General features: G+C 62.7%; 55 protein-coding genes and 1 pseudogene (2 of these 56 running past the window's edge). 25 read left to right on the top strand and 31 right to left on the bottom strand.

What is annotated here, in order from left to right; all coding sequences use genetic code 11:
* On the bottom strand, window positions 1–1,708 hold the 5' portion of the coding sequence (locus J7U39_RS22785; RefSeq protein ID WP_210632516.1) for an adenylate/guanylate cyclase domain-containing protein. It extends 8 nt beyond the left edge of the window; only the first 1,708 of its 1,716 coding nucleotides appear in the window; it begins with the start codon at window positions 1,706–1,708; the stop codon falls past the left edge of the window.
* 271 nt (window positions 1,709–1,979) lie between these two features.
* Here J7U39_RS22785 and J7U39_RS22790 point away from each other — a divergent pair, with 271 nt between their 5' ends.
* Window positions 1,980–3,062 (top strand): glycosyltransferase family 4 protein, encoded by a 1,083-nt coding sequence (locus J7U39_RS22790; protein WP_210632517.1) that lies wholly within the window; start codon window positions 1,980–1,982, stop codon window positions 3,060–3,062.
* 4 nt (window positions 3,063–3,066) lie between these two features.
* Complete coding sequence (locus J7U39_RS22795; RefSeq protein ID WP_210632518.1) at window positions 3,067–3,843, top strand: polysaccharide deacetylase family protein; 777 nt, start codon at window positions 3,067–3,069, stop codon at window positions 3,841–3,843.
* Here the strand turns inward: J7U39_RS22795 and J7U39_RS22800 are convergent.
* The 8 genes from J7U39_RS22800 to pcaD all read right to left on the bottom strand — a co-directional run bounded on the left by J7U39_RS22800 (window position 3,831) and on the right by pcaD (window position 10,129).
* The gene (locus J7U39_RS22800) at window positions 3,831–4,706 is read right to left on the bottom strand and encodes an alpha/beta hydrolase (RefSeq protein WP_210632519.1); all 876 of its coding nucleotides are present in this window, start codon (window positions 4,704–4,706) and stop codon (window positions 3,831–3,833) included. The genes J7U39_RS22795 and J7U39_RS22800 overlap by 13 nt on opposite strands.
* Window positions 4,703–5,077, bottom strand: a complete 375-nt coding sequence (locus J7U39_RS22805; protein WP_210632520.1) for a GFA family protein — start codon at window positions 5,075–5,077, stop codon at window positions 4,703–4,705. The genes J7U39_RS22800 and J7U39_RS22805 overlap by 4 nt, the downstream gene beginning before the upstream one ends.
* 118 nt (window positions 5,078–5,195) lie before the next feature.
* Window positions 5,196–6,026: an MBL fold metallo-hydrolase gene (locus J7U39_RS22810; RefSeq protein ID WP_210632521.1), complete on the bottom strand. Its 831-nt coding sequence runs from the start codon at window positions 6,024–6,026 to the stop codon at window positions 5,196–5,198.
* A 326-nt stretch (window positions 6,027–6,352) separates the two neighbouring features.
* On the bottom strand, window positions 6,353–7,399 hold the full coding sequence (locus J7U39_RS22815; protein WP_210632522.1) for a 3-carboxy-cis,cis-muconate cycloisomerase: 1,047 nt from the start codon (window positions 7,397–7,399) through the stop codon (window positions 6,353–6,355).
* A 137-nt stretch (window positions 7,400–7,536) separates the two neighbouring features.
* A complete protein-coding gene (gene pcaG, locus J7U39_RS22820) occupies window positions 7,537–8,148 on the bottom strand; it encodes a protocatechuate 3,4-dioxygenase subunit alpha (RefSeq protein WP_210632524.1) in 612 nt (203 codons plus the stop codon).
* A 2-nt stretch (window positions 8,149–8,150) separates the two neighbouring features.
* Window positions 8,151–8,900, bottom strand: coding sequence for a protocatechuate 3,4-dioxygenase subunit beta (gene pcaH, locus J7U39_RS22825; protein WP_210632526.1), 750 nt, complete (start codon window positions 8,898–8,900; stop codon window positions 8,151–8,153).
* A 9-nt stretch (window positions 8,901–8,909) separates the two neighbouring features.
* Window positions 8,910–9,311, bottom strand: a complete 402-nt coding sequence (pcaC, locus tag J7U39_RS22830; protein ID WP_210632527.1) for a 4-carboxymuconolactone decarboxylase — start codon at window positions 9,309–9,311, stop codon at window positions 8,910–8,912.
* Window positions 9,308–10,129: a 3-oxoadipate enol-lactonase gene (gene pcaD, locus J7U39_RS22835; RefSeq protein WP_210632529.1), complete on the bottom strand. Its 822-nt coding sequence runs from the start codon at window positions 10,127–10,129 to the stop codon at window positions 9,308–9,310. The genes pcaC and pcaD overlap by 4 nt, the downstream gene beginning before the upstream one ends.
* A 191-nt stretch (window positions 10,130–10,320) precedes the next feature.
* On the opposite strand from pcaD, the gene pcaQ reads away from it, so the two are divergent.
* From pcaQ to J7U39_RS22850, 3 genes are all read left to right on the top strand, one after another.
* On the top strand, window positions 10,321–11,238 hold the full coding sequence (gene pcaQ, locus J7U39_RS22840) for a pca operon transcription factor PcaQ (protein ID WP_210632530.1): 918 nt from the start codon (window positions 10,321–10,323) through the stop codon (window positions 11,236–11,238).
* Window positions 11,239–11,304: 66 nt separating this feature from the next.
* Window positions 11,305–11,817 carry an MbcA/ParS/Xre antitoxin family protein gene (locus tag J7U39_RS22845; RefSeq protein WP_210632531.1) on the top strand — a complete coding sequence of 171 codons (513 nt, stop codon included), beginning with the start codon at window positions 11,305–11,307 and terminating at the stop codon, window positions 11,815–11,817.
* Window positions 11,814–12,509: an RES family NAD+ phosphorylase gene (locus J7U39_RS22850; protein WP_210632533.1), complete on the top strand. Its 696-nt coding sequence runs from the start codon at window positions 11,814–11,816 to the stop codon at window positions 12,507–12,509. The genes J7U39_RS22845 and J7U39_RS22850 overlap by 4 nt, the downstream gene beginning before the upstream one ends.
* Before the next feature lie 3 nt (window positions 12,510–12,512).
* Here the strand turns inward: J7U39_RS22850 and J7U39_RS22855 are convergent, their stop codons facing one another.
* Window positions 12,513–13,154, bottom strand: coding sequence for an alpha/beta family hydrolase (locus J7U39_RS22855; protein WP_210632539.1), 642 nt, complete (start codon window positions 13,152–13,154; stop codon window positions 12,513–12,515).
* A 70-nt stretch (window positions 13,155–13,224) separates the two neighbouring features.
* Between J7U39_RS22855 and J7U39_RS22860 the strand changes: the two genes are divergently transcribed.
* Window positions 13,225–13,407 carry a hypothetical protein gene (locus J7U39_RS22860; protein ID WP_085780917.1) on the top strand — a complete coding sequence of 61 codons (183 nt, stop codon included), beginning with the start codon at window positions 13,225–13,227 and terminating at the stop codon, window positions 13,405–13,407.
* Window positions 13,408–13,812: 405 nt separating this feature from the next.
* On the opposite strand, the gene J7U39_RS22865 is transcribed toward J7U39_RS22860, so the two are convergent.
* The gene (locus J7U39_RS22865; protein WP_210632540.1) at window positions 13,813–14,712 is read right to left on the bottom strand and encodes a LysR family transcriptional regulator; all 900 of its coding nucleotides are present in this window, start codon (window positions 14,710–14,712) and stop codon (window positions 13,813–13,815) included.
* 128 nt (window positions 14,713–14,840) lie between these two features.
* Here J7U39_RS22865 and J7U39_RS22870 point away from each other — a divergent pair, with 128 nt between their 5' ends.
* The 4 genes from J7U39_RS22870 (at window position 14,841) to J7U39_RS22885 (ending at window position 18,130) form a co-directional block, all read left to right on the top strand.
* Window positions 14,841–15,689 (top strand): class III extradiol ring-cleavage dioxygenase, encoded by an 849-nt coding sequence (locus J7U39_RS22870; protein ID WP_210632541.1) that lies wholly within the window; start codon window positions 14,841–14,843, stop codon window positions 15,687–15,689.
* Between the two features lie 115 nt (window positions 15,690–15,804).
* Window positions 15,805–16,203, top strand: coding sequence for a DoxX family protein (locus J7U39_RS22875; protein WP_086083302.1), 399 nt, complete (start codon window positions 15,805–15,807; stop codon window positions 16,201–16,203).
* Between the two features lie 79 nt (window positions 16,204–16,282).
* Window positions 16,283–17,185, top strand: a complete 903-nt coding sequence (locus J7U39_RS22880) for an NADP-dependent oxidoreductase (RefSeq protein WP_210632542.1) — start codon at window positions 16,283–16,285, stop codon at window positions 17,183–17,185.
* A gap of 243 nt (window positions 17,186–17,428) precedes the next feature.
* Window positions 17,429–18,130, top strand: a complete 702-nt coding sequence (locus J7U39_RS22885; RefSeq protein ID WP_210632544.1) for a DUF899 family protein — start codon at window positions 17,429–17,431, stop codon at window positions 18,128–18,130.
* Window positions 18,131–18,150: 20 nt separating this feature from the next.
* Here J7U39_RS22885 and J7U39_RS22890 read toward each other — a convergent pair whose 3' ends face one another.
* The 6 genes from J7U39_RS22890 to hutI form a co-directional block, all read right to left on the bottom strand.
* A complete protein-coding gene (locus J7U39_RS22890) occupies window positions 18,151–18,780 on the bottom strand; it encodes a J domain-containing protein (RefSeq protein ID WP_011427926.1) in 630 nt (209 codons plus the stop codon).
* Window positions 18,781–18,955: 175 nt separating this feature from the next.
* The gene (locus J7U39_RS22895) at window positions 18,956–19,531 is read right to left on the bottom strand and encodes a HutD family protein (RefSeq protein WP_210632546.1); all 576 of its coding nucleotides are present in this window, start codon (window positions 19,529–19,531) and stop codon (window positions 18,956–18,958) included.
* A 5-nt stretch (window positions 19,532–19,536) separates the two neighbouring features.
* Window positions 19,537–21,210: a urocanate hydratase gene (hutU, locus tag J7U39_RS22900; RefSeq protein WP_210632547.1), complete on the bottom strand. Its 1,674-nt coding sequence runs from the start codon at window positions 21,208–21,210 to the stop codon at window positions 19,537–19,539.
* 24 nt (window positions 21,211–21,234) lie between these two features.
* Window positions 21,235–22,038, bottom strand: coding sequence for an N-formylglutamate deformylase (gene hutG / locus J7U39_RS22905; protein WP_210632548.1), 804 nt, complete (start codon window positions 22,036–22,038; stop codon window positions 21,235–21,237).
* 49 nt (window positions 22,039–22,087) lie between these two features.
* Complete coding sequence (hutH, locus tag J7U39_RS22910) at window positions 22,088–23,623, bottom strand: histidine ammonia-lyase (RefSeq protein WP_210632549.1); 1,536 nt, start codon at window positions 23,621–23,623, stop codon at window positions 22,088–22,090.
* The gene (hutI, locus tag J7U39_RS22915; protein WP_210632551.1) at window positions 23,620–24,882 is read right to left on the bottom strand and encodes an imidazolonepropionase; all 1,263 of its coding nucleotides are present in this window, start codon (window positions 24,880–24,882) and stop codon (window positions 23,620–23,622) included. The genes hutH (J7U39_RS22910) and hutI overlap by 4 nt, the downstream gene beginning before the upstream one ends.
* A 122-nt stretch (window positions 24,883–25,004) precedes the next feature.
* On the opposite strand from hutI, the gene J7U39_RS22920 reads away from it, so the two are divergent.
* Together J7U39_RS22920 and hutC (J7U39_RS22925) are read left to right on the top strand one after the other, a co-directional pair.
* Entirely contained in the window at window positions 25,005–26,351 is a 1,347-nt protein-coding gene (locus J7U39_RS22920) for a formimidoylglutamate deiminase (RefSeq protein WP_210632553.1), read from the top strand.
* A gap of 61 nt (window positions 26,352–26,412) precedes the next feature.
* Window positions 26,413–27,135, top strand: a complete 723-nt coding sequence (gene hutC / locus J7U39_RS22925; protein WP_168296484.1) for a histidine utilization repressor — start codon at window positions 26,413–26,415, stop codon at window positions 27,133–27,135.
* Between the two features lie 33 nt (window positions 27,136–27,168).
* Here hutC (J7U39_RS22925) and hutC (J7U39_RS22930) read toward each other — a convergent pair whose 3' ends face one another.
* Window positions 27,169–27,924: a histidine utilization repressor gene (gene hutC / locus J7U39_RS22930; protein ID WP_168296485.1), complete on the bottom strand. Its 756-nt coding sequence runs from the start codon at window positions 27,922–27,924 to the stop codon at window positions 27,169–27,171.
* Between the two features lie 193 nt (window positions 27,925–28,117).
* Between hutC (J7U39_RS22930) and J7U39_RS22935 the strand changes: the two genes are divergently transcribed.
* From J7U39_RS22935 to hutH (J7U39_RS22955), 5 genes are all read left to right on the top strand, one after another.
* Window positions 28,118–28,960, top strand: coding sequence for a transporter substrate-binding domain-containing protein (locus J7U39_RS22935; RefSeq protein WP_168296486.1), 843 nt, complete (start codon window positions 28,118–28,120; stop codon window positions 28,958–28,960).
* Window positions 28,961–29,065: 105 nt separating this feature from the next.
* Window positions 29,066–29,791 carry an ABC transporter permease subunit gene (locus J7U39_RS22940; RefSeq protein WP_168296487.1) on the top strand — a complete coding sequence of 242 codons (726 nt, stop codon included), beginning with the start codon at window positions 29,066–29,068 and terminating at the stop codon, window positions 29,789–29,791.
* 10 nt (window positions 29,792–29,801) lie between these two features.
* Window positions 29,802–30,506 (top strand): ABC transporter permease subunit, encoded by a 705-nt coding sequence (locus J7U39_RS22945; protein ID WP_168296488.1) that lies wholly within the window; start codon window positions 29,802–29,804, stop codon window positions 30,504–30,506.
* 27 nt (window positions 30,507–30,533) lie between these two features.
* Window positions 30,534–31,310, top strand: a complete 777-nt coding sequence (locus tag J7U39_RS22950; protein WP_040111353.1) for an ATP-binding cassette domain-containing protein — start codon at window positions 30,534–30,536, stop codon at window positions 31,308–31,310.
* Window positions 31,307–32,800 (top strand): histidine ammonia-lyase, encoded by a 1,494-nt coding sequence (hutH, locus tag J7U39_RS22955; RefSeq protein WP_210632554.1) that lies wholly within the window; start codon window positions 31,307–31,309, stop codon window positions 32,798–32,800. Before J7U39_RS22950 ends, hutH (J7U39_RS22955) begins: the two co-directional genes overlap by 4 nt.
* A 13-nt stretch (window positions 32,801–32,813) precedes the next feature.
* On the opposite strand, the gene J7U39_RS22960 is transcribed toward hutH (J7U39_RS22955), so the two are convergent.
* Complete coding sequence (locus J7U39_RS22960) at window positions 32,814–33,356, bottom strand: hypothetical protein (RefSeq protein ID WP_210632556.1); 543 nt, start codon at window positions 33,354–33,356, stop codon at window positions 32,814–32,816.
* 180 nt (window positions 33,357–33,536) lie between these two features.
* Between J7U39_RS22960 and J7U39_RS22965 the strand changes: the two genes are divergently transcribed.
* Window positions 33,537–34,274, top strand: a complete 738-nt coding sequence (locus J7U39_RS22965) for a phosphatase PAP2 family protein (RefSeq protein WP_210632558.1) — start codon at window positions 33,537–33,539, stop codon at window positions 34,272–34,274.
* A 99-nt stretch (window positions 34,275–34,373) separates the two neighbouring features.
* On the opposite strand, the gene J7U39_RS22970 is transcribed toward J7U39_RS22965, so the two are convergent.
* The 6 genes from J7U39_RS22970 to J7U39_RS23000 form a co-directional block, all read right to left on the bottom strand.
* Window positions 34,374–36,935 (bottom strand): FAD-dependent oxidoreductase, encoded by a 2,562-nt coding sequence (locus J7U39_RS22970; RefSeq protein ID WP_210632559.1) that lies wholly within the window; start codon window positions 36,933–36,935, stop codon window positions 34,374–34,376.
* A gap of 268 nt (window positions 36,936–37,203) precedes the next feature.
* Window positions 37,204–37,443: a hypothetical protein gene (locus J7U39_RS22980; RefSeq protein WP_210632561.1), complete on the bottom strand. Its 240-nt coding sequence runs from the start codon at window positions 37,441–37,443 to the stop codon at window positions 37,204–37,206.
* A gap of 11 nt (window positions 37,444–37,454) precedes the next feature.
* Window positions 37,455–37,715, bottom strand: coding sequence for a hypothetical protein (locus tag J7U39_RS22985; RefSeq protein ID WP_210632563.1), 261 nt, complete (start codon window positions 37,713–37,715; stop codon window positions 37,455–37,457).
* A complete protein-coding gene (locus tag J7U39_RS22990; protein ID WP_210632647.1) occupies window positions 37,716–38,036 on the bottom strand; it encodes an XRE family transcriptional regulator in 321 nt (106 codons plus the stop codon). It abuts the gene before it with no gap.
* A gap of 187 nt (window positions 38,037–38,223) precedes the next feature.
* Entirely contained in the window at window positions 38,224–39,744 is a 1,521-nt protein-coding gene (locus J7U39_RS22995; RefSeq protein ID WP_210632564.1) for a mechanosensitive ion channel family protein, read from the bottom strand.
* Window positions 39,745–39,976: 232 nt separating this feature from the next.
* Window positions 39,977–40,819 (bottom strand): AraC family transcriptional regulator, encoded by an 843-nt coding sequence (locus J7U39_RS23000; RefSeq protein ID WP_210632648.1) that lies wholly within the window; start codon window positions 40,817–40,819, stop codon window positions 39,977–39,979.
* A gap of 244 nt (window positions 40,820–41,063) precedes the next feature.
* Between J7U39_RS23000 and J7U39_RS23005 the strand changes: the two genes are divergently transcribed.
* The 6 genes from J7U39_RS23005 (at window position 41,064) to J7U39_RS23030 (ending at window position 50,136) form a co-directional block, all read left to right on the top strand.
* A complete protein-coding gene (locus J7U39_RS23005) occupies window positions 41,064–42,530 on the top strand; it encodes an alpha-glucosidase/alpha-galactosidase (RefSeq protein ID WP_210632565.1) in 1,467 nt (488 codons plus the stop codon).
* 124 nt (window positions 42,531–42,654) lie between these two features.
* Window positions 42,655–44,742, top strand: a complete 2,088-nt coding sequence (locus tag J7U39_RS23010; protein WP_210632566.1) for an ABC transporter substrate-binding protein — start codon at window positions 42,655–42,657, stop codon at window positions 44,740–44,742.
* Window positions 44,743–44,919: 177 nt separating this feature from the next.
* The gene (locus J7U39_RS23015) at window positions 44,920–45,927 is read left to right on the top strand and encodes an ABC transporter permease (protein ID WP_168296502.1); all 1,008 of its coding nucleotides are present in this window, start codon (window positions 44,920–44,922) and stop codon (window positions 45,925–45,927) included.
* Between the two features lies 1 nt (window position 45,928).
* Window positions 45,929–47,065: an ABC transporter permease gene (locus tag J7U39_RS23020; protein WP_210632567.1), complete on the top strand. Its 1,137-nt coding sequence runs from the start codon at window positions 45,929–45,931 to the stop codon at window positions 47,063–47,065.
* A 10-nt stretch (window positions 47,066–47,075) separates the two neighbouring features.
* Complete coding sequence (locus tag J7U39_RS23025) at window positions 47,076–48,743, top strand: ABC transporter ATP-binding protein (protein ID WP_210632568.1); 1,668 nt, start codon at window positions 47,076–47,078, stop codon at window positions 48,741–48,743.
* Between the two features lie 22 nt (window positions 48,744–48,765).
* A complete protein-coding gene (locus J7U39_RS23030) occupies window positions 48,766–50,136 on the top strand; it encodes an alpha-glucosidase/alpha-galactosidase (protein WP_210632569.1) in 1,371 nt (456 codons plus the stop codon).
* Window positions 50,137–50,731: 595 nt separating this feature from the next.
* Here the strand turns inward: J7U39_RS23030 and J7U39_RS23035 are convergent.
* The 5 genes from J7U39_RS23035 to J7U39_RS31890 form a co-directional block, all read right to left on the bottom strand.
* A complete protein-coding gene (locus J7U39_RS23035; protein ID WP_210632570.1) occupies window positions 50,732–51,670 on the bottom strand; it encodes a carbonic anhydrase in 939 nt (312 codons plus the stop codon).
* Window positions 51,671–51,801: 131 nt separating this feature from the next.
* Entirely contained in the window at window positions 51,802–52,029 is a 228-nt protein-coding gene (locus J7U39_RS31885; RefSeq protein WP_247241786.1) for a hypothetical protein, read from the bottom strand.
* Window positions 52,026–52,820, bottom strand: coding sequence for a DUF2092 domain-containing protein (locus tag J7U39_RS23040; protein ID WP_210632571.1), 795 nt, complete (start codon window positions 52,818–52,820; stop codon window positions 52,026–52,028). Before J7U39_RS23040 ends, J7U39_RS31885 begins: the two co-directional genes overlap by 4 nt.
* Window positions 52,821–53,025: 205 nt before the next feature.
* Window positions 53,026–54,687, bottom strand: a complete 1,662-nt coding sequence (locus J7U39_RS23045) for a SulP family inorganic anion transporter (RefSeq protein ID WP_210632649.1) — start codon at window positions 54,685–54,687, stop codon at window positions 53,026–53,028.
* A gap of 253 nt (window positions 54,688–54,940) precedes the next feature.
* A complete protein-coding gene (locus tag J7U39_RS31890; protein WP_247241787.1) occupies window positions 54,941–55,156 on the bottom strand; it encodes a hypothetical protein in 216 nt (71 codons plus the stop codon).
* A 323-nt stretch (window positions 55,157–55,479) separates the two neighbouring features.
* On the opposite strand from J7U39_RS31890, the pseudogene J7U39_RS31895 reads away from it, so the two are divergent.
* Window positions 55,480–55,590 (top strand): annotated as a pseudogene (locus J7U39_RS31895) (hypothetical protein); the annotation flags it as partial.
* A 209-nt stretch (window positions 55,591–55,799) separates the two neighbouring features.
* Here the strand turns inward: J7U39_RS31895 and J7U39_RS23050 are convergent.
* Window positions 55,800–56,010, bottom strand: the 3' portion of a protein-coding gene (locus J7U39_RS23050; RefSeq protein ID WP_210632572.1) for an RT0821/Lpp0805 family surface protein. Its footprint extends 146 nt past the window's final position; only the last 211 of its 357 coding nucleotides appear in the window; its start codon lies off the right edge, out of view — the gene reads right to left on this strand; the stop codon is at window positions 55,800–55,802.

Genomic DNA, 56,010 nt, shown 5'->3' on the forward strand with positions numbered 1-56,010 from the left:
TTCCTTCGAGCGGTTCTGCCGCTTTCTCTCTCGGAATGACATAAACTTTCAAGGGCAGGGCGCGGCCGCGCACGCTGATTTCACGGCTTTCGACGTCGGCAAGGTCGGCGCCGGCAAGCCGCGCCACCGGCTCGGAGAAGACGATCGCCGCGTCGAATTCCTTGGCCGCGCTTTCCAGCCGGCTCGCGACATTCACCGTATCGCCGATCGCCGTCATGCTGCGCACCCGGCCATAGCCCATCGTGCCGACGACGGCCGGCCCGGCGTGGATGCCGATGGCGATCCGCAGCGGCAGCGTCAGCTCTTCGGCCAGTTCGGCGGCGAGTTTCTCGATCCCCGCGACGATCGCCGCGGCGGCGTCGAGCGCCTGGCGGCATGCTTCTTCCGGCGCGGCGTTGAGGCCGAAGAGCGCCATGGCACCGTCGCCGATGAACTTGTCGAGCCGGCCGCCGGCCTGTTCCACCGCCTTGCCGATGATGGCGAAATAGCGGTTCAGCAGGAAGACGACGTCGAAGGGCAGGCGCGTTTCCGTCAGCGTGGTGAAATGACGGATATCGACGAAGAGCACGACGATCTCACGCTCACGGCCGGGGCTCGTCTCCTGGCTGTTGGCAGGCAGAGCCGCCTCCTCCGCCGGAACCAGGAGAGGCGCGACCGCGATCTCGGCATTCGGTCGAAGCTGGCAGGCCAGCCGCACGTCAGGGCCGGCATTGATGCGTTTCAGTGTCGTCTGCTCCAGCTTGTCGGGCGGCGGCAGCTTCTGGTAATCGCCGAGGATCTGCACCCGGCAGGTTGAGCACTGGCCCTTGCCGCCGCACACCGAATAATGCGGCAGGCCGCCGAGGCGGCTCGCCTCCAGCACGGTGAAGCCCCGCGGCACGCGGATCACTTCGCCACCCGGATAATGCACCGCGACCTGATCGAGACGCTCCTTCAGCCTGCGCTGGGTGCGGGCGGCAACGACGATGATCAGCGAGGTCGAGAAGGCGCCATAGAGCCCGGCGCGAACCATGGCGATCTGACTGCGAATCTCAGGATCGGAGACATAGTGAGAGTTCACGGTCGTCGCGTAAGGCTCGATCGCGGTCAGTTGGTAGGCGGGGTCGGCGAGGGTGCGGCCCATTTCGACAAAACCGAGCAGCGACAGCACCGGCACAAGGATCGCCAGCGCCAGCAGCAGCGGTGCGAAATCGCCGTACCAAGGGCGGTAACGCAGCCAGTAATGGATGCCGATGCAGCCATGGATCCACACCGCGAGAAGGCCGAATGCCTGGCGCACCCCCGTCGCCGGCGTCCGCAGCCACAACATGCCGACGATCGTCTCGTAATTGTCGATATAGCCGTAGAGTTCATGCGCGATGCGGGTGCCGATGACGTGATCGATGAGAAGCAGCGGGATCAGCAAGCCGAGCACCATCTGAGCTGCTTCTCCCTTGGGCATGACCAGGCTGCGCCTGATGTAGATGGCGCGCAGCACCAGGGCCATATGGACGAAGACGGATCCATAGAACAGAACGGTGCCGACGGGATTGCGCCAGACAGCCAGGAAAAGATGGCGGGCCTTATCGGCTGCGGCGATCGAGACGAGTCCGAGCGCATGGTTCGACAAATGCAAGAGAACGAAGACAAAGATAACCAGCCCGGAACCGAGCCTTGCCCTTCTGATCGAGCGTTCCGAAAAAATCCCTGTGACCGAGGCCGTCGTCATTCATTCCCGTTCTTGTCGATGCAATCGCAGGCCCATAGAGATGGGGAAGGAGGCGGAATTGCTTCCATTGCGATCACATTGCATATGCTTATGCGCAAGTTTTCGGGAAGGCAGCAATAAGGGATTTTTTCGCCTCCGGGCACGATGCCGCGCACCATGGGAAGGTTCAAGGCGACCGCATGCTGCATGTGCCTGATCTGGTTATGAATTCGAATGATCTATGATGCCTGTGAATACCGATTGGAAACAGTGTGTCTATGTGAGGGATCGCATGCGGGTCGCCTTCTATGCGCCGATAAAATCACCGAACCACCCGGTGCCCTCGGGCGACCGGCTGATGGCGCGGCTGCTGATCCGGGCATTGCAGCTTGCCGGGCATCAGGTCGAGGTCGTCTCCGAATTCCGTACCCATGCTGCGACGCCCGAGGCGGCGGCAGCGCTCGAACCCGCGATCTCAGCCGAATTGGCGCGGCTGCGGGCGAAATGGCAAGAAGAGCCTCGGCCGGATCTCTGGTTCTGCTACCACCCCTACTACAAATCCCCCGATCCCTTCGGGCCGGCGATTTCGGCCGAATTCGCCATTCCCTATGTCACCGCCGAAGCTTCTTATGCGGCAAAACGCGATAAGACCGATTGGGCGGCCCGGCAGAAGCGCGTGGGCGAGGCGGTCATGCAGGCGGCGGTCAATATCGGCTTCACCGAGCGCGACCGGGCCGGGCTCCGCTCCGCCTTTCCGCAGGCGCGGCTTGCGGCTCTCAAGCCGTTCATCGATCCGGCGCTGTTCGAGGCGGTGCGCCCGGCGCCCGATCGCAGCCGGCTGATGACGGTCGCGATGATGCGGGCCGGCGACAAGATGGAAAGCTTCGCGATGCTCGCGAAAGCATTGCGGCTGATCGGAGACCGGCCATGGACGCTTTCGGTCATCGGCGATGGGCCGATGCGCCAGGAGGTGGAGGCGCTGTTCGCCGGCCTTTCCGGCCGCATCGAATGGCTGGGCGAGCAAGGTGAGGCTGAGATCGCCGGCCTGCTCGCGCGTGGCGGCATCTATGTCTGGCCCGGCTGCGGCGAGGCCTATGGCCTTGCCTATCTCGAAGCCCAGGCCGCCGGCCTGCCTGTCGTGGCGCAGCAGACGGCGGGCGTGCCCGCCGTGGTCGAGGCCGGCGTCACCGGCCTGCTGACGCCGGAGGGCGATGTCGCCGCCTATGCCGCGGCTGTCGCGGCCCTGCTCGGCGACGGGCGGAAACGCGACGCGATGGGGCAGGCAGCGCGGCGCTTCGTGCTCGGGGAGCGCTCGCTCGCGATGGCTGCCGGCGCCCTGGACGGGATTTTGCGCAAGGCGCAGGAACAGGAGTGAGATGATGAGCCGAGGGATGAGCTGGGAACCGCTGCGCCGGGAGCTCGACCGCTGGCGCGCCGCCGGCCGCGTGGCGCGGTTCTGGCTGCGCGACGACGATGCCGTCGAGCCGACGCCGGATCTGGAGCGGCTGCTGTCACTGACCGGCGCGAACGGAATTCCGCTGACGCTTGCCGTCATTCCCGGCCGGACCGGCGAAGCATTGGCGGCGCGGCTGGCGGCAGAGGCGAGCGTCGCTGTCGCTGTGCATGGCTGGTGGCATACGAACCACGCCGGACCTGAGCGCAAGAAGCAGGAACTCGGCGGCGAACGCCCGCCCGAGGTGGTGCTCGGCGAGTTGCGTGAGGGACTACAGCGCCTGAAGCGGCTCCATCCGGCTCGCTTCCTGCCGGTGCTGGTGCCGCCGTGGAACCGGATCGACGCCGCGCTCATCCCGGCATTGCCCGACCTCGCCTTTGCGGCGCTTTCGGTTTACGGGCGGGCAAGAGAGGGCGGGCCGATCCCGCTTCTCAACACCCATGTCGACATTATCGACTGGCACGGCACGCGCGGCGGCCGCGACGAGGAGGAGCTGGTGGCCGAACTCGTCGCCGAACTCCGCGACCGGTTTGCCGGCAGCGACGAGCCGATCGGCGTGCTCACCCACCATCTCGTCCATGATGCGGCCGCCTGGGATTTCCTGTCGGCCTTGTTTGCGCTGACGGCCGATCATCCTGCCGTCTCCTGGTCGTCGCCGGGCGCACTTCTCAGCTTAGCGCGAAGGAGCGATCAGCCGGCGTGAACGCGCCCGAGGAAGTCCCGCATGAGTTCAGCGACCTCTTCGAGATGCGTCTCGAGCAGCCAATGCCCGCCATCGAGCAGATGCAGTTCGGCATCCGGCAGATCGCGGAGGTAGGCGCGTGCCGACTCTTCCGGCATATAGTGGTCGTTCGGTCCCCAGACGATCAGGGTCGGCGGCCTGTTTTGCCGGAGATATTTCCGGTGCTCGGGAAACCAGGCGCGGTTCTCCTTCAATCCGGCGATCAGGTCGATGGCGATTTCCGTGCGCCGCGGCGTGACCAGCGACCAGTGCAGCCTCCAGAGATCCGGCGGGATCGTTTCGGCCAGAGGCGGCGGCAGGTCGTTGAGGAATTCCTCCCGGAAGGTCTCCTCGCTGATTGCTTCCGCCAGCGCCTTCCTCATCTCCGCGCGCGGTAGCGCCCAGGTCGCCTCGATATCTGCATATTTCGGGCCAAGCGCATCCTCATAGGGAATATCGCCATTCTGGATCATCAGCGCCACGATGCGGCCAGGGTTTCTGATTGCCAGCCGCGCTCCGATCGGCGAGCCGAAATCGTGGAGATAGAGGGCGAAGCGGTCGACACTGAGCGCGTCGATGAAAGCCTCCAGCCAGGCGGCATAGCCGTCGAAGCTGTAGTCGAAATCGTCGGGCGTGTCGCTATAGCCCGCGCCGGGGAAATCCGGGGCTATCAGGCGCCAGCGGTCGGCAAGGCGCGGCATGAGATTGCGAAATTCGTAAGAAGAGCAGGGATAGCCGTGTGGCAGAAACAGGACCGGTGCGTCCGGCGGGCCGGCCTCGCGGTAAAAGGTCTCGATGCCTGAGATCGTAACGAACCTATGCCGGACGAGCGTGGCGAGGCTCACGTTCGGTCCTCCTCATACTGCTCGGCGCCCTCCACGGGTCGCAGCCACGTTTCGCGGCGTTTGATCCACAGTTCATAGCGCGGCACCAGCGGCGTCGGCGCCTGCGAGAGGATGCCGAGCTTGATCTCCGCCTCCTGGTCATCGGCGGAAAACAGCCGCGAACCGCAGCCGGTGCAGAAGCGCCGGCCGTGAAATTCGCCCGTTTCTCCGGAATGTTCGAACCGCCCGGCGGGCCAGATTCCATAAAAAGTAAAGGCCGAACCGCTTTCCTTTCGGCAGTCGGTGCAATGACAGATGCCGACACGCAGCGGTTCGCCTCGCACAGAAAGCTGCACCTGCCCGCAAAGGCATTGTCCGGAGAGCACGGTCATGGCTGATACCCCGTTTCATCGATCTTGCGCTGCCGGGGAAACGGTCGGACCCGGCATCTGTTCCGTCAGCAAGGCGCGAACGGACGTCGTCTTGCGCGCCCGCAGGAGACTCGGTGTCCTAGATCACCACGGTCTGGTTGTCGCGCGCGGCGAAGGCGCCGGGGAAGGCGGCCTCAGCCTGCGCTTCCATCTCGGCCAGCTGTTCGTCCGTGCGGGAGGGCGCATGGTGGAACAGGGCGAAGCGCTTGGCGCCGGCCATTTTGGCGAGCTCGGTGCCGTGCTGCCAGGTCGAATGACCGAAGCCCTTGAAGCGCTGCATCTCATCTTCATTGTAGGTGCAATCGTAGACGACGAGATCGGCGCCCTGCATCATCTCCAGCGAGACCGGATCATAGCTGCCTGGAATATGCTCGATATCGTAGATGAGAGCGATCGAACGGCCTTGCCATTCGATGCGGTAGCCGATGGCGCCGCCTGGATGGTTCAGCGTGAAAGTCCTGATCTCGATGCCCTCGTGCGGGGTCAGAACCTGGCCGGGATGGAAATCGCGGAAGTTCATCGTCGCCTGACAGATATCTGTCTTGACCGGAAACCAGGGCGGGCTGATGAACTGCTCGACCATTTCCCGCGTGCTCATCTTGCCGTCGAGATGGCCGGACCAGATGTTGACGTTGATCGAGGGATAATAGATCGCCTTGAAGAAGGGCAGGCCGATGATGTGGTCGTAATGGCAGTGGCTGAAGAACAGATCCACGTCGCTGACGCCGTCGGCGAGCAGCGACAGTCCCGCCTCGCGCAGGCCCGAACCTGCGTCGAAAAGCAACCGATGTTTTCCGCAACGAATCTCGATGCAGGAAGTGTTACCGCCGTAGCGATCGAACTCGGGGCCCGATACGGGAATACTGCCGCGGACGCCCCAAAATTTTATCTGAAACAGTTCTGTCGTCATCGTTTTTCAAACCGGCCTTCCCGCATCGCCATCGTAATCATAGTTTATCCCGATGCGAAGCAGCAGAATTCCACGAGTTTGCCTGCGCCCCCTTTCGTTCTCCTAACCGCTAGCGGAAGAAGAAGTATATTCTCCTAAGCAATCGGCTTTCGCTTCGGAAAGCAACCCGGTATGGTTGGTTTTCGGTAAATGGGCTGCTCGGGCGGGGCGTTTTCCGCAAGTCATGCCTATTAGATGGTTGCGCGCGATCGAAAATGCAAATCGCCGCGCTCGCGCTGGAGCCCCTGACGAACGGGCTTGCCACAGCGCTGGCCGCGGCTGCGATCTCAGGCCGTCCCAAGCCGCTTGATATTTCCGATCAGCTCTCCGGCAAGCCGCAGGCTGGCGGCGGTTGCCATGGTCATCTGCGGCAGCAGCAGCCATTCCAGCGTCCAGGCCGCTCCGGAGCGTTCCTGTTCATGGACAAGCGACTGATGGATGCCGGAGAGCGCCGTGGCGTTGAAGCGGGCGAGCGAGACCAGGACTTCGGCGGCAACCGGATTCTGCTTGTGCGCCATGGCCGACGAGGCGCCGCCGCCTGAGATTTCGATCTCGCCGCCCATCTCGGCAAGCAGCGCGATATCCTGTCCCATCTTGCCGAGGCTGCCCGAAATCGAAGCGAACAGGCCGGCGATATCGGCGATCGGCAGGCGCGCGCTTTGCCATTGCCTGATATCGGTGAGGCCGAGCTCCTGGGCGAGCGAAGCGCGGATTGCGGTGGCCTGTGGCCCGAGCTTGTCGAGCGTGCCGGCAGCACCGCCGAACTGGACGGGAAAACTCTGCTCGGTCAGGCGGTCGCGATAGGTCGCGAGCGGCGGGCGCCAGGCATCGAGACGGTCGCGGACGCTGATGGCGATCGCCGCCTGCATGCGGGTATGCCCCATCAGGCGGTTGCGGCCGAACCGCCGGTCGAGCCCGTCGAGCGCTGCGAGGATCGAGGAAAGCCGGCCGGCAAACAGGAAGACCACCGCCTTCAGTCGGATCATCAGGCTGGTGTCGATGACGTCCTGGCTGGTGGCGCCGAGATGCAGGTTTTTGCCGGCTTCCTCGCCGACCTTGGCGCGCAGCTGCTTGACGAGGTCGGGGACGATGACGCCGTCCTTCGCCGTTGCCGCGCGAAGGCTGGTGAGGTCCGGAGAAAAACCGGCGCAGGCTTCGGCGATCTTCCTTGCGGCTTCGCCGGGAATGACACCGTGCGCGGCTTCCGCCCTGGCGAGCGCGGCTTCGAAGGAGAGCATGGCGCGGATATCGGCTTCGGCGGAAAAATAGGGCGCGATTTCGATATCGCCGAGAAGGCCGGAGAGGAAGGGATGGTCGAAGGGCGATGCGGTCATGGGGGTCTCTATTCGAGCATTTCAGACAAAGTGCAGGGGTGGGCGCCGACCCGACCCATCCTTCGACCCCCCCCGGAGAGAGGGCAGGGTGAGGGGGCTGCTTGCTAAGAGCTCTCCTTACAAATAGCCGTCGACCTTCAAATATCCAGAAACACGGTCTCCTTCGGCCCCTGCAGGTGGATGTCAAAACGGCAGGTCGCGCCGTCGCGGCCGGCGACCATGGTGGCGACGCGTTCGCGATGTTCGATACGGGCAAGCAGCGGGTCGCTGGCGTTGGCCTCCGTCTCCTCCGGAAAATACATCCGCGTATGCAGGCCGATATTGATGCCGCGGGCGACGATCCAGAAGGTGATGTGCGGCGCCTGTCTGCGGCCGTCCTTGAAGGGAACGCGGCCGGGCTTGATCGTCTCGAAGCTGTAGACGCCATCGTCGGCGCTGGTCGGGCAGCGGCCCCAGCCGGCGAAGTTCGGGTCGGCGGCGCCGCGCATTTCCGAGGGGCTGTTGTAGAGGCCGGCGCTGTCGGCCTGCCAGATCTCGACGACGGCATCGCGCACCAGCGCGCCCGCCCCGTCGAAGATGCGCCCGGTGACGGTGATGCGTTCGCCGAGCGTTTCGTCATTGAGCATCGCGGCGCCGAGATCGCTGTCGTAGACGCCTGTGATGTCGCAAAAATTCGGCGTGAGGCCGATATGGACATAGGGGCCGGCGGTCTGCGACGGGGTTTCCTTGAGATAGCCGAGCTGCTGCATGGTCAGTTGCCCTCCAGCCTGTTTTCGAACATCGTCGAGCGGCGGCCCCGCAGCACGATGTCGAATTTATAGGCGCGTGAATCCATCGGAATCGTATTGCCCCAGTCGAGCGGCGCGATCAGCTGCTCGATCGCCGCCTTGTCCGGGATCGTGCCGACGATCGGACATTTCCAGATCATCGGATCGCCCTCGAAATACATCTGTGTGATCAGGCGCTGTGCGAAGCCGTGGCCGAAGATCGAGAAGTGGATATGGGCGGGGCGCCAGTCGTTGACGCCGTTCGGCCAGGGATAGGCGCCCGGCCGCACTGTGCGGAAATGGTAGCGGCCTTCCTCGTCGGTGATGGCACGGCCGCAGCCGCCAAAATTCGGGTCGATTGCCGCCAGATAGGTTTCCTTCTTGTGGCGGTAGCGGCCGCCGGCATTGGCCTGCCAGAATTCGACCAGCGCGCCGGCCACTGGCTTGGCGCGTTCGTCGAGCACGCGGCCGTGGACGATGATGCGCTCGCCGATGGCGCTTTCGCCGGGCCGCGCATAGTTCAGGATCAGGTCGTTGTCGAGTTCGCCGATCAGCGAATGGCCGAAGACCGGCCCGGTCGTCTCGGAGATCGTGCCGTCGAGCGACAGCAGTGCCCGTTGGGGCGCGCGCAGCACCGAGGTTTTGTAGCCGGGGGTCAGGGCCGGCGCATGCCAGGCGCGGTCGCGGGCGAAGAAGGCGCCGGTCTCCGGCTTTTGGTTGGGTCGTTCGGACATCTCTCTCCCTCAGGCCGCCTTCTCGGCGTCCATCTCTGCAAAGGCCTGCTTGGCAATCTTGATCGCGTGGTTGGCGGCGGGGACGCCGGCATAGATCGCCACATGCAAGAGCGCCTCGCAGATATCCTCGCGGCTTGCTCCCGTATTGGCAGTAGCGCGCACATGCATGGCGACCTCGTCATCCTGGCCGAGTGCGGCGAGCAGTGCGATGGTGATGATCGAGCGCTCGCGCTTGGTCAGCGCCGGGCGCGACCAGACATGGCCCCAGGCGGCTTCGGTGATCAGCTCCTGGAAGGGACGGTCGAACTCGGTCGTTGCCGCTGCGGCGCGCTCGACATGGGCGTCGCCGAGCACGGCGCGACGGGTCGCCATGCCCTGTCGGTAACGCTCGGAGGAGGCGGTCTCGTTCATCGGTTGGTGTCTCCAGGTGGGATGCCAGGGGGGATGGATGTGAGGAAGGCGCGGATGATCGCCGTCAGCGCTTCCGGCTGCTCGACGCAGGGAATATGGGCGCAGTCGGCGATCACCTCGTAGCGGGCGCCGGGGATAAGCCGCGCCGTGGAGAGCACCAGATCGGGCGGGGTCGAGCCGTCCTGGTCGCCGACGATGCAGATTGTCGGCACAGCAATCGACTTGGCCGCTTCGGTGAAATCTGCGTCGCGGATCGCTTCGCAGGCGGCGAGGTAACCCTCGACCGGCTGGCGTGTCAGCATGTTGCAATAGCCGGAATAGGCGGTGTTCTCGGGCCGGCGGAAGGAGGGCGTGAACCAGCGCTCCATGACGGCGTCGACGATGCTGCCGATGCCATCTTTCTTGACGGCGGCAATGCGGGCGTTCCAGCTCTCAGCCGTGCCGATCTTGTGGGCGGTGTCGCAAAGAATAAGGGCGCCGACGAGATCCGGCCGGCGCTGCGTCAGCGACTGGGCGATGAGGCCGCCGACCGACAGGCCGCAGATGACCGCATTTTTCACTGACAGCAGGTCGAGCAGGCCGGCAAGATCGGTCGCATGGTCCTCGATCGACGAGGGGAGCTGGCCGACGTCGGAAAGGCCGTGGCCGCGTTTATCGTAAAGCACGATGGCGTGATCGCCGGCCAGTCGTACGACGACGTCGCGCCAGATGCGGAAATCCGTCCCGAGCGAATTGATGAAGACGATCACCGGTCGGTCGGCGGGCGCGCCGATAAGCTGATAGTGGATCGTCACGTCGTTTATGCGGGCGAATTGCACGTTACGTCCTCCTTGTTCAAGTCCGAGCACCCCACCTCCGTCATCCTCGGCTCAAGGCCGAGGATGACGGAGTGTCGGCTTGGCTTTCCCGTCAAACTCGCCACACCTCTTGGCGTCAAGACTGAATGGTTGATCCGGTTAAGTAAAATGATATTTTAAGGCATTTCGATAACCTTGGAGTTAAGTGATCGATGGTCGACAGCCGCGTCAAGTTTCGCCATCTGCAGACCTTTGTCGAGGTGGCGCGGCAGAAGAGCGTCATGAAGGCGGCGGAGTTGCTGCATGTCAGCCAACCGGCGGTGACGAAGACGATCCGCGAGTTGGAACAGGTGCTCGGCGTCGACGTCTTCGAGCGCGACGGCCGCGGCATCAAGATCACTCGTTATGGCGAGGTTTTCCTGCGGCACGCCGGCGCGGCGCTGACGGCGCTGCGCCAGGGTCTCGATTCCGTCTCGCAGGAGCAGTTCGCTGACGCGCCACCGATCCGCATCGGCGCCCTGCCGACGGTCTCATCGCGCATCATGCCGCGGGCGATGGAACTCTTCCTCAAGGAGAAAACCTGGAGCCGGGTGAAGATCGTCACCGGCGAGAACGCCGCGCTGCTGGAAGAGCTTCGTGTCGGCGACCTCGACCTGGTCGTCGGGCGCCTCGCCGGCGCTGAAAAGATGGCGGGCTTCTCCTTCGAGCATCTTTATTCAGAACAGGTGGTGTTTGCCGTGCGCCGCGGCCATCCGCTGCTGAACGGCCGGCAATCGCTGTTTGCAGGTTTCGCCGACTATACGGTGCTGATGCCGACACGCGGTTCGATCATCCGGCCGGTTGTCGAAAATTTCCTGATCGCCAATGGCGTCTCCAGCCTGCCGGACCAGATCGAGACGGTGTCGGATTCCTTCGGCCGCGCCTTCCTCAGGTCAAGCGACGCGATCTGGATCATTTCGAACGGTGTGGTAGCAGGCGATGTCGCCGATGGACGGCTGGCGCTGCTGCCGATCGACACCGGCGAAACCAGGGGGCCGGTCGGGCTGACGACGCGCGCCGATGCCGTGCCGTCGGCGCCGCAATCGATCCTGATGCAGACAATCCGCGAGGCGGCGCGGGAGGTTTCCTGAAGCCCCCTCCAACGCTTGCTATTTGCCCAGATCTGGACTAAATCTAGTTCAAGACAGGAGTTTCCTATGCAGCAGGCAAGACGCAGAGAGCAAGAGCCGGAGCGGCTGGACACGGAGCGGTTTGCACCTGCCAATCGAAGGCGGCTGAGCCCGCCGGCGTTGCGAACCTTTTTGGCGATCGCCGATCTCTGGGGGCTCACCGAAGAGCAGCGTTTGCTCGTGCTCGGCTATCCCTCCCGCTCGACCTATCACAGCTGGGCAAAGCAGGCGCGTGAGCACGGCGCTTTTACCCTCGACGTCGATGCACTGACCAGGATCTCCGCCGTGTTCGGCATCCATCAGGCGCTTGGCGTGCTGTTTGCCGACGAACGCGCCGGTATCGCCTGGCTGCGCACGCCGCATCAGGCGCCGGTTTTCGGCGGCCATCCGCCGCTCGATATCGTCACAAGCGGAACTCAGGACGGGCTGATGACCGTGCGCCGGTTTCTGGACGGCGCGCGCGGCGGGCTCTACATGCCGCCCAATAGGCTCGACGAGGCCTTCACGCCTTACGAAGACGCGGACATCGTCTTCCGGTGAGCGATCGTTTTGCCGAGGCGCCGCATCCGTCCCATCGGCTGATCCCGTCGCAATTTCCGCCGATCGGTCTGTTCGATACGGTGACGAGGGCGGCGGATCTCGAAGCCGTGATGGAACTTGTGGGATGGACCAATGATCGGCTCGTGGCCGACCGCCTTCGGCGGCTTCCCGAAAACGAGTGGGTCTACGGCAGTCCGAACGCCAGTATCGTGATGGCGGCGTTCCTCCATGTCGCACCCGGCGGCATGCGCTTCAACGGGCCCGATCTCGGCGCCTGGTATGCCGCCGACAATCTGAAGACAGCCGCGGCTGAAGTCGGCCATCATCTCCGGCGCGAGGCTGTGGCGCGCGGGGCGGCGACGATGGCGCGCACCTATCGCAGCTACGCCGCCACCCTGATCGGCGACTATCTCGACATTCGCGGCGAACAGGCGCTGCGACCGGATGTCTATGACGGCACGAGCTATGCGGCGTCGCAGGTGCTCGGCGAAGACGTGCGCTCGAGCGGCGGTGCCGGCATCCTCTATGACAGTGTGCGGCTGAGAGGCGGGGTGAACGTCGCGGCGCACCGGCCGAGGAATATCCGCGATGTGCTGCAGGCAGATCATTTCGAAATCACCGTTTTCGCCGCCGACCGGCGCATCGATGTCAGGAAGCTGGCAGTCCGGCGGCGACCGACTGCCGCAAGGTAGACGTTAAACCGGCAGGCGCTCGGCCCATGCCTTTGCCGTCTTTGCCATCGTCGCGAGGTGATCGGCAGCGGAGAAACCGGAAATTTTCTTGCGCGGCTTCAGGTCGTGATCCCCGTCCTCGAGCCAGAGGACCTCGATCCTGTCGGAGAGGTCGTAGCCCGGCACTTCGTCCTTCGTGCCGAACTCGTCGCGTGTTCCCTGGCAGATCAGTGTGGGCGTCTTCAGGCCCAAGAGATGGCTGGTGCGCAGCTTGTCCGGCTGGCCGGGTGGATGGAAGGGATAGCCGAGGCAGAGCAGGCCGGCGATCCTTCCCCTGTCATAGAGACCGTCGGCGACCATGCTCGCAACCCGTCCGCCCATCGATCTGCCGGCGATGATGAGAGGACCGCCAGCGTCGAGCGCGGCAATCGCCGCCTCATATTCGGGGTTAAGGGTTTCGGCGCGCGGCGGCGGCTTGCGCCCTTCCGCAGTGCGGCGGGCGGCCATATAGGCGAATTCGAACCTGGCGACGCGAAAGCCGACGCCGGCAAGCGCGTCGGCCGCCGCTGTCATCGAAGCCGAATCCATCGGCGCGCCGGCGCCATGGGCAAGAAGGATGGTGAAGCGCGCATCCTGCGGCCCCTGCAGCAAAAACCTTTCAAGCATCGGCAATCCTCCATCCGCCGCCGGAACCGTGTCGGCAGCCCGGGCTTCTTCCCTGGAAAGGAGACAGACAATGTCGACGAATGATGAAAACGTAAAGCCCGAGCAGCGCCGTCCCAAGGACGTCAATGCCGTACCCGGCAAGCCGGAACCCGCCGACGCCGAATCGATGGCCCCGCCGGCCGTGCAACCGGCTGGGGAGGGCGATAAAAGCGAGCGGCCGGTGGTCAATCCGGTGACCGGCGCCGCCCTTTAGCGGCCGCTCGCTAAAGATGATGCAAAAACCCCTTGAAACGGCGAATGCAAGCGTCCATATAGCGGCTCTGCCTGAAAAATGGATGCGCCCGGTATCGACGTCGTCGAGCTGTTCGCTGTCCGACAGGATAAGGGCGCTCCCCGCAAGGGTCGAGCGCCCTTTTTGCTTTTCCGACGTCGCGTGGAATCACGGCTTGGGTTTGCATTGGTGGCGATAGCGAGCAACTCCCACCATAATCTATAGAGCACTTCGGAATCCCGAAATTGGCTGCGTCGTTGAAATCGTTCAATTTTATTCCACGGGCACATGGCTGAAAAGGCGTCGAATTTCGGAATCCCGAAGCGGGCGGATTTCGGGAGTCCGAAGTGGGATTTTTTTCGCGCCGGTGTTCTCGCTGAGCGAGGATTATCCCATCTCCCGCGTGCTCGCCGTCAGAAAATCGATGAAGGTACGGACCTTGGCCGAGAGATATTTGCGGCTCGGATAGACGGCGTAAAGCGTGCTGTTGAAACCGAGCATAATGGCCGGCAGCACGATCTCCAGGCGGCCTGCCTCGATATCCTGCTCAGCCATCCATGTCGGCAGGAAGGCGAGGCCCATGCCGCGCAGGGCCGCCAGGTGCATAATTGTCTCGTTGTCGCTCTGCATCACCGTGCGGAAGGTGATCTTGTGTGGTCCGTCCGGACCTTCCAGCGACATGCTTTCCCCAAAATTGACACCGGAGTAGCGAAGCAGTGCGTGGCCGTTGAGCTCGCCGACGTTTCGGGGCCGCCCGGTTCGCTCGAGGTAATCCGGCGAGGCCATGAGACGGAACTGCACGTTCGTCAGCGGGCGGGCGACGAGGCCCGGATCGAGCCGGTCCTGCGACGTTGCCCGCAGCGCCAGATCGAAACCTTCGTCAACCAGGTTGACCAGCCGGCCGCTGAGATCCAAGTCCAGGCAGACATCGGGGTAGCGCCGGTTATACGCTGTCAGCATGTCGGTAAAATAGTTGGTTGCCGCCCAAACCGGCGCACTCAGTTTCAGCATGCCGCGGGGAGCGACCGTCACATTCCCGATGGCGTCTTCCACCTCGTCCAGCCGTTCGAGCATCTCCCTGGTCTGGTTGAAGTAAAGCCGCCCTGTCTCCGTCAGGCTGACGTGCCGGCTGGTTCGGTTGAGCAGCCGCGTGCCCAGCCGGTTCTCGAGCTGCATCACATGCTTGCTCGCCATTGCCGGTGAAACGCCCAGGCGATCGGCAGCAGCGGTGAAGCTTTTCAGTTCGGCGACGGTGCAAAACACCCGCAGGCTCGTCAACGTATCCACTGATCATCAACACCCAGGAAATGGTTCTTCAATATCTGCCACGTTGATCAATAATGGAGAAAAAATCAAAATCTTCCTATCGAAGCGCTGCCCAATGCTCGCGACAATGATGCCCAAGGACAATTCCGGTGACAAATTCCAGACTCCCGACTTATTTCGTCAGCCATGGCGGTGGTCCCTGGCCCTACATGACAGGAGAATTCCGTCGCAACTTCGACGTGCTCGAACGGTCGCTGGTCGACATGCGCGCTGAACTCGGCGATGCGCCGAAGGCGATCCTCGTGGTCTCGGGGCACTGGGAAGAGGAAGGTTTTGTCATATCGTCGGGCGTCAAGCCGGGCATGGTCTACGACTATCACGGCTTTCCCGAACACCTCTATCACATCACCTACAATGCCCCCGGTTCGCCTGATCTCGCAGACCGCGTGCAGCATCTGCTGCGGGCGAGCGGCATCGAAGCGGCGCTCGATCCGACGCGTGGTTACGATCACGGCACGTTCAGCATCATGAAGCCGCTCTATCCGGAAGAGAACATCCCTGTCGTGCAGCTTTCGCTGGATGCGGGTTATGATCCGGCGCTGCACATCAGCGTCGGCCGGGCGCTGGCGCCCTTGCGTGACGAGGGCGTCCTGATCATCGGCAGCGGTCTCAGCTATCACAATCTTTCGGCCATGCGCGGCACCGGCGGATATGAGCCGTCCCGCCGCTTCGACGCCTGGCTTCAGGAAACACTGGTTCACGCAGCCTGCGACAAGCGCACCGAGCGGCTGATCGAATGGCAGCAGGCGCCGGCCGCCCGGGCGGCGCATCCGCGCGAAGACCACCTCATCCCGCTGATGGTGGTCGTCGGCGCCGCCGAGAACGAAGCCGGCGCCACCACCTATCACCAGAAGGATTTTGCCGGCGGGCTCACCGCATCGAGCTTCCGTTTCGGCCGCGCCCCCTCAACCCCCCGATCACATGGAGATGCGCAATGACCGGCGAAATCTTCAAGCCGTCTTCGCCATGTCGATAAGGCTCTGGAAAGAAACCAGGAACTCAGAAGGCGGCCTCCGCCGCCTGACCTCCCATCAACCTCTTTGGAGAAACTCGATGATCAATACCGGCAAATGGACGCCATACATTCTCGCACTTCTGCGCATCATGGCGGCCTTACTCTTCCTCGAACATGCCACAATGAAGTTTCTGCAGTTTCCGGGTCCGATTCAAGGCGTACCCTATCCGCTGCCCGCCCTCCTGCTGGTTGCAGGCGCAATCGAGGTGATCACCTCTGCTCTGATGCTCGTCGGATTTCAGACGCGCATCGCCGCATTCATCGCGTCGGGCGAAATGGCTGCCGCCTACTTCATGGGCCACACGCCGTATGGCTTCTGGCCGGCGCTGAACATGGGCGAAGGTGCCATTCTGTTCTGCTTCATCTTCCTCTACATCGCCTTTGCCGGCGGCGGAGCCTGGACGCTCGACAACGCGCGTCCCCCCGCCACGGCCTGAGACGGCATCATCCGGGAACCGCCTGTGCCCGGCAGCCGGGCATAGGCGCAAACGAAACGCTAGAAAATCTGGAGGCGCAATGAAAGCGGCACTTCTGAAATCCTATGGTGATGTCGATCGGTTCGAAATCGCGGATCTTCCGGCGCCGAAGCCCGGACCGGGCGAAGTCCTGATCAAGATCGAGGCATCCGCCGTCAACCCCTTCGATCTCATTCTCCGCCAGGGCTTCATGGCGCAGTACATCCCGCTTCCACTGCCGGCCGTGCTCGGAGGTGACGCCGCCGGCACCATCTCGGCACTCGGCGAAGGTGTGACCGGTTTTGCGGTCGGCGACCGGGTGGTCGCCGATTTTGCCGCAAACGGCAGAGGCGCGCATGCGGAATTTGGTGTCGTTCCCTCGACATCCATCGCAAGGCTGCCGGCCGCACTCGGCTTCGAGCAGGGCGCCTCGCTGGTCAAGGCAGGTCTTACCGGCAGGCAGACCGTCGAAGCGCTCGGCGTCAAGGGCGGCGACCGGGTTCTCGTTTCCGGCGGCCTCGGCACGGTCGGACGGTCCGCCATCCAATATCTCAAACAGATCGGCGCCAGGCCGGTTGCCGGCGTCCGGCCCGAGCGGCTGAACGAAGGCCAGGAGCTGGCGGGCGAAGCGCTCGACATCACGGTTCCCGCCGCAAGCCCGAGTTTCGATTATGCGATCAGCACCGCCGGCCCCGTGGTCGGCAACCTCATCGGTCATGTCCGCGACGGTGGCACAGTTGCGAGCATCGTTCCGGTGCCGGAAGGCGCCAACGCCGGAAACCGCGTTATCATCCGCGAACTCTACCATCGCACCGACGCGGCCATGCTTGACGCTGTTCTGGCGTCCGCCGCCAGCGGTGACTTGGTGATCCCGATTTCCCATACCTTCACCCTGGAGCAGATCGGCCTTGCCCAGAACGCGGTTGCGGCAGGTGCTCCCGGGAAGGTCGTTCTCAAACACTGAAAAGCAGACAAGCGGCACCGCATCACGCGAACGGTAGCACCGGCATGACGATCTTCATGCCGGTCGTTTCGGTCGCTTAGGTGGTTTTCTGTTCCATTCCTCCTCAAAGGCGGATTTTTCCCGCCGGTCCTGTCGATTTTCGCATCTGAGGATCGTCTTCCTAACGATGTGCTGGAAATCCGTTGCGATCGCGGCACATCCTTTGAGCGCCCGAGACGCGCGACGACAGAAGGAGGATACGTGATGGATGATCAGCAGCTGGTACCCGCCGCCGTACTCGCGGCCAAGAATGGCGTTCGTTTCCCGAATGAAAGCGAGCAATATCGTATCGCCCGCGACGCGCTGCTGGCCGAGGAGATCGAATTGCGCCGCCATATCGAGCGCGTGGCGAGACAGCGCCGGGCGCTGCCGCCGGGCGGCGAGGTGAAGAAGGATTATCGCTTCGAAGGCGCCGGCGGGCCGATATCCTTCAGCGAACTCTTCGCCGGCAAGGACACGCTGATCGTCTACAGCTACATGTTCGGCCCTGAACGCGAGCGTCCATGCCCGATGTGCACCTCGCTGCTGTCGGCCTGGGATGGCGAGGTGCCCGACATCCAGCAGCGCGCCGCCCTTGCGGTCGTTGCACGCTCGCCGATCGGAAAGCTGCTTGCCTTCAAGAAGGAACGCGGCTGGCATCACCTGCCGCTCTATTCCGACACGACCGGCGATTACAGCCGCGACTACCACGCCATCGGCAAAGGCGGCGGTGATGACCCTGCCTACAACGTCTTCACGCGGCGCGACGGCACCATCCGCCACTTCTGGAGCCAGGAAATGGGCGACGTCACCTCCGATCCCGGCGAGGACCCGCGCGGCGCACCCGACCTGATGCCGCTCTGGACACTGATCGACACGACGCCGGAAGGCCGGGCGCCGGACTGGTATCCGAAGCTGTCCTACTGACGGTTTTAGCGCGTGCTGCGTCAGCCGGTGGAGCGGTTTCTGGAGGTCTCGATCCATTCGAGATTGGTGACCGAAGCCTCCGGCAGCAGCGATGGATCGAGATCGTAGACATAGCCGCTCAGCATGTCGGCGGCCCGTTCGGCCGCCTTGATCTTCGCCTCGGTTTCCGCGACCGCCTTGGAGATCGCTTCGATGCGGGCGCGGAACATATGGGCGAGCACATCGCGGCCGGACTGCTTTTCCAACCGCTCCAGATGCAGGCCCACGCGTGAGGCGTGGCGTTCCAGCTCGCTCTTGCTGAACCGCGCCTTGCGTAGTTCCTCGGAGAGGCTTTCCTGCATGACGGCGACCGGATCGAAACTTCCCGGCGCCCGCTCGTCGAGCACGGCGTCGGTCACGAGCTTCTCGATCATCACAAGCGCCTGCAGCTCGGCCGCATCGGCGAACTCGACGTCATAGCCGGTGTCGTCATAGACCTTACGGCGGACCGGATCGAGCAGCAGCGCATAGGCCTTCTGCAGATTGTCGAAGGCTTCCGTATCGCCGCCCGAATCAGGATGGGCGACTTTGGCAAGGCGCCGATAGGCAGCCTTCAGCTTCGCCTCGTCCGCATCGCGTTCAACGCCGAGAATATCGTATGGATCCGTCACACCTGCTCCCTTGCCGCCCTGGATGTCACGGGCAGTCTAGGTCTTCTTCTGCATCAGAAGGGCAAAGTTTAGACCGAAAGCAGGAATGGCGTCCATGGCCTGATATCGCGACCGGCGCTGCGAGTGCCCCGATTTGTTCCGAAATCGATTGAGTTCTCAAACCATTAACGTAAAATCAGTGGGTGGCGATCGAGATAAGATAACATCCGGCCTCGCCGTCGATATCAAGCGCGATTGCCGTCATATCCTCGATCAGCAGCGCGTCGCCGGCTGCAAGCGTCCCGGTCTCGCCGGACCGGCGGAATGACACCGTGCCGCGATGGCAGAGGAACAGGCATGTCGGCGATGGCAATGGCACGGGTGTGGCGCCGTCGATGTCGATTCGCGTGAGGCTATGGGTGAGACCGCCCCGGCGCGTCATGACGTTGAGGTCGGTGATCGCGCCGTCTTCGAGCCTTGCGATGACGGGGATATCGGCCGGGAAGGCAAGGGGGGCGCTTTCCGTCGTTAGCAGCGCCGGCGTGCGGCCGTCGATCTCGAGCAGCATGCCGTTGCCGTCGAGGACCGCCAGCGTCCGGTCGATGCCCGGGAAAATCGAAAATGGCCCGTCCTCTGCGACCGCTGCCATGCTGACGCGCCAATCGAAATCGTCGATCGAGGCAGCAGGCGGAGAGGCGGCGATCTCCACCGTCTCTCCTTTGCCGTTCTTCCACGGCATGCGTTTGTAATCGCCGGCGCGCAGGATCTTCACGAGGCTCAGTTCCCGAGAATGCCGGGCAGGCGCAGACCCTTGTCCCGGGCGCAGTCGAGGGCGATATCGTAGCCGGCATCGGCGTGGCGCATGACGCCGGTCGCCGGGTCGTTCCAGAGCACACGCTCGAGACGCTTTGCCGCATCGTCGGTGCCATCGGCACAGATGACGACGCCGGAATGCTGGGAGAAGCCCATGCCGACGCCGCCGCCATGGTGAAGCGACACCCAGGTGGCGCCGGAGGCGGTGTTGAGCAGTGCGTTCAGCAGCGGCCAGTCGGAGACGGCGTCGGAGCCGTCCTTCATCGCCTCGGTTTCGCGGTTCGGCGAGGCGACGGAACCGGAGTCGAGATGATCACGGCCGATGACGATCGGGGCGGAAAGTTCGCCGTTTTTGACCATTTCGTTGAAGGCCAGCGCCAGGCGGTGGCGGTCGCCGAGACCGACCCAGCAGATGCGCGCTGGCAGGCCCTGGAAGGCGATGCGCTCCTTGGCCATGTCGAGCCAGTTGTGCAGGTGGGTATTGCCGGGGGTCAGCTCCCGCACCTTGGCATCGGTCTTGTAGATATCCTCCGGATCGCCGGACAAGGCGGCCCAGCGGAAGGGGCCGATACCGCGGCAGAACAGCGGTCTTATATAGGCCGGCACGAAACCGGGGAAGGCGAAGGCGTTTTCCAGGCCTTCTTCCTTGGCGACCTGGCGGATGTTGTTGCCGTAGTCGAGGGTCGGGATGCCGGCGTTCCAGAAAGCGATCATCGCCTCGACATGTTCGCGCATCGAAGCGCGCGCGGCCTTTTCCACCGCCTTCGGATCGCTTTCGCGCTTGGCCTTCCACTCAGCCATCGTCCAGCCCTTCGGCAGATAGCCGTTGATCGGGTCGTGGGCCGAGGTCTGGTCGGTGACGATGTCGGGGCGGATACCGCGGCGGACCATTTCCGGCAGGATTTCGGCGGCATTGCCAAGCAGGCCGACGGATTTGGCTTCGCCGGCCTTGGTCCAGCGGTTGATCATCTCGAGCGCTTCGTCGAGCGTCTCGGCCTTGGCGTCGAGATAGCGGGTGCGCAGGCGGAAATCGATCGAGTCGGGGTTACATTCGACGGCGAGGCAGCAGGCGCCGGCCATGACGGCGGCGAGCGGCTGGGCGCCACCCATGCCGCCGAGGCCGCCGGTCAGGATCCATTTGCCCTTGAGATTGCCGTCGTAGTGCTGGCGGCCGGCCTCGACGAAGGTCTCGTAGGTGCCCTGGACGATGCCCTGCGTGCCGATATAGATCCACGAGCCGGCTGTCATCTGGCCGTACATGGCAAGGCCCTTCTTATCGAGCTCGTTGAAATGATCCCAGGTCGCCCAATGCGGCACGAGGTTGGAATTGGCGATCAGCACCCGCGGCGCATCCTTGTGGGTGCGGAAGACGCCGACCGGCTTGCCGGATTGCACCAGCAGCGTCTCTTCTTCCGTCAGCGTCTTCAGCGTCGCGACGATGCGGTCGAAGTCCTCCCAGGTACGGGCGGCCCGGCCGATGCCGCCGTAGACGACGAGCTCGTTCGGATTTTCGGCGACGTCGGGATCGAGATTGTTCATCAGCATGCGCAGCGGCGCTTCGGTCATCCAGCTCTTGGCATTGAGCTCGTTGCCGCGGGGCGCACGGATTTCGCGGATATTGTGGCGTGGATTGCTCATGGCGGTTCCCCTGTCGAGTGATCGTTATCGTTTCAGGCCTGGCGCGATCTGCTCGATGCGCACCAGAATGTCTTTGAGATGGACGCGAAGCCTGTCCGCTTTCGTAGTGTCGTAGGCAAATGGCGGCGCCTCGCTCTGCAGATGGGTCGATTGCGCGAGCTCCATCTGGATCGCATGCACGCCGGTCTCGGGCCGGCCATAATGGCGGGTCGTCCAGCCGCCCTTGAAGCGGCCGTTAAGCACGCTGTCATAGCCTTCTGCGGCTTCGACGCCGGTCAGCGTCGCCTGCTCGATGGCGCCGTCGCATGTCCTGCCCATATCGGTGCCGATATTGAAATCCGGCAGCTTGCCTTCGAAGAGGAAGGGAATGTGCGAACGGATCGAGTGGCAATCATAGAGGATCGCCACGCCATGCATCGTTCTGACGCGCTCGATTTCGGCGGCAAGGGCGGCATGATAGGGCGCATGAAAGTCCGTCAGCCGCGCCGCGATATCGGCCTCGTCAGGCGCCTGCCCATCCTTCCAAATCGCCTTGCCGTCGAAGTCGGTTTCCGGGACGAGGCCTGTGGTGTTCTGGCCAGGATAAAGGCTGATGCCCTGGGGATCGCGGTTGGCGTCGATCACATAGCGGTGGAAGGTGGCGCGCACGGTCGTGGCGTCGGACAGCAGGCCATCATAGAGCTCATGGATGTGCCAGTCGGTATCGGCGAGGATCCGGCCATTGTCGTTGAGGCGATCGTAAATCGCCGGCGGCACGTCGGTGCCGGTATGGGGGAAGGCGAGGATGACGGGGGAGGTGCCTCGATGGATTTCATATGGTTCGGTCATAAGCAAAGAGCTCCGGCGTCTCGGGGTACCGAGTGCAGATACATCGCGATCAGCCCTCCAAAACCGGCAAGATGCCTGACGAAACCGAGGCGTTCAGCGCGCCCGTCGCCACCAGTTCGGTGGCGGCGGCGAGGTCGTCTGCCATGTAGCGGTCGACGTCCAGGCTCGGCACCTGCCTGCGGATTGCCGCGATCGCCTTCAAAAGCTCCGGGCTCGTTGCGAGCGGCGCGCGCAGTTCGACGCCCTGGGCGGCGGTCAGCGCCTCGATGCCGATAATGCCGAACAGGTTTTCAGTCATCTGCAGGAGGCGGCGGGCGCCGTGGCAGGCCATCGAGACGTGGTCTTCCTGGTTGGCCGAGGTCGGCGTCGAATCGACCGAGGCGGGGTGCGACATCTGCTTGTTCTCAGACATCAGCGCCGCCGAGGTGACCTCGGCAATCATCAGGCCGGAGTTCAGGCCCGGCTTCCTGGCGAGGAAGGCCGGCAGGCCGTAGGAGAGCACCGGGTCGACCAGCAGCGCGATGCGGCGCTGCGAGATCGCGCCGATCTCGCAGACGGCGAGGGCGATCTGGTCGGCGGCGAAGGCGACCGGTTCGGCGTGGAAGTTGCCGCCCGATACAACCGAATTGTCCGACAGCACCAGCGGATTGTCGGTGACCGCATTGGCCTCGATCTCCAGCGTGCGGGCGACCGAGCGCAAGAGGTCGAGGCAGGCGCCGTCGACCTGCGGCTGGCAACGGATGCAATAGGGATCCTGCACGCGCTCGTCGCCCTCGATGTGGCTCTGGCGGATGACCGATTGTTCGAGCAGGGCGCGAAGGGCTGCAGCCGTGTCGATCTGGCCCTTATGGCCGCGCAGCGTGTGAATATCCGGATGGAAGGGCGCCGAAGAGCCCATGGCGGCATCGGTGGACATGGCGCCGGTGATCAGGGCCGCCTGGGCGGCGCGATGGGCGCGGAAGAGGCCGGCGAGCGCCAGTCCGGTCGAGGCCTGGGTGCCGTTGATCAGCGCCAGACCCTCCTTGGCGGCGAGCACGACCGGCTTCAGCCCGGCTCTTTCCAGAGCGTCAGCGCCGGAAAGGCGATCGCCGGCGAAGAAGGCTTCGGCCTCGCCCATCATCACGGCGGCCATATGGGCGAGCGGCGCAAGATCGCCAGAGGCGCCGACCGAGCCCTTTTCCGGGATCAGCGGGATGACGCCCCTATCAAGCATGCCTTCGATCAGCCGCACCAGTTCCAGCCGCACACCGGAGGCGCCGCGGCCGAGTGAGACCAGCTTCAGCGCCATGATCAGCCGGACGACATTTTCCGGCAGCGGCGCGCCGATGCCGCAGCAATGCGACAGGATGAGATTGCGCTGCAGCGTGGCGACGTCGGCGCTGTCGATCTTGATCGAGGCGAGTTTGCCGAAGCCGGTATTGATGCCGTAAACCGGCGCATTGCCGGCGGCGATCTCGGCGATGCGGGCGGCGGCCTTGGCGATACCGGCATCGAAGGCGGGATCGAGCCTTGCCGGCTCGCCGGTCCAATAGATGCTTTCCAGATCCTTGAGCGAGACGGAGCCCGGGTGGAGCGTAATGGTCATCGACCGTTCCTTTCGCCTTTGAAGACGCGTGTATGAAGCGGGTTGAAGCCGATGCGGTAGACGAGCTCGGCAAGGCTCTCGATATTCCAGACGGCGAGATCGGCGGATTTGCCGGCTTCGAGCGTTCCGGTCTCGCCGATGAGGCCGAGCGCGCGGGCTCCTTCGCGGGTGGCGCCGGCGATGCATTCCTCGACGGTGAGGCCGAACAGCGTCGCCGACATGTTCATCGTGAGCAGCATCGAGGTGAGCGGCGAGGTGCCCGGATTGCAATCGGTGGCGATCGCGATCGGCACGCCCGCCCGGCGCAGCGCCTCCACCGGCGGCTTCTGCTTTTCATGAATGGCGTAGAAGGCGCCGGGCAGCAGCACGGCGACGGTGCCGGCGGCGGCCATTGCCGCAACGCCTTCCTCGTCGAGATATTCGAGGTGATCGCAGGAGAGCGCGCCATAGGCGGCCGCCAGCTTGGCGCCGCCGAGATTGGAGAGCTGCTCGGCATGCAGCTTGACCGGCAGGCCGAGCGCCTTCGCCTTGTCGAAGACGCGGGCGATCTCGGCCGTCGAAAAGGCAATGCCTTCGCAGAAGCCGTCGACGGCATCGGCAAGGCCGAGATTATACATGTCGTCGAGACCGGGCAGCACGACATCGTCGAGATAGTCGCCGTTGCGGCCCTTATAGTCGACAGGCGTCGCATGCGCGCCGAGATAGCTGGTGGCGACGCGGACCGGCCTGACATGGCCGAGCAGGCGGGCGCTCTGCAGCATCTTCACTTCGCCGGTTCGGTTGAGACCATAGCCGGATTTGATCTCGATCGTCGTCACGCCTTCGGCCAGCAGCGTATCGAGCCGCGGCAGCGCCGTGGCGACAAGCTCCTCGACCGACAGGGCATTGGTTGCCTGAACGGAGGAGACGATGCCGCCGCCGGCCCGCGCAATCTCCTCATAGGTCGCGCCTTCGAGCCGCATCTCGAATTCGCGGGCGCGATTGCCGCCGTGAACGATATGGGTGTGGCAGTCGACGAGACCCGGTGTCACCCAGCGGCCTTCGAGATCGATGATGTCCGAGCGTTCGATCGCCGATGCCGGCAGCTCGCTTTCGGCGCCGGCAAAGGCGATGCGGCCGTATTCGATCAGAACGGCGCCCTTTTCGATGATGCCGAGCCCGGCTTTGTCAGGTGCGAGGGTCGCTAGGCGCGCATTGCGCCACAGCGCCGGCCTGACGTCGGCGGATGCGGCCTCTTCAGAAAAATTGTTCCCGGTCATCAGCTTTGCGCCTTTCCTTATGCTGAAACATGTATATACATAATAAGCAGGTGACAAGCGAAATTTTGCGCGCTCTTCTGGAAAAGAAAGATCGGCGGCGCGGCAGAAGGGGAGAAAAGTCCATGACTACACTTCACGCAGGCACGGCGCTGACGCCGCAAGGCTGGCAGAAGGACGTGCGGCTGACGCTCGAGGCCGGGCGCATCGCCCGGGTCGAGGTGGGGGTTGCCGCTGCGCCCGGCGATGAGCGCCATGCTCTGATCGTCCCGGCCATGGGCAATCTGCACAGCCACGCCTTCCAGCGGGCAATGGCCGGTCTTGCCGAGGTGCGCGGTCCTGCAAACGACAGCTTCTGGAGCTGGCGCACGGTCATGTACAAGTTCGCTTTGGCGATGACGCCGGAGCATGTCGAGGCGGTCGCAGCCAAGCTCTATGCGGAGATGCTGGAGGCAGGCTTTTCCCGGGTTGGCGAGTTCCACTATCTCCATCATGATAAGGACGGAGCGGCCTATGCCAATATTGCCGAGCTCGCCGAACGTATCGGTGCGGCGAGCCTGGAGACGGGCATCGGTCTGACCCTGCTGCCGGTCTTCTATGCCCATTCCGGTTTCGGTGGTACGGCGCCGATCGACGGCCAGCGGCGCTTCATCAATTCGCTCGAAAGCTTCGAGAGGCTGATGGAAGGATGCCGGGCGGTGATCGGCCGGCTCGATGGCGCCGAGCTCGGACTGGCGCCCCACAGTTTGCGGGCGGCAACCCCGGAGGAACTGGCCAGGGTCGTGCCGTTGGCGGGCGAGGGCCCTATCCATATCCATGTTGCCGAGCAGGTGAAGGAGGTCGAGGACTGCGTCGCCTGGTCGGGCGCGCGGCCGGTCGAATGGCTGCTCGATCACATGCCTGTGGATGCGCGCTGGTGCCTGATCCATGCGACGCACATGACCGAGGACGAGACGCGGCGGATGGCGAAAAGCGGCGCGATTGCCGGCCTCTGCCCGATCACCGAGGCCAATCTCGGCGACGGCGCCTTTGCCGCGCCACTCTTCCTTGAGGAGGGCGGGCGTTACGGCATCGGCTCGGATTCCAACGTGCGGATCTCCCTGCCGGAGGAACTGCGCCAGCTCGAATATTCGCAGCGCCTGGCGCTGCGCGCCCGCAATGTCGTGGCCGCGCCCGGCGGTTCGACGGCGCTTTGCCTGTTCAACCAGGCGCTTTGCGGCGGCGGTGCGGCGCTGAAGGCCCCGGCGGGTATCGCCGAGGGCCGTCATGCCGATTTCGTTTCGCTCGATACGTCGGCCGTTTCCTATCTCTCGGGTGACCAGATCCTCGATCACTGGCTGTTTGCCGGCGGCATTTCCGTCGATTGCGTCTGGGCGCGCGGCCGCAAACAGGTGGAGGGCGGTCGCCATCTCAAGCGTGACGCCATCGATCGTCGATTCCTTGCTGCGATGGGTGAGTTGCTGGCTGCCTGAAAAAGCGCTTTTCACGGTGGCGCATTCGATCTAGATCGGAAAACCAAATCGGAACGTGGCGATGAATCAAAGCAGGGATACCACCTTGCATCAGCGCATCCTGGGCGACATCGAGGGCCGTATCGTCTCGGGCGAATGGCCGCCGGGGCATCGCATTCCTTTCGAGGTCGATCTCGCCACGCAGTATGACGTCTCGCGGATGACGGTGAACAAGGTGCTGACCCAGCTCGCCAAGGCCGGCCTGATCGAGCGCCGCAAGAAATCCGGCAGCTTCGTCACCCAGCCGCAGGCGCAATCGGCGGTTCTCGAAATCCACGACATCAAGGCCGAGGTGCAGTCGCTGAACCTGCCCTATTCCTATGCGGTGTCGAAGAAGGCGAGCCGCAAGGCCAAGGCGGAAGACAGCCGCCGGCTGGAGCTGCCGGTCGGGTCCTCGGTCGTCGAGGTCGTCTGCATCCACAATGCCGGCGCACGGCCCTTCTGTTTGGAGGAGCGGCTGATCAGCCTTGCGACCGTGCCGGAGGCGGCCGATGCCGATTTCCTGACGGTGGCGCCGGGGCCGTGGCTGCTCAACCAGGTGCCGTGGAGCACCGCCGAACACCGGATCCACGCCGTCTCCGCCAGCGCCGAGGTGGCGGCCGTCCTCGACATCGCCCGCAACACCGCGTGCCTGGTGGTGGAGCGCCGCACCTGGAGCGGCGCCGGCCCGGTGACCCACGTGCGCTTCACCTATCCCGGCGATCGTCACGCGCTGGTGGCGCGATTCACACCGGCGTCGCAATAAACTACAGGTTCCATATACAAGGTAACGATTGTTTTAATCTTCGAACATCTTGCCGCTGCGCGCCTCGAGCCGGTAGCGATAGCCGGGATAGACGAGGCGGGCGGTCGAGACCACCTGTTTGGCCGACCATGTGCGCCGGCGGATCGTCAGGCAGGGCTCGCTCTTCAGGATGGTCAGGAGCTTGCATTCCCAGGCCTGCGGCATCGCCGCCTCGACGACGTGCTCGGAGCCGCTGAGCGGGGCGGCGGCCGTCAAATAAGCGTTCGGCGTCAGCGTCGTGAAGTCCTGCTCCAGATATTCGGGAGCGGCCTCCGGATGGACGAACCGGTCCTCGATCTGCACGGGAACGCCGTTTTCGCTGTGCACGATCAGCGAGTGGAAAACGGCCGCGCCGATTGCCAGTTCCAAGGCGTCAGCAATCTCGGGAGAGGCGGTTTCCCGGGCCAGAACGACGACAGTGGCCTCGTGGATATGACCGCGTTCGGCGATCTCCTCGGCGATGTTGCGCACCTCGAACAGCGCTGAATAACCTTTGCGCTCGGCCACGAAGGAGCCGACGCCCTGGATGCGGACGAGTTCGCCTTCGTTGGCAAGCTCGCGCAGTGCCCGGTTGGCGGTCATCTTGCTGACGCCGAGTTCGACGACCAGTTCGTTTTCCGACGGCACGCGGTATTTCGGCGGCCATTCGCCGCTGTGGATGCGGTCGAGGATCACCTGCTTGACGCCGGCGTAGAGCGGCGTGCTGTCATTTCCCGCCAGGTCGCGCTTCATTTCGCCGGAACGCTTCATTGCCTATTCCTTTTGCACGGATGCAATTTGCCACATAAACGACTTTCCTCTTGCATATCACAAAATATCTCATATGGTACCATATACAACCTCCCAATCGGTCCTGGACACAAAAATAGGACGGAAAGGGCAAGCCGGCGAAGATCGGCGTGGCGCCGCAAGGTCTGTTTCAACTCCAGAGGAGAATTCATCAATGAAATTCAGCACAATCCTGTTTTGCGGCGTCGCCGCTCTTTCCGCCTTTGCTGCCCCCGCCTTTGCCAAGGACTGGACGAAGGCGACCATCACGCTTGAAGGCGCCTATGCGCCGTGGAACCTCACCAATGCCGACGGCACGCTCGGCGGCTTCGAGCCGGAGCTTGCCAAGGTGCTGTGCGAACGCGCCAAGATCGAATGCACGCTCGTCGCTTCCGACTGGGACGGCATGATCCCGGCGCTCAATGCCGGCAAGTTCGACGTCATCATGGACGCGCTGTCGATCACCGAGGAGCGCAAGCAGGTCATCGACTTCACCGTTCCCTATGCCGCGACACCCGCCGCCTTCGCCGCCGCCAAGGACAGCCCGCTGGCGAAAGCCGCCGGCACCGGCGCCACGATCAAGATGACGCCCGGCCAGACCGGCGTTAAGGAGATCGACGCGCTGAAGGAGGCCTTCAAGGGCAAGACGATCGGCATCCAGGCGGCGACCGTCTATGCCAAGTTCGTCTATGACAATTTCGGCGACATTGCCGAGATCCGCGAATACAAGACCGGCGCCGACCGCGATCTCGACCTGCAAAACGGCCGCATCGACCTCGGCTTCGATGACGCCGTCTATTTCGCCAATGCTTTCCAGGCCGCCAACGGCGCGCTCGACTTCACCGGTCCGGAGATCGTCGGCTCGATCTGGGGCGAGGGCGAGGGCCTCGGCGTCCGCAAGGCCGACACCGATCTGCGGGACAAGTTCAACGTGGCGATCAAGTCGGCGCTCGCCGACGGCACGGTCAAGAACCTTTCGATGAAGTGGTTCAAGGTCGACGTCAGTCCGCAGCAGTAATCGCTTCGGCCGTTTGGCCGCAGGCGCCGGTCTCCGGCTTTATCGCCGGAGACCGCGTGTTATTCTCGATCGACAAGAACACTGCCACGGACGGGGAACGACGCTATGGCAACCTTGGAACTGCTTGGCTTCGGCTCGACGGGATGGGGCGCGCTGCTCATTCTCGCCGCCTTGATGACGCTGGCCGTCACCGCGACGGCGCTTGCGATCGGCGCGGTGCTCGGCGCCATCGTCGCGGGTGCGAAGCTCTCCGGCAATCCTCTCCTCGTCGCCTTCGGCAATGTCTATACGACCGTCTTTCGCGGCGTGCCGGAACTGCTGATCATCTATCTCATCTATTTCGGCGGTTCCTCCGCCGTCACTTCGATCGGCAAGGCGATGGGCTACGAGGGTTTCCTCGGCCTGCCTTCTTTCGCCGCCGGCGCGCTTGCCGTCGGCATCATCTCCGGCTCCTATCAGGCGGAGGTGTTCCGCGGCGCCTATCTGGCGATCGCCAAGGGTGAGCTCGAAGCCGCTTCGGCGATCGGCATGAATCGCGGCATGCGCTTCCGCCGCATCATCATCCCGCAGGTGCTTCGCTTCGCCATTCCCGGCCTCGGCAATGTCTGGCAGCTTAGCCTCAAGGATTCGGCGCTGATCTCCGTCACCGGCCTTGCCGAGCTGATGCGCACCAGCCAGGTGGCGGCGGGTTCGACCCGGCAATATTTTCTGTTCTTCATCGCCGGCGGCTGCCTCTACCTGATCCTGACCAGCCTTTCCGACCGCATCTTCAACGGCGCGGAACGCCGCGCCAATCGCAGCATGCCGGCCTCCGCCATGGGCCAGGCGTAAGGGGACGACGATGGATTTCACCTTTCTCGCCTCGACCATGGTGACGCTGCTGAAAGCCGTGCCGACGACGCTGATCCTGTTTTCGCTGTCGATCTTCTTCGGCGGTCTGCTGGCGCTGGTCATCGTCACGATGCGGGTCAGCGGCAACCGCTATTTGTCGGGTTTCGCCAAGGGCTATATCTTCGTCTTTCGCGGCTCGCCGCTCTTGATCCAGATGTTCCTGGTGTTCTACGGCCTCGGCCAGTTCGGCGTCATCCGCTATTCCTTCCTCTGGCCGTTCCTGCGCGAGCCGATGGTTTGCGCCGTGCTGTCGCTGGCGCTCTGCACCGCCGGCTACACGGCGGAGATCTTTCGCGGCGGCATCCGCGCGGTTTCGCCGAAGGAGATCGAGGCGGCCCGTTCGATCGGCATGTCCGGCTTCCTGATGGTGCGCCGCATCCTGGCGCCGATTGCCTTCCGCCACGCGCTGCCGGCCTATTCCACCGAGATCGTGCTGATGATGAAATCGACGGCGCTCGCCAGCCTCGTCACCGTCTGGGAGGTCACCGGTGTGGCCCAGCGGCTGATCTCGCAGACCTACCGCACGATGGAAGTCTTCCTCTGCGCGGCGATCATCTATCTCGTTTTGAACTTCATCATCCTGCAGGGCATGGCTCTGCTCGAATATTCGCTGTCCCGACACCGCCGTGCGATCCCGCAGGCGCTGAAGGCCTAGGCGGAACCTGAATCGATTGGAGCAACCATGCCAGGCGTAACCCGACTTTCGGTCCGCAATATCCGCAAGAGCTTCGGCACGCACGAGGTGCTGCGCGGCATTTCCCTCGATGCTGAGGACGGCGACGTGATTTCGCTGCTCGGCGCCTCCGGCTCCGGCAAATCGACCTTTCTGCGCTGCATCAATCTGCTCGAAACCGCAAGCGACGGTGAGATCTGGGTCGATGGCGAGCACATCGAGATGGTTCACAAGAACGGCAAGACAAGGCCGGCCAGCCAGAAGCAGGTCGACCATATCCGCTCCGAACTCGGCATGGTGTTCCAGTCCTTCAATCTCTGGTCCCATATGACGATCCTGCAGAACGTCATCGAAGGGCCGATCCATGTGTTGAAGCGGCCGCGCGCCGACTGCATCGCCGAGGCCGAAGCGCTGCTCGAAAAGGTCGGCATCGCAGACAAGCGCCATGCCTATCCCGCCCATCTCTCCGGCGGCCAGCAGCAGCGCGCCGCAATCGCCCGCGCGCTGGCGATGAAGCCGAAGGTCATGCTGTTCGACGAGCCGACCTCGGCGCTCGATCCGGAACTCGTCGGTGAGGTCCTGCGCGTCATGCGGGCACTTGCCGAGGAAGGCATGACCATGCTCGTCGTCACCCATGAGATGAGCTTTGCCCGCAACGTCTCGAACCGCGTCGTCTTCATGCGCGAGGGGCTGATCGAAAGCAGCGGCAAGCCGGACGAGATGTTCACAACAGGCGCGACCCCCGCCTTCCGCCAGTTCATCGGCCATTTCGGGACAGGTCAATGACGATCATCATCGATAGAGTGCTGACCTGGCGCGATGTCGCGCGCGTCGGGGCAGGGGAAGCTCTTGCGCTGTCGCCGGCCGCCTGGGCGCGCGTCGAGCAGGCAAGCCGCATCGTCGCCAGCATCGTCGAAACCGGCGTACGCGCCTATGGCGTCAACACCGGCGTCGGGGCGCTGGCCGATACCGTGGTCGATCGCGCCTCGCAGAGCCTGCTGTCGCGCAGCATCGTGCTCAGCCACGCCTGCGGTGTCGGGCCGTTGCTTGATGCCCGCGCCGTGCGCGCCATCATTGCCGCTCAGATTGCCAATTTCGCCCATGGCCATTCCGGCGTGCGGCGCGAGATCGTCGAGCATCTCACCGCCCTGCTGGCGCATGATTGCATTCCCGACGTGCCGTCGAAAGGCTCGGCGGGTTACATCACCCACAATGCCCATGCGGCGCTCGTCCTGATCGGCGAAGGCAGCGCCATGCTGGGCGGAGAACGCATGAGCGGCCGCCAGGCACTTGCGGCGATCGGCCTCGAACCGCTGGTGCTCGGCGCCAAGGAGGGGTTGAGCCTCGTCAACGGCACCGCCTGCGCCACCGGCCTGGCCGCCACGGCACTTATGCGCGCCGAACGGCTGCTCGACTGGGCCGATGCCATCGCCGCGCTGACGCTGGAAGCGGCGGGTTGCCAGATCGCCGCCTTCGACGAGGCGGTGCTGGCGCTGCGCCCATCGGCGGGAATTGAAAAGGTGGGAGCGTCCCTTCGTGCCCGCCTTCGCGGCAGCGGCCTTGTCGCCGCCGCCTTCGGCCGGCGCACCCAGGATGCGCTCAGCCTCCGTTCGGTGCCGCATGCGCATGGCGCCGCCCGCGACGTCTTCGACAATTCGGCTCGCATCGTCAACCAGGAGCTTGCTTCAGTGACGGACAATCCGGCCGTCTCGGGCACGCCGGAGCAGCCGATCGTCTCCTCCGAGGCCCATGCCGTCGCCCCGGCGCTCGGGCAGGCGGCTGACAGTCTCGCCATTGCACTGGCGCAGATCGGCGCGATCAGCGAAAGGCGCATGGACCGGCTGGTCAATCCGCTGGTGAGCGGCCTGCCGCCGTTTCTCGCGAGCGACGCCGGCAGCCATTCCGGCTTCATGATCGCGCAATATACCGCCGCCGCGCTGAGCAATGAAAACCGCCGCCTTGCCGCGCCCGCGGCGATGGACGGCGGCCTGACCTCCGGCCTGCAGGAGGATTTCCTCGCCCATCCCACAGCCGCCGCCGGCAAGCTGCTCGCGGTCATCGACAATGCCGAATATATCCTGGCGATCGAGCTGATGACCGCCGCCCAGGCGCATGATTTTCTGGCGGCGACAGCGCCCCGGGCGGCCGGGACGGATCTGGTCTATCAGGCCGCGCGGGAGCATATCTCCCATTATGGCGACGAGCGGCCGCTCAACGGCGATATCGAGGCGGTGCGCAGCCTGGTCCGCGAGACTGCGCCGCCACCGATGAATTGAATCGGGCTGACCGTCAGAACGGCTTGCTGGTGTCGGAATCCTGCTTCAGCTTTCCGCCAGCCTCGAGGCGTTTGAGGCATTGGGCGAAGGTGGGGTAGAGCTGGTCTACCCGCGAGAGTGGCAGCGTCCAGTCGCCCTCGTCGCCGGCAAAGGTCAGCTGCACATCAGGGGTTCCGGCAAACGAATTCTTGATGATCTTCTTCAGTCCAGCGCTTCCCTTGCTGCCCACTGGCCAGAGGCGAAGCGTATTCTTGTCGAAAAACTCGGCCGCGACCACCTTCGTCACTTGGCGATCGGTGAGCGTCACCTCGGTTTTGGCATCGGCTGGAATGTCCCATGTAGTCTTGGCAACGAGCCAGAAGGTCTCGCTCGCGCTCTGGCGGAATTCCATGGTCTTGCCGATCTCGCTGTCCCAGCGCAGGCGGCAGTAGGCAGGCTGTTCGTTGGCATAGCCCACCGACCATTGTCTTGCGCCGCCCATCCATTCGGTCTCGCCGGAGGCGGAAGCCGGCTGCAGGGCGGATGCCAGCAGAACCATCGCGGTCAGAATCTTCATCGCCGAAACCTCCAGGCCAATCGGCTTCAGCCATAGCAAAAGAAGGTTGAGCTTTTGCTACCGATGGTTTGGAAACCAGGCGGCGAGCGGCTCCTCGACGGCCGCAAGGTCTTGAATTTTCGCCTCGCCTTGCCGATTTGGCAGGTGAGGACATGATGCGAAGGGAGCTCGACGGCAGGCATGACGGAGGTTCGACGAAGCGGTTTCCTGGCGAGGCTCAACGCCTATGAGCCACTGACCCTGATCATGCTGGCATCGGTCGCCGGCGGGCTGTTCGTGCTGCAGCGGCTGACGAGCGAGGTACTCGAGGGCGAGACCTTTGGTTTCGACCAGGCGATTCTGCTGGCGCTGCGGCGGGCGGATGATCTTGCCGTGCCGATCGGTCCGGCCTGGCTGACCCACGCTGTCGACGACATCACCAGCCTCGGCGGCATCACCGTCCTGGCGCTGCTGACGGTTCTCATCACCGTCTATCTCTTGCTCGATCGGCGCTGGCCGATCGCGATCTTCGTCTTTTCGTCTGTGCTATCGGGCTGGCTGGCGAGCACGCTGTTGAAGATCCTCGTCGCGCGGCCGCGTCCGGATGTCGTGCCGCATCTGATCGAGGTCAGCGATCTCAGCTTTCCCTCCGGGCACGCCATGGTCTCGGCGGTGACCTATCTGACGCTCGGGGCGCTGGTGGCGCGCACCCAGCGGTACCGCTCGACGCGGATCTTCGTCATGGGCGTCGGCGTCTTCCTCGCCGTCATCATCGGGTTCAGCCGGATCTATCTCGGCGTCCATTACCCCACGGATGTTTTTGCTGGATGGTGCGCCGGGGCACTGTGGGCGCTCGGCTGCTGGCTGATCTCGAAGAGGTTCGTCCCGAGCCGTGCGCCTGACGATGGCGTCGAGACTGCAAATGGAGACAACACATAGCTCAATGCGGCTCAACCGCATGAATGTGGCGCCGTGCTGGCGGCGCCACAGGTGCTTGAGGGCTTAGGTTCTGCCGCTTTCGTTGAAAGCTGAACCGCTTTAGGTGCGCGGCTTCAGATTTTCCGGGTCGTAGATCGGCTTGTATCCGACGCCGACAACCTCCACCGGGTAGCTCTCGGCAAAATACTCGATATTCAGCTTGCGTCCGACCTGGCAATGCGACCACGGCAGATAGGCCAAAGCAATGTTCTTGCCGACCGTCGGTCCGTAGGCGATCGAGGTCGTGTAGGACCGGCGGCCGAGTTCGTCGACCAGAACCTCTCCAGTGGCGGGATCGACAACCGGCAGGTTGCCGAGAGGATAACGCTTCACGCCTGTCTTGTCGGTATTCTCGGTCATCACGAGCGTGCACAGCATGGCCGGCTGGTGCTCGCGCGCCTTGTATTCCAGATGTTTTGCCTTGCCGCGGAAATCGGCTTCCTTGACCTTAGGTCGGGCGAGATCGGCTTCGATCAGATTGTACTGGGTCAGCAGGTCGGCGTTCTGCAGGCGCAGGCTCTTCTCCATGCGGCGCGAATTCGCATAGGTCTCGACGCCGAAGGCCATCACGCCGGTCGAGCGCAGCGCATCCCAGACGGCGAGGCCGTCCTCGTACTTCATGTGCAGTTCCCAGCCCTGCTCGCCGACATAGGAGATGCGGAAGGCGGTGACGGTCTTGCCTGATATTTCGATCGGCTTGATCGCCGCAAAGGCGAAGTTTTCCTGATCGAGCCCGGCCGGATCGGCCACGACCTTCTTCAGCGTCTCGCGCGCGTTCGGACCCCAGATGCCGATCGTCACGAATTTTTCCGAGACGTCGGTGACGGTCACGTCAAGGCCGCGGTCTTGAGCGACGCGCTTCATATAGTGCAGGTCGCGCGGGCCGGCATCGGCGCCGTTGACGAGACGGCAGCGGTCGGCCATGCGGAAGACGGTGAAGTCGGCGCGCACCATGCCTTCGTCGTCGAGGAAATGGGTGTAGACGCCCTTGCCGATGTTGGCATCGCCGCCGATCTTGGCAGCGCACAGCCATTCCATCAGTTCGACATGGTCGGGTCCTTCGATATCGACCATGTGGAAGTGGCTGAGATTGACGATGCCGCAATCCTCGCTCATCGCCAGATGCTCGGCATTCGAGACGCGCCAGAAATGGCGGCTGTCCCATTCGTTCTCGCGAACCGGCACGCGGTCACCGTATTTTTCCAGAAGGTGCTCGTTGGCGGCGTAGCCGTGCGCACGCTCCCAGCCGCCGAGCTCCATGAAGTAGCCGCCCAGCTCCTTTTCGCGCTCGTAGAAGGGCGAGCGCTTGACGTTGCGGCCGGAGGCATAGGGTTCGCGGGTGTGGACAGCCGGGAAATAGATCTTCTGGGCGGCTTCGAAGCAGCGGCCTTCAATGAACTCTTCCGTCAGCTGATGCGGATAGAAGCGGGCGTAATCAATGCTGTTGTGGTCGATTTCGGTCCGACCGTCGGTCATCCAGTCGGCGATCAGCTTGCCATAGCCGGGGCCATCCTTGACCCAGATGGCGACGCAATACCAGAGGCCGCGCACCTTCTGGCTCTCGCCGCAGGATGGACCGCCGGCGGCGGAAACCTGCAGCAGACCGTTGAAGGAATGGCCTTCGTTATAACCGAGTTCGCCGAGGATCGGCGTCAGTTCCATGGCGCGCTCGAGCGGCTCGATGATCTGTTCCATCTCGAGATCGCGCTGCGACGGCGAAAGGCGGGCTTCGTGTTTTTCGAGAAGCTCGCGCGGATGGCACATGCGCGGATTGTTGGCTTCGTAATAGCCCCACTCAATCTGGCCGCCTTCGGTCGTCGCCGGGTCGCCGGTATCGCGCATATAGGCGGAGTTGCCCTGGTCGCGCAGCAGCGGGAAGCCGATCTCCTTGCCGGTGCCTTCGAACTCGTTATAGGGACCGAAGAAGGTCAGCGGGTGATCGACCGGCATGACCGGCAGGTCTTCGCCGACCATCTCGGCGATCAGGCGTCCCCAGAGGCCGGCGCAGACGATGACGTGGTCGGCCATGATGGTGCCGCGATGGGTGACGACGCCCTTGATGCGGCCGCCTTCGACGATCAGCGACTTCGCCGGGGTATTGCCGAAGACCTGCAGCTTGCCGGCCTTTTCGGCGGCGTCGACCAGTTTGCCGGCAACGGTCTGCGAGCGCGGAATGACGAGGCCGGCATCCGGATCGAAGAGGCCGCCCATCACCTGATCTTCCTCGATCAGCGGGAACTTCTTCTTGATCTCGGCAGGGCTGACATAATGGGCGCGTGTGCCGAAGGCGCGGGCCGAGGAAAGCTTGCGCTTGATTTCCTCCATCCAGGCATGGTCGCCGGTACGCGCCACTTCGAGGCCGCCGATGCGGGCGTAATGGCCCATTTTCTCATAGAAATCGATCGAATATTGCGTGGTCCAGACCGACAGATAGTCGTGGCTGGTGGTGTAACAGAAGTCCGAGGCATGGGCTGTCGAGCCGATGTCGGTCGGTATGCCCGACTTGTCGATGCCGACGATGTCGTCCCATCCGCGCTCGACGAGATGATGAGCGATGGAGGCGCCGACGATGCCGCCGAGCCCGATGATGACGACCTTTGCCTTTTCCGGAAATGCTGCCACGTGCTGTTCCTTCTATTTCCGCACGAATTAAAACTACCTAGCCGCGCTTGGCTTACGCTTCGCGTGAGATGCAGGAGTCATGTCAGCCTCGTGAGCGTGTCACATTTGCCGAAGCTGCAAAACCCCAGACCTCTCCCTCTCGAAGCTGGATAAGCCATTATGCATAAGGCTCACAATCGTCATTGGTCCTACGCCGTCGAGTAACGGCGTAATTGCGTCAGCCCGGATCGAGGCTGAAATTATTCCCGATAGAGCTCGCACGCCCGGATCACGACGCTGAAATCGCCTCGAGCCGGTCGATGTCCCCCAGCACGATATCTTCGGAAACAGGTTCGCGATTGTGCAGTCGGAACCATTCGGCCGCTTCGCGCACGCGATCCCCGTGCGGCGAGGGATAGGCGCCCAGCCGGAGAACCCACTCGCGCACGGTCTCGCGCTCCATCCGTCCGGCCCGATATCGCTCGCAGACGGTTTTCGCCGAGGCGACGAGATCATTGATGCTTTTCACGGGACTGTCCCTCAATGCACGGAAGGCTCTTCATCGTCGAGGAAGGATCGAATGCCGTCCCGCGCCACGACCGCCAGGAATTCGTCGAAGGCTTCACGGTCGGTCGCGAACGGCTCGTCCCACTGGATCAGATCCTCCGCCTGGGTGACGACTTCCATCGTCCAGTCTCCGTTGCTGCCGGCGGTTCGAAAGATATCGACGAGCACCGTAACCCCGTCATCGGTAAATTCCCCCGCCAATTCGGAGTGCTCAAGCTTCTGTTTCTTTGCCATTCAACCGCCAGCGCCGGGAGGGGCGTCGTTTTTGAGATGCTCTTCATATTGGACCGTCTCGGTCTCGTCCGTGTCTATAGAAGCCGATGGCGATCTTGCCAAGCGAACGCCGGCGCCGCCGCCATCTTCCGGGATAAACAGCACGCCTGCATCTTCCAGGCTGCGCCTCATGGCCTGGAGAGTTTTCTCATCAGGGAGATGCGCTCCCGCCTCGAAACCGGCAATCGTCGCCTTGTCGATCTTCGAAGCTGAAGACAGGTCGTCCTCAGACCAGGCGATGAGTGCCCGCGCGGCGCGGCACTGGGCTGGAGATAGATACAAATCACTACCTTGCATCGAAATTCGATTCTTGCTCTGGGTCAGCAATACAAAGATGTAACCGCAGCAGAAGAAAGCAAGCGAGGCTCACTGTCAGTCTATGCCGGTTGCGGTTGCGCGTCATTATGATGGACGAGCCGAAAATCGCCGAAGCTTCCGCACCGACAATCGTCTCGGCTGGCATTGACCGCTATTGCGGCACCTGGAACAGGTGGCGGATTTGCATAAGCAACGAGGTCATCGAGCTGCCGTTCAACGTTGTGCCTTCGGTCACGAATGAATGCTGGCCGGTCTCTATGCGGCGGGACAGCGTGGCGGCGAGCTCCTCGGCGATGCCGGGCCGGTCGTGCAGCAGCGGTGTCAGACTGGTCTGCGCAATTTCGTAAATGACCACGAAGGTAAGGGCGCGCAGCCTTGCCGCTTCGCCGGCGCCGATCAGCAGTCCGCTCTCGCCGAAATAGTCGCCCGGTGCCAATCGTCCGACTTCGATTTCCTTTTGGCCCTCCTTCCGCGTCGCGATGACGGCGCCGCTGCGCACGATCATCAGCGAAGCCACCGTATCCCCCTGTTCAATCAGAATCGCATCCTTCTTGAAGGTCCGCCGCGTCATCGAGGCGGCCAGCGTTTCCTTCTCGTCCTCCGTCAACGAGGAAAACAGGGGGATGGCATCGAGGAGCTTCAGCGGCGTCGGACGATGCGGCCCTGCCATTTCTTCCGGCTGCATCCGGTCGGGCGGCGGGCCCGCGGCATCGATCGGCCGCGTCAGGGTGAGGCCGGCAGCCTTGATGTGGCGATAGACGAGATCGAATATCTCATTCTTCGCCGGCCCAGCGTGGCCAATATCCCTGACGCGAAAAGAAAGCTCAACCTCCACCGCATCGGCATTGAGCGATTTGACCTGTACGCCGGGCATTGGTTCCGTCAGGATAGAGCCGCTGCTCAAAAGCACGGTGCGCATGACCTCGACGATCGTCGATGGCCCCGCCGTCGGTACGACGCGGACCGTCAGCATGACACCGTGGCTGCGGTCGGGGCTGCTGAGGTTGGTCAGCCCCACCTTGGCAAGGAAGCTGTTGGGCAGGATGACGAGGTCGTTCGTGCCGTTCAGGAGATGCGTGGAACGCCAGTTGGTTTCGACGACACGCCCTTCGACGCCGTCGGTGAGGACGATCCAATCGCCGATTGTGTAAGGCCGGCCGAGATTGAGGGCGATGCCTGAAAAGACGTCGTTCAGCGTGCTCTGCAGCGCCAGGCCGAGGATGATGGCGAAGACGCCCGAGGTGGCGATCAGCGTCCCGACGGGAAAGCTGAAGACATAGGCTACCACCGAAAGGATCGCGCCGAGATAGATCAGGCCGATAACCAGATCCTGAACGAGGCGCCCCTCCCGCGGTTGACGTTCGAAGATCAAGAAGACACGAACGAAGCCGATCAAGGCCCAGGCGGCATTGATCCACCAGACCACCTTGGCAAGGCCGATGAAGACACGTTCGAAGGTGGACGACGATGTCGGGCTGACCTCATAGGGCACGATATCGTGATAGAGAAGCAGGATGGTCAGCGCCGCGAAGAAGAACACCTGACCGGCCAGCTTCCAGCTCGGGAAGCGGCGAAGGGCAATTCGGATAACCATCGCGCCGACCACGGCCAGCATTCCGACCTGGACGATGGGATCGGAAAGCACGTCGGGCCAAGTGGGATTGTCAAGCATTGAAATCGACTCGCGAGAGAAGGCTGAGTGCGGCCAGAACCGCTATGGCAATGACCGGTCGAAGAACCTTCGTCGCTGTCATCGAATAGTCCTTGAGAAAAATCCATTCCTCGCGACGTCCGCCGGGCAGGCGACCGGAGGTCCGGAAAAGCAACATTGCCGTTCGTTCAAGCGATGTCAAACCGCCACCTAGCCATGGATTTCGCGTTGCGCCTTTCGGGTGATCAGGCGCTCAGCGAAGCTTGCCGATGCTGGCATACATGCCGGTCGTGCGGAATTCGGTCGGATTGGTGCCGTAGACGCGGCGGAAGACCTTCGAGAAATAGTTTGCGTCCTCGAAGCCGCACATGATGGCAACTTCCTTGACCGGCAGGAAGTCTGCCTTGGTCAGAAGCTTGACGGCGCGCTGCAGCCGCTGCTGCAGCACGTATTCCGCCGGCGGCATGCCTTCGCTCTCGGCGAAGCTGCGGGAGAAATGCGCGCGGCTGAGGCCGACGATGCCGGCGAGTTCGCTGACCGGCAGCGGTTTGTCGAGATTGGCGTTGATATGATCGATGACAGGCTGCATCAGGCTGAGCTCGGCGGCAAAGGCCGGCGAGCCGAAGACGTCGTCATAGAGCGCCATCGCGGCTTCATAGGCGATCGCCGAGGCCGCTCCCGCCGAGGTCGCGCCCTTGACGAGACGGAGGCTGCAATCGGCGAGATGATCGATGGTCGAGGGCTGCAGTTTCAAGACCGGACCGGCAGTGGAAAGTACCAGCTTGTGGATGCGCAGCGTTTCCTCGCCGTTCATCGAAATCCAGAAATACTCCCAACGGTCGCCCTTCTCCAGCCAGTAGCGGTGATTGTGCGGCACGAGCACGAGGAGCGTGTCGCCGCCCTGAAGGCGATAGTTGCGGTTCTGGTAGCGCAGCCGGCCGCTGCCGCTGATCGTGTGCTGCAGCACGGTGAACGGCGTCTGGCCGCGTCTGCGGCCGTCCCAATCATAGGTTTCGTTCTCGCGCACCTCGTAACCGGCGCTGGTCGGCATCGCGTGCAACCGCTGACGGCCGCGGGGTAGCGAGACCGTCCTCATCGACTGTCCGTTGGCGATTAAATCCTGCAGCACAAAATTACCCCTGAAAGCATAATCCTTCTCTGGTCGGCCTGCCGAATTCGGGCATAATCCCGCTCGACAAGAAGGAAGAGAGCACGGCCGATCGATCGGTCGGGAGGAAAACAGGCAGTTTTACGGCTTTTTCAACCACATGTGCCGGCATGCGGTCTGTTCCTCCATATCAATCTTTTCTCTAGCATTCGATTGGGTCGAGGTGAAGATCATGAGTTTCAAAATCGCTATCATCGGTGCGGGCAGCGTCGGTTTCACCAAGAAGCTGTTCACCGACATATTGTGCGTTCCGGAGTTTCGCGACATCGAATTCGCGCTCACCGATATCAGCGAACATAACCTCGAGATGATCAAGGCGATCCTCGACCGGGTCGTCGAGGCGAACAAGCTGCCGACCAAGGTGACGGCGACGACCGACCGCCGCAAGGCGCTGGAAGGCGCGCGTTACATCATCAGCTGCGTGCGGGTCGGCGGTCTCGAAGCCTATGCCGACGATATCAGGATCCCGCTGAAATACGGCATCGACCAGTGCGTCGGCGATACGATCTGCGCCGGCGGCATCCTTTATGGCCAGCGCAACATTCCCGTCATCCTCGACTTCTGCAAGGATATAAGAGAAGTCGCCGAGCCGGGCGCCAAGTTCCTCAACTACGCCAATCCGATGGCGATGAACACCTGGGCGGCGATCGAATATGGCAAGGTCGACACTGTCGGCCTCTGCCACGGCGTGCAGCACGGCGCCGAACAGATCGCCGAGGTGCTCGGCGCCACGTCGGTGCGCGAGCTCGATTACATCTGCTCCGGCATCAACCATCAGACCTGGTTCATCGACCTGCGCCTCAACGGCCGCAGGATCGGCAAGGACGAACTGGTCGCCGCCTTCGAGGCGCATCCCGTCTATTCGCAGCAGGAGAAATTGCGCATCGACGTGCTGAAGCGGTTCGGCGTTTATTCCACCGAAAGCAACGGCCACCTGTCGGAATATCTGCCCTGGTACCGCAAGCGGCCGGAGGAAATCACCCGCTGGATCGACATGTCCGACTGGATCCATGGCGAGACCGGCGGCTACCTCCGGCACTCGACGGAAACCCGCAACTGGTTCGAGACGGAATTCCCGCAGTTCCTCGAATCCGCCTCCAGGCCGATCGATCCGGCCAGGCGCTCGAACGAACATGCCAGCCACATCCTGGAGGGACTGGAAACGAACCGGGTCTATCGCGGCCATTTCAACGTCAAGAACAATGGCGTCATCACCAACCTGCCATCCGATGCGATCATCGAATCGCCCGGCTTCGTCGATCGCTTCGGCATCAACATGGTCTCCGGCGTCACCTTGCCGGAAGCCTGTGCTGCCACCTGCATCGCCTCGATCAACGTCCAGCGCATGTCGGTGCACGCGGCCATCTCCGGCGATATCGACCTCCTGAAGCTTGCCGTGCTGCACGATCCGCTGGTTGGCGCCGTCTCGACGCCGGAGGAAGTCTGGCAGATGGTCGACGAGATGGTCGTTGCCCAGGCGCGCTGGCTGCCGCAATATGCCGATGCCGTGCCGACCGCCAAGGAGCGGCTGTCGAAATCCAAGGTGCAGACCCGTGACTGGGCGGGGGCTGCGCGCCGCAACGTCCGCTCGATCGAGGAGCTGCGTGCGGAAAAGGCGGCGCTGAAACAGGCCGTCTGACTTTTTCGTGGAAGATGGGTCGTCATGGGTTTCCGGGAGGGAAATCCATGACATCAAACCCGCTTTCACATCGTGCGAGGAAAAGGAGCCCGCGTGACCGCGCTCCGAAACAGAGGGAGAAACGATGATGAATTTCCGCAAAACAAGCATTCTGGCCGGACTGGCGCTCGGCGTCTCAGTCATGGCGCTGAATGCCTATGCCTCCGAGGCGACCGTCCCGCCGGTGCCGCCGGAGTTCCCGGCCGAAGGCAAGATCAACTATGTCGCGCGCGACTCCATCCTGGAGTTCAAGGCGTTGCCCGAATATCACGAGCCCGACTGGGTCACCAAGAATTTCGTCTCCAGCGGCAAGCTGCCGGCGGTCAAGGACCGGCTGCCGAAGGAGCCGCTGGTCTTCAAGACGGGCAATATGCCCGACGGCATCGGCGTCTACGGCGATACGATGCGCCATGTCATCGGTGGCCGGCCGGAAGGCTGGAATTACGGCGCCGGCCAGACGCAGGGCTGGGGCGGCATCGATATCGGCCTGTCCGAATGCCTGACGCGCACCGCGCCGCTCTTCCAGGTGAAGGCCCAGGATACCGAGCCGCTGCCGAACCTTGCCAAGAGCTGGGACTGGTCGGAGGACGGCCATAAGCTGACCATGCACCTGATCGAAGGCGCCAAGTGGTCCGACGGCGCGCCGTTCAATGCCGACGACATCATGTTCTACTGGGAAGACGAGGTCATCGACCCGAACGTCTCGCCGCTCGGCGGCGGCGCTTCGCCTGAGGCCTTCGGTGTCGGCACGACGCTGAAGAAGATCGACGATTACACGGTCGAATGGACCTTCAAGGAAGCCTTCCCGAAGCAGTACCTCTACACGATGGCTTACCCGAACTTCTGCCCGGGTCCGTCGCACATCCTCAAACCGCAGCATCCGAAATATTCGAAGAACACCTACGACCAGTTCAAGAACGCCTTTCCGCCGGAGTTCATGAACATGCCTGTGATGGGCGCCTGGGTGCCGGTGGAATATCGCCCTGACGATATCATCGTCCTGCGCCGCAATCCCTATTACTGGAAGGTCGACGAAAAGGGCAACCAGCTGCCCTATCTCAACGAGCTGCACTACAAGCTCTCGACATGGGCCGACCGTGACGTTCAGGCGGTGGCCGGATCCGCGGATTTCTCCAACCTCGAGCAGCCGGAAAACTTCGTCGCCTCGCTGAAGCGCGCTGCGGAAAAGACCGCGCCCGCCCGCCTTGCCTTTGGCCCGCGCCTGATCGGCTATAACCTGCGGATGAACTTCTCCGCCAATGGCTGGGGCAACCCGGACGAGCGCGGCCAGGCGATCCGCGAGCTCAACCGCAACGAGGACTTCCGCAAGGCCGTTACCATGGCGTTGGATCGCAAGGCGATCGGTGACTCGCTGGTCAAGGGGCCGTTCACGGCGATCTATCCGGGCGGACTTTCCTCCGGCACCAGCTTCTACGATCGCAACTCCACCGTCTATTATCCCTTCGATCTCAAGGGCGCCAAGGCGGAACTCGCCAAAGCCGGCCTCAAGGACACTGACGGCAACGGCATCGTGAACTTCCCGGCCGGCACGGCGGGCGGCAAGGATGTCGAGATCGTCATGCTGATCAACAATCAGTACACGACCGACAAGAGTCTTGCCGAAGGTGTCGTCGGCCAGATGGAGAAGCTCGGCCTGAAGATCGTCATCAATGCGCTCGACGGCGCCAAGCGTGACGATGCCCATTATGCCGGCCGCTTCGACTGGCTGATCCAGCGCAACACGACGGAGCTGTCGTCGGTGGTGCAGAATACCGAGCAGCTTGCTCCTGTCGGTCCGCGCACCAGCTGGCATCACCGCGCCGGCAAGGATGACCAGCTCGATCTGATGCCGTTCGAAACGCAGCTTGTCGACGTCGTCAACAAGTTCAGGACGAGCCAGGACAATGACGAGCGCGTCGATCTGATGAAGCAGTATCAGAAGATCTCGACGGAGCACGTCAATACGGTCGGCCTGACGGAATATCCGGGCGCGCTGATCGTCAACAAGCGCTTCTCCAACGTGCCCCAGGGAACGCCGATTATGATGTTCAACTGGGCCGAAGATTCGGTGATCCGCGAACGCCTGTGGGTGGCTGCCGACAAGCAGGGCAAATATGAGCTGTTCCCCGAGCAGCTGCCCGGCAAGCCCGGCGACAAGGGCCCGATCAACTGAGGCCCATGGCCCGGAGATGAAGAGCTGAAGCGCGTCGCACCTGACGCGATGCGCTAGAGGGTTCCCTCCCAACTGAAGTGAGTTCCGGGCCGCGCGTGCCGCGCGCGGCCTGATATGACCAACGAGCCGGCCGCGCTGACAAGGAGCGACTGGCGGCAGAGAGAAGCGAACCGTTAGATGTTACGATTCCTGCTCGTGCGCATAGCCTCCGCGATCCCCGTTCTCTTGATCCTGAGCGTGGTGACTTTCGCGATCATCCAGGCACCGCCCGGCGATTACGCCGATTATATAAGATCCCAGCTGATCAACCAGGGCGGCGCATCCTATGCCCAGGCCGAAGCGCAGGCGCAGGCCTACCGCATCGAGCACGGCCTCGACAAGCCGATGGTCGTCCAATACGTCAACTGGATCGGCGGCATCGTAACGCGCGGCGATTTCGGCTACAGCATGTTCTACAACAAGCCGGTTGCCGACGTCGTCGGCGAGCGCCTGCCGCGGACCTTGCTGTTGGCGCTCGTCTGCCACATTTTCGCTTCGGTGCTCGGCATCGGCTTCGGCATCTGGGCGGCAACGCGGCAATATAGCTGGATCGACAGCACGCTTTCGGCAGTCTCCTTCCTCGGCATGACGGTGCCGCGCTTCCTGATGGCGCTGATCATCGTCTATCTCCTGGTCTTCCAGTTCAACGTAACGGAGATCGGCAGCTTCTTCTCGCCGCAATATGGCGGAGCGCCCTGGTCCTGGGCGAAATTCGTCGACCTCGTCAGCCATGTCTGGCCTGTCGTGGCGATCGCCACCTTCGGCGGGCTCGCCTATAACATGCGCGTCATGCGCGGTAATCTGCTCGATACGCTGAATGCGCAGTATGTCGAGACGGCAAAGGCGAAGGGCCTGTCCGGTGGCGCGGTGGTGATGCGCCATGCGGTGCCGAACGCGCTGCATCCGCTGGTGATGTATCAGGGTGTCGTGCTGCCCTACATGCTGACCGGCGAGATCGAAACCGCGATCATCTTCGCGCTGCCGACCGTCGGCCCGGCGATCGTCGGCTCGATGGCGATCGGCGACGTCTATGTCACCGCCACCTTCATGATGGTGCTGTCGGCGACGCTGATCGTCGGCAATATCATCGCCGACATGCTGCTCGCCTTGCTCGATCCGCGCGTACGCCAGTTCGGAGGAGCCTGAAATGCTTGCTTTCGATTCGTCCGACACGCCTCCGACAACCGAACCGGCAGCCAAGAAGCCTTCGCATGGCAGTGAAAGCTATCTGGCACTCGTCTGGCGCCGGTTGCGGCGCTCCTGGACCGGCGTTGCCGGGCTGGTGCTCGTCGGGCTCTTGATTCTGATGGCGGTCTTTGCCGATTTCTTCGCACCGATGGACCCGAAGGCGACCGACGTCGGCTTCGCGCCGCCGCAGGTGATGAGCTTCCACGACAAGGACGGAAATTTTGTCTTCCAGCCGCGTGTCTATGCGCTGTCGGATTCCGAGGAACTCGATCCCGTTACCTTTCAGCCGATCGTCGGTATGGACTACGACAATCCGCGGCTGCTCGGCTTCTTCGTTAAGGGTGCGGAATATACGTTGCTCGGCCTGATCCCGGCCGACCGGCACTTCTTCGGCTCGGTTGACGGCCAGCCGGTTCATTTCCTCGGCACCGACAAGTTTGGCCGCGACGTGCTGTCGCGCGCCATCATCGGCTCGCGCATCTCGCTGATGATCGCGCTGACAGTGGTCTTCATCGTCACGCTGATCGGCACGACGGTCGGCATGGTTTCCGGCTATTTCGGCGGCACCTTCGATGTCTGGCTGCAGCGCTTCGTCGAGCTGGTGCTCGCCTTCCCGCAGCTGCCGCTCTATCTCGCATTGACCTCGCTGATCCCGGTGACGGCGCCGACCAATGTCTTCCTCGCCTTCGTCATCGTCGTGATGTCGGCGCTCGGCTGGGCGCAGATGTCGCGCGAGGTGCGCGGCAAGACCCTGGCACTTGCCCGCATCGATTATGTCCGGGCGGCGATGGCGGTCGGCGCCACCGATCGGCGCATCATCATCCAGCATATCCTGCCGAACGTGCTGAGCCACGTCATCGTCGCGGTGACGCTGCACATACCGAGTGTCGTGCTCTTGGAATCCTTCCTCGGTTTCCTCGGCTTTGCCGTCAAGCCGCCGCTGATTTCCTGGGGGCTGATGCTGCAGGATACGGCGACCTATTCGGTCATCGGCTCCTATCCCTGGATTCTTTCTCCCGTCGGCTTCGTGCTCGTCACCGTCTTCGCCTTCAATGCGCTCGGCGACGGACTGCGCGACGCGGTCGATCCATATTGAGGTGATTGATATGGCTCTTGCACTGGTCAATTCCTTCGCCCCGCCCGTCCGCCACGATCATGACGGCCGCTCGGACACGCCGATCATCGACGCCCGCAACGTGGCGGTGAATTTCAAGGTCGAGGACGGCATGGTCGAGGCTGTCAAGGACGTCTCCTTCCAGCTCTATCGCGGCGAGACCATCGCGATCGTCGGCGAATCGGGCTCCGGCAAGTCGGTGACGGCGCGCACGGTGATGGGTCTCCTGTCGAAGCGCGCCGTCGTCTCCGCCAAATCGACGGTCTCCTATGACGGCAGTAACATCCTGAAATTCTCAGAGCGGGCGCGCCGCAAGCTGCGCGGCGACCGCATCTCGATGATCTTCCAGGAGCCGATGAGTTCGCTGAACCCGATCTATACGATCGGCAGCCAGATCGTCGAGGCGATCCGCGTCCATCGCCGGATCAGCAAGCGGGATGCGGAAAAGCGCGCCCTCGAGCTGCTCGAACATGTGCAAATTCCCGACCCGGCCGCCCGCCTCAGGCAATATCCGCATCAGCTTTCCGGCGGCCAGCGCCAGCGCGTGATGATCGCCATGGCGCTCGCCAACGATCCCGACGTGTTGATCGCCGACGAGCCGACGACGGCGCTCGACGTCACCGTCCAGGCGCAGATCCTCAATCTGATCCGCAACCTGCAGAAAGAGCTGGGAATGGCGGTCATCCTCATCACCCATGATCTGACGGTGGTGCGGCAGTTCTCCGATTACGTCTATGTGATGCAGCATGGCGAGGTCCGCGAACACAACGTCACCGAGGCGCTCTTTGCCAATCCGCAGCACCCTTACACCCGGCATCTGCTCGCCTCCGAGCCGCGTGGACAAGCCAATCCGCTGCCGGAGGGCTCCGACATCATCCTCGACGCCAAGGGCGTGCGTGTCGGCTTCATGCTGCGCCACGGCACCTTCCTGAAACCCGAGATGCGTGAGCTCGTCGCCGTCGATAGCCTCAGCCTGACGCTCCGTCGTCACGAGACGCTCGGCCTCGTCGGCGAATCAGGCTCCGGCAAGACCACCTTCGGCCAGGCGATCCTGCGGCTGAACACGCCGCAGGCCGGCGAGATCCATTTCGACCGTCAGCCGATCCACGGCCTTTCCAGGGCCGAGATGCGGCCGCTGCGGGCCCGCATGCAGGTGGTGTTCCAGGACCCGTTCTCCTCGCTCAATCCGCGCATGACGATTGGCCAGACCATCGAGGAAGGGCTCGTCGTCAACCGGCTGGGCGCTACGAGGGCCGAACGGCAGGACCGGGTGCGCGAGGCGCTTGTTGCCGCCGGCATGCCCGGCAATATCCTGTCGCGTTTCCCGCATGAATTTTCCGGCGGCCAGCGCCAGCGCATCGCCATCGCACGCGCCATCGCGCTGGAGCCGGAATTCATCCTGCTCGACGAGCCGACATCCGCACTCGACCTGTCCGTCCAGGCGCAGATCATCGAACTGCTGCGCAAGCTGCAGGACGAGCGCGGCTTGAGTTACCTCTTCATCTCCCACGATCTCAAGGTCGTCCGGGCGCTCTGCCATCGCGTCATCGTCATGCAGCATGGCAAGATCATGGAAGAGGGGCCCGTCGACGAAGTGCTCACCAATCCCAAGACCGCCTACACCGAACGGCTCGTCAAGGCCGCTTTCGAGGTAGCATGATTATCGAATGCCGGAGGCTATAATGGCAGAAAATCCCAAAATCACCTTCATCGGAGCAGGCTCCACCGTCTTCATGAAGAACATCATCGGCGACGTTTTGCAGCGTCCCGCACTCTCGGGTGCGACGATCGCGCTGATGGATCTCAACCCGCAGCGGCTTGAGGAAAGCGCCATCGTCGTCAACAAGCTGATCTCGACGCTCGGCGTCAAGGCCAAGGCCGAGACCTACTCCGACCAGCGCAAGGCGCTTTCAGGCGCCGATTTCGTCGTCGTCGCCTTCCAGATCGGCGGCTATGAGCCCTGCACCGTCACCGATTTCGAGGTGCCGAAGAAATACGGGCTGCGCCAGACGATCGCCGACACGCTCGGCGTCGGCGGCATCATGCGGGGCTTGCGCACCGTGCCGCATCTCTGGAAGGTCTGCGAGGACATGCTCGCCGTCTGCCCCGAGGCGATCATGCTGCAATATGTCAACCCGATGGCGATCAACACCTGGGCGATCTCGGAGAAATATCCGACCATCCGCCAGGTCGGCCTCTGCCATTCGGTGCAGGGCACGGCGATGGAGCTGGCGCACGATCTCGACATTCCCTACGAGGAAATCCGCTACCGCGCCGCCGGCATCAACCACATGGCCTTCTATCTCAAATTCGAGCATCGCCAGCCCGACGGCTCCTACCGCAACCTCTATCCCGATCTCTTGCGCGGCTACCGCGAGGGCAGGGCGCCGAAGCCCGGCTGGAATCCGCGCTGCCCCAACAAGGTGCGCTACGAGATGCTGACCAGGCTCGGCTATTTCGTCACCGAAAGCTCGGAGCATTTCGCCGAATACACGCCCTATTTCATCAAGGAAGGCCGTGAGGACCTGATCGAGAAATTCGGCATTCCGCTCGATGAATATCCGAAGCGCTGCATCGAGCAGATCGAGCGCTGGAAGGGCCAGGCCGAGGCCTATCGCTCGGCCGACAAGATCGAGGTGACGCCGTCGAAGGAATATGCCTCCTCGATCATCAATTCGGTCTGGACCGGCGAACCCTCGGTCATTTACGGCAATCTGCGCAACAATGGCTGCATCACCTCGCTGCCGGAAAATTGCGCCGCCGAAGTGCCCTGCCTCGTCGACGCCTCCGGCATCCAGCCGACCTTCATCGGCGAGCTGCCGCCGCAACTGACGGCGCTGATGCGCACCAATATCAACGTGCAGGAACTGACGGTGCAGGCGCTGATGACCGAAAATCGCGAGCACATCTACCACGCCGCGATGATGGACCCGCATACGGCGGCCGAACTCGACCTCGACCAGATCTGGTCGCTGGTCGACGACCTGCTCGCCGCCCACGGCGACTGGCTGCCCGAATGGGCCCGCACATCGGGTAAAGTCAAGGCTGCCTGACCTCCTCTCCCTGGTCAGGCGTCAAAGAGCCCCGCGGTAGTGCAACAACCGCGGGGTTTTTGCGTTAGATGAGGCTTTGCGATCAGGGGGAACTCGAACTCTTTGCATCCCACGGACCGGCGCAGTGTGACGAATTTGGCTGCGGGCATGCGTGGGAGGATAGGTATGAGGCTACTGTGAAAGTCGCACCACGTTTATGAACCTGAAGATCGGTATTTGTCTGTGGCCATAACCTGAAGGCCGCAGGTTCAAATCCTGCCCCGCAACCAACTTCCCTAATCTTACCCAGACCAGTTATCGCTGGCGGAGAAGCTCCGCTTTCCCTGGCAATGGTAACTCGTCGTTCGCAAAGCTCACCATAACCTGAAGGGTGAGCAACGCGAACGGTTCAAATCATCAGCCGCGTCGCTGCGACCTGCGGGCACCGCTCGTGAAGGGTAAAGCTCCAGGGGCGAGGCGCCTGCCCCGCCAATCCCGATTTTAGACTAGTATGCGTCTGCCCGTCCACTAAATTGGCGACGGCTATGAAGAGAGAGAGACCTGAAGAGCAGATCCTTCTCAAGTGCCTACATCGGAACCCGCCGAACATCGTGTTTCACTTCGTCGCCTCCCTGCCGATAATGTCGATTTCATCCTGAGCGAGGAGTAAAGCTCGTACTCTCGGGCATGACGCCACCAGATCACACAACACGACATATTCATTCGCGTCGAAGGGGGCAGACGAAAGCCCAAACCAGTTTGGATCAACCCTGCGTGGTGACCATACGAGCCGTTCCTCCAGAAGGTAGACGCCATATACGACGTCTACCGTCTCGTTGCCAGTTAGCCCGAGGTTCGTCCGAATACTGTAGGCCGTCAGAGCGGCGTTCAAAACGATCGCAACTTCGATCAGCGCGCTTCGATAACCCGGTTGGCGTATAACCTCAATTCCGTGCACCCGCTCAAGCCACGTCGCTGCAAGCTGGACGGTGACCAGTGTGCGGTCCACGATGCACCGCAAGTCCTTCATTGGCACTATGTTCATGTATTTCGCCGGCTGCAGATAGACATCGACTGCGGTAGAAACGGCGCCGCACCGGCTGTGGCCGAGAACCACGATAGTCCTTAGACTCTCTCCGAGATGACTGGTCGCATAGCTCAGGCTTCCCATTACGTCGTCGCCGATGCCGTTGCCGGCGGTCCTGACGACGAACAAATCGTTCGGTCCCTCGGAAAAGATCAACTCGACCGGAACACGCGCGTCGGCGCAACCAACAATAGCCGCGAACGGCTGCTGAACTGGTGCGGCGCTACGCCCCGGAAAGAGGCCGACATCATGTGGGTCGATATCGATACTCAACGTTGTGCCATTGGATGAGCCGAACTGGGCGAGGAGTTCGGCAAAAGCCCGATTTCCAGCCTCCAGCCGCAGACGGGCAGCCTCTGAATCCGGCGGCAGGGGCCGGTGTGCCGCATCAAACGCGAACCGATAGATCACTTCTGCCAGCAATGCAGAGTTTTCACGCGAATGGTCTTCGGTGGAGTCCATTGCCATGTCGACAATTCTCCTGCGTAGGGATCCGGCCACTTGGGGACCCAGGAGTGGATCGATACTGTTACTGCCTGAATGTCGAAACGGCTGTCGTCGTCGGCGAGACCAAACAGGCGGCTGCCGCCCGTCGCTGGCTAACAGTTGTAGACACCGGCTGCGCATCGCCGTGCGCTCCTGCGAGCAACGCCGGCGACGCTGACTGGTGTCAGCGGTCTCCCGACTCTAGCCTCTGCGCTAGGCACCAGGCTAAATCCGATTACGGGACCATCGCGAAATTCGATGCTTGACGCGCCAGCAACGACTGCAAGCAATGTGATAGCGATCCATCTGAGCATGCCCAATCCCCTTTTCCTTCCGCTCATTTCTTGGAGAATATTTCCGGCAGTTCGTCAGCGTCCGGAAGGTCTTTCAAGTCCCGCTTTTTGGCGCCATCGGGCGCCTTGAAGTTGAAGTCGCCGGCCGCCGCGTCTGCTCCAGCCTTCCATGACCTGACGTCAATCGTATATTGCGGGAAGCCTTTTACCTTGGTGCTGGTAACAACATAGCGACAGGGGTAGGGGTTTTGGCCTTGGGCGATCCAGATCTGCCAATCAACCCCCTCCTTGGTGCGAAACGCCAGATGGTCGCATTCCTCCCCTCGTATTACGCCACTGCCGAGATCCTTCACGTCAACCACCTCGGACATGAGTGCGTCGTACGGGTGTGATATCAGCATGTCTCCGGCCGGCAGTGGTCGATTGAATTTGTCCCGCAAGGTGTCGATGAGGTTGTCAGTCGTTCCAGGCACTTCGGCCTGTGCGTAAAGGTTGGCGTCTTTCCCGAGGAACGACAATGTCTTCCCATCAAAAACGATCTCGACGTTGGCAAAGCCGCCTTGGCGTGTGACGTGCAACTTGTCGGGCCGATTGATCTTTACCGCTCCGGAGCTTGCTAGTGCGAGCTTCTGTTGCTGCTTGGTAACGACCTCCAGATTCGTGTCGTACTCAAATGATATCGTTTCTTGCGCAGCCATGTAGTCCGACATCGCCTTTAAGAGGCTCTTCGCCTCCTTCTCGTCCGCATGGACGGAAGTCGCGCACGTCACCGTCGCCATAACCACTACGGCGGCAAGCCGTCCGGCATTCTGGAAGAGGCTATCCGATTGAGATCGCATGGGTGATTCCTCCATTACCCTTGTAAGAAACCGCGCGCGGCTCAAGCAAACGCGCGGGAATTGATTGTCCTATAGTGCGCGCGGTAGGCCTTCCTTGGAGGGCCACACGCGGCTCACGCGTGAAAACCTGCACCTTGCAGAGATTTGGACTTCTCAAGCACAGCGGTCATGGGGCAGCTCTGCAGACGCGCGGCTGACTCCGGTTCTAGGTGCTACCAGGACGTTCCAAATAGCGTTGCAGAGCGGCATGCATGCTAAAAAAGAGGCGTTCGCGGCCGAGTTCGTCGGCGAAACCGGAGGCTCGAAGATAATCAAGCACATCCGGATTCAATCCTGCCAGCCAAACCGTTATCCCTTGGTCGGAAACGCGGCGTTCGCTCTCGATCATTGTCTGCAGCGCGGAATACTCGATGTCAAAGACCCCGCTCATATCGAGTGCGAGTACTTTCGGTTTATACTCTGCGACGAACGCCTGAATTTGATCCGCAACCTGTTGAACGTTTGCGAAAAAGAGCCGGCCCTCCGGGCGAAGTATCAATAGGCCGTTAAAAGTTTCGTCGTCGGGATGCTCCGAAGACAGCGGCCGGAGCACGTCGGTGTCGCGCTTGCGACCAAGGACGTAAACTTTCGGTTTTGCCGATTGGCTGGCCAGACCGATCAGCGAGAGGACGATGGCAACGACGATACCCTGGAGGGTGCCGAAAACCAGAACGCCGAGAAAGGCCGCCAGCGCCCAGCGAAACTCCATCCGGCGGACCTTGCGGATGGATGCAAACTCTGCCGGGGAAATGAGTCCGACCGAATAGATGATCACAATCGCGGCGAGGACGCCCTGCGGCAGCAAACCAAGCAGGGGAGCAAGGAACAGCATGGTGGCCGCCGAAGTCGCAGCGGTGACCAGGGAGGCTGTCTGGGATTGCCCGCCCACGGCGCGAACCACGGCCGTCTGCGAAGTGCCACCGCCTGCGGGCATTGAGCCGAAGAACGCGCCAGCCAGGTTCGCGGCGCCGGTCGCGACAAGCTCGCGATTGGGCTTGATCGGCGGCTCGGCCGGCTTGGCGAAGGCCCGACCCGCGGCAATCGTTTCGGTAAAGCTCATGAGAGCGATGCCGAGTGCTCCGGGCAGGAGTTGCTCGACCAGACCGGCACTGGGAGGCGTGAGTGACGGCAGTGATCGTGGGATGAAACCGACTGTCGCTATGCCCAATGCATTCAGGCCGACGACCCAGGAAATCAAGATGCCCGCACCGACAATCACGAGGGGGGCGGGAGAATGAGGCCAACGCCGTTCCATCAGTCCCAAGGCGATGAGCGCCGCGCCTGCGATCGTCAGCGTTAGCAGCGACGTTTCCGGCACATAGCGCACCAAGCTTACGACGTCGCGGAAAAAGCCGGCCTTTTCAATGTGTATCCCGAGCAGTTTCGGGATTTGATCGACCACGATCACGAGCCCGATGCCCGCCTTGAAACCGGTTAGCACGGGAGATGATATGAAATTCGCGACGAATCCGAGGCGAAGTACGGAGGCTGCAATGAGGAGGGCGCCGGTCAGTGCCGTGAGGGTTGCGAGGGCAGTGATCAGCTTAGCGGGATCGCCATCCGGAACGGCGATGCCAAGCTCGGTCCCCGCCAAGATGGCAAGAGTCGTCGTTGAACTGACACTCAACACGCGTGACGTGCCGAGTAATGCGTAGACAATCATTGGCACGAATGCCGTATAGAGGCCGACGCTTACTGGCACGCCGGCAACCGTGGCATAAGCCATCGCTTTGGGCAGAACAATTGCAGCGGCCGTCAGGCCAGCCACGATGTCGAGTCGAAGGAACGCTACGGGCGAGGCATCGCCTTTGTCTCCGCCGATTGTCATGTTCGTTTCGGGGGTCACGACTGCTGCTCCATTCGACAATTTGTCTCTCGCCTTGCATTTTGACAACTGTCGCCGCTTCGTCCCAGCGAAGACCTGAGGCAACGCTTCAGCAAAGGCGGTCCCAGCCATCTTCGATCCACTCAATACAACCGAATAAACGATCCTCCGCACCGTGCCCGAGAGGGGGTCGTCGGCCGTAGCACCAAGCCGAGGTTCTCCGACCGACATGTCACTGTCCACTCTAAGTCGCGGCTCAATATTTTATGTCCCTCGCGTCCTGTCGACCGGTTTGCTTGGTCTGGCGCTTGTCTTGTCGGCAGGCGGCGTTGCTCTTCTCGTCGGCGGCGCGACATGCTTGTTTTGTACTGCGCGCGCCCTGCCGCGTCTCTTGCTTGACGTCTCGTCCGGCGCGCCGCTGTTGTGCCTGCTCTGTGGACCACGATAGATCCGGCAGCGTTGCGAGGAACATTGAGGCTAGCAAAGTGACAAACAGAGGCCTTGATCCGACCACTGCCTTACCTCCATCGAATGCCGATCAACCGATGGAGATCGAACCAGACTATTATGCATCAACCAGCGGCGTGGAGGGCGTATATTACGGTATCGAACACCAGACGAGTCGGAATAGCTCGTCAGATGTGGACCGGCGGCGGGCTGACCGTGCCGAGCATATAAGGGTGAGTTGCCCTCGAAATCGGAAAGCAACTCAAATTAGCAGCGACGCTTTGGCTGCGACGGGGTCGCGACAACAAGGTTTCGGCCTGGCGGCAAGGTAAGGTCGATACTTTTTGCGGCGGAGGCGGGCTAGTTGGAACCATCGACGACTATTGGCGGTTCGCCGAAATGCTACGTGCTGGAGGTGAGCTCGACGGCGAACGCATCCTTAGTCCCCGCACTTTGAAATTCGGGCGTTGCTTGATGTCAAAAAAGCGCTCCGTCCTGACCGCCCCACTACAAAGCGGGTTGTTCAGATCCCCTGAGATGCTCGCGAGATTTGGGTCGGAAGCGATGGAGATTTCTATCTGGGCGCCGTTTCGCGATGCCACCTGTGTGGTGTGAACGCCGCCCCCGGGAAAAGGACCGTCTTTGGCAAAACGCCGCCCGTGGTTACGCTAGTGGGTCGTTGCTGCTAACTTCCAAGAATTCCCAGAAGGACAAACGACGCCATCGAAGCGCGCAGTACCCTCTAGGGACTGGCGACTTGTTACGAAACCACGGCATCCATCAACCCTGTCGTGGGTGTCGATCTGTTCGATAACTCCGGCGCTCCCGGTCGACGGATTTGCCCACGCGAGAGCTTTCGTTCCGACAGTTCCGCGGCCG

The organism is Rhizobium sp. NLR16a (genome assembly GCF_017948245.1).
In the GTDB taxonomy this organism is placed as follows: Bacteria; Pseudomonadota; Alphaproteobacteria; order Rhizobiales; family Rhizobiaceae; genus Rhizobium.

Bases quoted from the DNA above. Each gene is read 5' to 3' on its own strand.
- pcaC (WP_210632527.1), bottom strand. From the start codon at position 9,311: ATGAACGAGACCGCCTCCTCCGAGCGTTACCGACAGGGCATGGCGACC.
- hutG (WP_210632548.1), bottom strand. From the start codon at position 22,038: ATGACCGAACCATATGAAATCCATCGAGGCACCTCCCCCGTCATCCTC.
- J7U39_RS23020 (WP_210632567.1), top strand. From the start codon at position 45,929: ATGCTTGCTTTCGATTCGTCCGACACGCCTCCGACAACCGAACCGGCA.
- J7U39_RS22855 (WP_210632539.1), bottom strand. From the start codon at position 13,154: ATGCTTGAAAGGTTTTTGCTGCAGGGGCCGCAGGATGCGCGCTTCACC.
- J7U39_RS22935 (WP_168296486.1), top strand. From the start codon at position 28,118: ATGAAATTCAGCACAATCCTGTTTTGCGGCGTCGCCGCTCTTTCCGCC.
- J7U39_RS22860 (WP_085780917.1), top strand. From the start codon at position 13,225: ATGTCGACGAATGATGAAAACGTAAAGCCCGAGCAGCGCCGTCCCAAG.
- hutI (WP_210632551.1), bottom strand. From the start codon at position 24,882: ATGACCGGGAACAATTTTTCTGAAGAGGCCGCATCCGCCGACGTCAGG.
- J7U39_RS31885 (WP_247241786.1), bottom strand. From the start codon at position 52,029: ATGAGCGGAAGGAAAAGGGGATTGGGCATGCTCAGATGGATCGCTATC.
- J7U39_RS22950 (WP_040111353.1), top strand. From the start codon at position 30,534: ATGCCAGGCGTAACCCGACTTTCGGTCCGCAATATCCGCAAGAGCTTC.
- J7U39_RS22885 (WP_210632544.1), top strand. From the start codon at position 17,429: ATGGATGATCAGCAGCTGGTACCCGCCGCCGTACTCGCGGCCAAGAAT.
- J7U39_RS22845 (WP_210632531.1), top strand. From the start codon at position 11,305: ATGCAGCAGGCAAGACGCAGAGAGCAAGAGCCGGAGCGGCTGGACACG.
- J7U39_RS22940 (WP_168296487.1), top strand. From the start codon at position 29,066: ATGGCAACCTTGGAACTGCTTGGCTTCGGCTCGACGGGATGGGGCGCG.
- J7U39_RS23000 (WP_210632648.1), bottom strand. From the start codon at position 40,819: ATGAGGACGGTCTCGCTACCCCGCGGCCGTCAGCGGTTGCACGCGATG.
- J7U39_RS22920 (WP_210632553.1), top strand. From the start codon at position 25,005: ATGACTACACTTCACGCAGGCACGGCGCTGACGCCGCAAGGCTGGCAG.
- J7U39_RS22995 (WP_210632564.1), bottom strand. From the start codon at position 39,744: ATGCTTGACAATCCCACTTGGCCCGACGTGCTTTCCGATCCCATCGTC.
- J7U39_RS22945 (WP_168296488.1), top strand. From the start codon at position 29,802: ATGGATTTCACCTTTCTCGCCTCGACCATGGTGACGCTGCTGAAAGCC.
- J7U39_RS22815 (WP_210632522.1), bottom strand. From the start codon at position 7,399: ATGACCGCATCGCCCTTCGACCATCCCTTCCTCTCCGGCCTTCTCGGC.
- pcaH (WP_210632526.1), bottom strand. From the start codon at position 8,900: ATGTCCGAACGACCCAACCAAAAGCCGGAGACCGGCGCCTTCTTCGCC.
- J7U39_RS22880 (WP_210632542.1), top strand. From the start codon at position 16,283: ATGAAAGCGGCACTTCTGAAATCCTATGGTGATGTCGATCGGTTCGAA.
- J7U39_RS22965 (WP_210632558.1), top strand. From the start codon at position 33,537: ATGACGGAGGTTCGACGAAGCGGTTTCCTGGCGAGGCTCAACGCCTAT.
- J7U39_RS23030 (WP_210632569.1), top strand. From the start codon at position 48,766: ATGGCAGAAAATCCCAAAATCACCTTCATCGGAGCAGGCTCCACCGTC.
- J7U39_RS23010 (WP_210632566.1), top strand. From the start codon at position 42,655: ATGATGAATTTCCGCAAAACAAGCATTCTGGCCGGACTGGCGCTCGGC.
- J7U39_RS22790 (WP_210632517.1), top strand. From the start codon at position 1,980: ATGCGGGTCGCCTTCTATGCGCCGATAAAATCACCGAACCACCCGGTG.
- J7U39_RS23015 (WP_168296502.1), top strand. From the start codon at position 44,920: ATGTTACGATTCCTGCTCGTGCGCATAGCCTCCGCGATCCCCGTTCTC.
- J7U39_RS22960 (WP_210632556.1), bottom strand. From the start codon at position 33,356: ATGAAGATTCTGACCGCGATGGTTCTGCTGGCATCCGCCCTGCAGCCG.
- J7U39_RS23035 (WP_210632570.1), bottom strand. From the start codon at position 51,670: ATGGCAATGGACTCCACCGAAGACCATTCGCGTGAAAACTCTGCATTG.
- pcaG (WP_210632524.1), bottom strand. From the start codon at position 8,148: ATGCAGCAGCTCGGCTATCTCAAGGAAACCCCGTCGCAGACCGCCGGC.
- J7U39_RS22875 (WP_086083302.1), top strand. From the start codon at position 15,805: ATGATCAATACCGGCAAATGGACGCCATACATTCTCGCACTTCTGCGC.
- pcaQ (WP_210632530.1), top strand. From the start codon at position 10,321: ATGGTCGACAGCCGCGTCAAGTTTCGCCATCTGCAGACCTTTGTCGAG.
- J7U39_RS23005 (WP_210632565.1), top strand. From the start codon at position 41,064: ATGAGTTTCAAAATCGCTATCATCGGTGCGGGCAGCGTCGGTTTCACC.
- J7U39_RS23025 (WP_210632568.1), top strand. From the start codon at position 47,076: ATGGCTCTTGCACTGGTCAATTCCTTCGCCCCGCCCGTCCGCCACGAT.
- J7U39_RS22810 (WP_210632521.1), bottom strand. From the start codon at position 6,026: ATGACGACAGAACTGTTTCAGATAAAATTTTGGGGCGTCCGCGGCAGT.
- hutU (WP_210632547.1), bottom strand. From the start codon at position 21,210: ATGAGCAATCCACGCCACAATATCCGCGAAATCCGTGCGCCCCGCGGC.
- J7U39_RS22795 (WP_210632518.1), top strand. From the start codon at position 3,067: ATGAGCCGAGGGATGAGCTGGGAACCGCTGCGCCGGGAGCTCGACCGC.
- hutH (WP_210632549.1), bottom strand. From the start codon at position 23,623: ATGACCATTACGCTCCACCCGGGCTCCGTCTCGCTCAAGGATCTGGAA.
- J7U39_RS22985 (WP_210632563.1), bottom strand. From the start codon at position 37,715: ATGGCAAAGAAACAGAAGCTTGAGCACTCCGAATTGGCGGGGGAATTT.
- hutC (WP_168296484.1), top strand. From the start codon at position 26,413: ATGAATCAAAGCAGGGATACCACCTTGCATCAGCGCATCCTGGGCGAC.
- hutC (WP_168296485.1), bottom strand. From the start codon at position 27,924: ATGAAGCGTTCCGGCGAAATGAAGCGCGACCTGGCGGGAAATGACAGC.
- J7U39_RS23045 (WP_210632649.1), bottom strand. From the start codon at position 54,687: ATGACAATCGGCGGAGACAAAGGCGATGCCTCGCCCGTAGCGTTCCTT.
- hutH (WP_210632554.1), top strand. From the start codon at position 31,307: ATGACGATCATCATCGATAGAGTGCTGACCTGGCGCGATGTCGCGCGC.
- J7U39_RS23040 (WP_210632571.1), bottom strand. From the start codon at position 52,820: ATGCGATCTCAATCGGATAGCCTCTTCCAGAATGCCGGACGGCTTGCC.
- J7U39_RS31890 (WP_247241787.1), bottom strand. From the start codon at position 55,156: ATGTTCCTCGCAACGCTGCCGGATCTATCGTGGTCCACAGAGCAGGCA.
- J7U39_RS22805 (WP_210632520.1), bottom strand. From the start codon at position 5,077: ATGACCGTGCTCTCCGGACAATGCCTTTGCGGGCAGGTGCAGCTTTCT.